The sequence below is a fragment of the Aggregatibacter kilianii genome (assembly GCF_003129965.1).
Taxonomy (GTDB): domain Bacteria; phylum Pseudomonadota; class Gammaproteobacteria; order Enterobacterales; family Pasteurellaceae; genus Aggregatibacter; species Aggregatibacter kilianii_A.
Window position 1 is genome coordinate 1 of record NZ_NRCJ01000017.1, and the last position, 49983, is coordinate 49983.

Below are 49983 nucleotides of genomic sequence, written 5' to 3' on the forward strand. Positions count from 1 at the left end.
GAAGAAGGTGGTCGTCATACTCCATTCTTCAAAGGTTACCGTCCACAATTCTATTTCCGTACGACTGACGTAACCGGAACTATCGAGTTACCGGAAGGTGTGGAAATGGTTATGCCCGGCGATAACATCAAAATGACCGTATCCTTAATCCACCCAATCGCGATGGACCAAGGTTTACGTTTTGCTATCCGTGAAGGTGGCCGTACAGTAGGTGCCGGTGTGGTAGCTAAAATTATCAAATAATTGATAAGACAATCCACCTAAGAAGGCGTATCGAAGGATACGCCTTTTTGTTTAGTTAAAATGCATGTGATGACAAGATAGCGAAAATAGGCTAAAAAAATACCGCACCTTAACAAGATAAGTGCGGTTTGGTTTTATCTAAAAATCAATCTTTATATCTTAATTTTTCGCAAGCCATTTGCTTCCAGTAATACATTGACTTTGCTCAGAATAGTACTTTTTTCTTTGTCTGTTAATAAAGAAACATGCTTGTTTTTCAATGCACCACACAATGTCCATAGCAATTCAACATTGGCGGATATACCGAGTTTCTTTAACCGTACATAACTGTGGATTGCTCCAAGCGATTGAAATTCGCTTACCGTATGAATATTGATCTTAGCGAGCAATCTTTCATGTTTAACAGAAAAATTGGCTAATTCCTTAACTCGCTCTTTTTTCGTTAATTCCTCGGCAAGCTTTTTCAATTTTGCTTGTTGAATAGATAATTTGATGGTCTTTTCAAAAAGTGATTTATTTTTACGAAGGGAATGGGGTAATTGATAATAACGGTGAAGGGCTAATTTATTGGTATTATTAGGATCGATTGAATAGGCTACAGCCCCTAAACTTTCTAAATAAGGTACCAGATCGTCTTCTGCTCGGAGGAAAATACTGTCATTTTGATGAAGCGCAAACATAATTCCCGAGTGAAATATGCCATATCCGGTAAATAAATTTTTAATACTCACCTCACCTACCAGTTCCGTGAATTCATCCTTAAGTTTTTGTGATACAGTTGTCATAATAGTTTCCTTAGTGTTATTGTTTTAATAACCTTATTTATATCACAAGTTAAATTTTAGTGAAGAAAATATTGTTATTTTAATGTTAAATTTGTGATCTGAGTCGAGAATTTTGAAAAAAGGTCAGTAAAAATGTTATTTTTTAGAATAAATATAGTTGTTCATTCAGAAATAACGATTTAGCAATGCAAATTATCTTATAACTAAAATTTATATAAATTATTATTTTAATAATATTTTTGAATATCTTTTATTTAATCTAATATTTTGCTATTCTTAACGGGCTTTTGGGGCTGATTCTGGATTCGACGGGATTAGCGAAGCCCGAGGTGCACGTCGAGGTGCGGTAGGCCTCGTAAATAAACCGCAAAAAAATAGTCGCAAACGACGAACAATACGCTTTAGCAGCTTAATAACCTGCATTTAGCCTTCGCTCCCCAGCTTCCGCTCGTAAGACGGGGATAAAGCGGAGTCAAACCAAAACGAGATCGTGTGGAAGCCGCCGTTTGAGGATCGAAGCATTAAATAAAATCAAACTAGCTTAATTATCGCGTGTCTGTCCGCAGGGTTAAGTGAATTTAAAGACCAGACTAAACGTGTAGTACTAACGGTAGAGGAATTTCGGACGGGGGTTCAACTCCCCCCAGCTCCACCAAATTAACAAAAAACGTGAGCCCGTTCAGCTCACGTTTTTTTCATTTGGATACCACAAAAGTGCGGTTATTTTTTCAATCGTTTTATTTTCTGGCAAGCGGCGGAACGAAACAAATGCCCATATCCCAAGGCTGTTCGATCCAAGTGTTTTGCGGAATATCCACCACATAATCATCCACCAATTCGGCGCCGGCAGGTTTTGCAAAAACCGTTACAAAACGGGCATTCGGGTACATTTCACGAATGGCGCGTGCCGTGTTGCCGGTATCCACCAAATCGTCAATGATGATGAAGCCTTCTCCGCCATTTGCCAGTTGCGCTGCGTGTAACACCTGCAATTCACCCTGCGTATCATGGTTATAACTGGCGATACAAACCGTTTCTACATGGCGAATGCTTAATTCGCGGGCAAGCACCGCCGCCGGAAACAAGCCGCCACGGCTTACGGCAATAATGCCTTTCCACTGCGAAGCCGGAAGTAAACGTTCGGATAATTTGCGTGCGTGCATATGGAACATATCCCACGTCACAACATATTTTTCACTCATAAACACACCTTTTGTCAAATTTTACGGGCCCTCGCCCAGGAAATAAAAATGGCGTTAGGATAACCTGAAACGGCATTTTATGCTATTATTTTCCCCAATTTTTTAAGGAGGAAGTATGTCAGAAATACAACAATTAAACCCGAATTTACTGTGGAAATGGTTCGATCAAATTTGCGCCATTCCGCATCCGTCCTATCAAGAAAATGAATTGGCAGAATTTATCGTCAATTGGGCAAAAGGCAAAGGTTTTTATGCCGAGCGGGATGAAGCAGGTAACGTATTAATCCGAAAACCGGCGACAAAAGGCATGGAAAATCGCCAAAAAGTCGCCTTACAGGCGCATTTGGACATGGTGCCGCAAGCCAATGAAGGGCACGCGCATAATTTTGCTACTGACCCGATTCAACCTTACATTGACGGCGAGTGGGTGCGTGCAACAGATACTACCTTAGGCGCGGACAACGGCATCGGCATGGCGGCGACCTTAGCCGTGTTAGACAGTGACGATTTACCGCATCCGGACTTAGAAGTCTTGCTTACCATGACGGAAGAACGCGGCATGGAAGGCGCCATTGGCTTGCGTCCGAACTGGCTACAAAGCGACATCATGATCAACACCGATACGGAAGAGAACGCGGACATTTATGTGGGCTGTGCCGGTGGTGAAAACGCCAACATAACATTACCCGTTGAATATCAAAATAATCACTTCTTGCACAGTTATCAAGTCGTGTTAAAAGGCTTGCGCGGCGGACATTCCGGCGTGGATATTCACACCGGACGCGCCAATGCCATTAAAGTGCTGGCACGTTTCTTAGCAAAACTCTCGCAAAATCAACCGCACTTTGAGTTCGCTTTAAATGATATTCGAGGCGGCTCTATTCGCAATGCCATTCCGCGTGAGGCGTTCGCGACGTTAAACTTCAACGGGGAGGCGGCGCAGCTAAAAAGTGCGGTGGAAAATTTCAGTGTTTTATTGAAAGCCGAATTGGCGTTAGTTGAGCCTAACCTCTCCTTTGATTTGCAACCGATTGAAAAACCAGAAAAAACCTTTAACGCTTCCACCACGCAACGCATTATTCATCTTTTGAACGTATTGCCGAACGGTGTGATTCGCAACAGCGACGTATTGGAAAATATCGTGGAAACGTCCCTTAGCGTCGGCGTATTGAAAACCGAAGAAAATCAGATTAAAGCCACGATTTTAGTGCGCTCGCTTATTGAAAGCGGCAAAGAATATGTCAACGAAATGCTGCGATCGCTTGCGGTATTAAGCGGCGCCCATGCCGAATTTTCCGGCTCCTATCCGGGCTGGGAACCGCAGGCGCATTCCCCGATCGTCGATTTGACCCACAAAATTTACGCGCAAGTGCTGGGCTACGAACCGACCATTAAAGTGATTCATGCCGGTTTGGAGTGCGGTTTACTGAAGAAAATTTATCCGAACATGGATATGGTTTCCGTCGGTCCGACCATCAAAAACGCCCACTCCCCGGATGAAAAAGTTCACATCCCGGCAGTGCAGATTTTCTGGGCGCTCATCACCCAACTTCTGGCTGAAATCCCAACAAAATAAAGGAATTTTAGGCAAAACAAAAACCGCTCAATCGAGCGGTTTTTTTACTGATATGTGTACCTTAAAAACGTTTTAAAAAGCCACCGCACTTTTCAGTTTTTTCAAGGCGTTGGTTTCTAATTGACGGACACGTTCGGCGGAGATGTTATATTTTGCCGCCAAATCCTGCAACGTAGCTTTGGTTTCGTCTAACCAGCGGGCTTTGATGATGTCTTGGCTACGCGCGTCAAGATTTTCTAATGCGACGGCAAGCTGATCGGTGGCTTGCGCCTCGTAGTTTTCATTTTCCAGCTCGGCGGCAAAGTTGGAGCTTTTATCTTCCAAATACAATGCCGGCGCGTAAGTTTCTTCATCATGTTCGTCGCTCGGTAAGTCAAATGCTACGTCAGCACCCGTCATGCGCGATTCCATTTCCATCACGTCTTGCGGGGAGACGCCAAGTTCGTTGGCGACCATATCCACTTCGTTTTCGTTGAACCAACCTAAACGTTGTTTGGTTTTGCGCAGGTTGAAGAACAATTTGCGTTGCGCTTTGGTGGTGGCGACTTTGACGATGCGCCAGTTACGCAAAACATATTCGTGGATTTCCGCTTTGATCCAGTGCACGGCGAAAGACACCAAACGCACGCCCACCTCCGGGTTAAAACGTTTGACCGCCTTCATTAAGCCGATGTTGCCTTCTTGGATTAGATCCGCTTGTGGTAAGCCGTAGCCGGAATAACCGCGCGCCACATGAATCACAAAGCGCAAATGGGATAACACGAGTTTTTTCGCCGCTTCAATATCTTCTTTATAATACAAACGCTCCGCCAGTTCCTTTTCTTCTTCGGCGGTCAGCATTGGGTATTCATTGGCTGCGCGAATATAGGCTTCTAAACTACCTTGGGGAACAAGCATCATTGTTTGAGTTTCTTTATCCATTATCTTCCTTCTTCTCTGTCAATCACCGAATCTCGCGATTCGATGCAATATAATCTGTGTTAAGTTAATCGGTTTTAGCGATTGGACTTTAACTTTTCATAGGTTATTTGACTCTATTCCGTATTAAAAGTTCTTCTATTTTACAAAAAAACGGCCCTGAATTAATAGGATGATGGTACCGAATATCAAAAGACCAATCATCGTGGAGGCAAACCAGAATATCGCCATACCAAGAGTACCGAAGCCGGCGGTTTGAGTCAAATGTAATCCGACATTTGCCATGGATGCCAGACCGAATGAAAACGCCCAAAACGGCACGCTAAATCCGTTCTGTCCGATCCAAGGTAATAAGCGGATTAAAAAAAGTAATTGTAACAAACCGTAACCGACCAGTATTTTTACTAAAAAGTCCACTTCACCGCCGTTGATGGCAAAATAAGCGGAGCACCCTACGAATGCCGGAGCCAATTGAATCCCGATAATAGGGCGGATTGGGGCGGGAAGCGGTTCCAGATTGCGTAACCGATGTAAAACGGCGGGTTCAACGGTGAGCCAAGAGAGCACGCCGGCACCGAAAAATAATATACCCCAATCAGGATAACCCAACACACCCATTGCGCCGGCACTGACAAAATTGGTTGCCACCGTCGGTAAATAAATGACCGGTGTAGTGGCTTCCGGTTTGTGTAGTCCGCGCCATAATCCGGCGGTGCGATAAGCGGCAAAAAGGAGTTGACCGATAATACCGAAGCTAATGAGCCCGACGGCCACAGGAAAAGCATAAGGCAGTGCGCCTAAACCGATGAGCGTGCTTGTAATCGGAATTAAGCTAATAAAACAGCATTGAATGACGTGATGAAGTTCTTCTTTGGCTTGTTCGGTGAAATAGCACCATTTGATAACATATGCCGTTATAAAAATTAACCAAATGACGAAGGCGATGCCAAGTAAGATTTCACCGACTGCTGCGGGTAAGTCTAAATGTTGTGCGCCATAACGCCATGCCAGTCCTAGCGCAGACAGACCTAAAACGATACTGAAATAGCTAACGGGAATGGGAAAGGATTTTTGTTGCATTAAAACACCTCAATTTGGTAATGCAAATCCTGCCGAATCACTTGCAACAGCAAATCAATGTTCGGGTGTTTCCCCTTGGTTTGGCGCGCATCTTCCGTATGCTCGGCGAAGAGGTGCAACCCTTTTTGCGCCGAAGTGCGGTCTAATTTTCCGTTAAATTCCGTTGCCAGTGCGTTATACACCCGTAATGAGCCCAATTTGCCCGGCACGGCAGGAATTTGGTGAATCGGCTTGCCGTTATCTAAGATGTTGATGCCGGTTAAGTGGTCAATAGTCGGCAATGTTGCCAAGATTTCATTAAAAGTCATGGTATTCCCCAAGTTAGCTAATGGTTTGTTGGCTATCCACTTCACCCTGTTTCCCGATAAAGCGTACTTCCGGTTGTAAGCGAACGTCAAAGCGAAGGGCGACTAATTGATAAATATGATGTGCTAATTCAACCACATCGGAGGCGGTGGCATTACCTTTGTTAATGATAACCAAGGCTTGTTGTTGATGGACTGCCGCGTCGCCGATTTGATAGCCTTTCAAGCCGCATTGATCAATAAGCCAACCCGCCGCCAATTTTACGTTTCCGTCCGCTTGCGGAAAATGCGGAATCGTCGCATATTCTTGTTGTAGGCGCTCAAATTGTTGAGCGGAAACGACAGGGTTTTTGAAGAAGCTGCCTGCGTTGCCGAATTGTTTCGGGTCAGGCAATTTGCTTTGGCGAACGGCACAAATCTCGGCAAAAACGTCCGCAGAACCGACCGCACTTTTGTCCAGATTTGCCAAGTTGCCGTATTTCAATACCGGCTTCCAATCTTTCGCCAGCTTTAAGCCGACAGCCGTCACCACATACCCTTGCGCGTATTTGTGTTTGAATATGCTCTCGCGATAGCCGAAATCGCATTCTTGATGGGTTAAGCGGAATTGCTCGCCGGAGTTGAGGTTTAACACGTCCACATAATCGCAGACGTCTTTAAATTCCACGCCGTAGGCACCGATGTTTTGAATGGGCGCGGAGCCGGCACAGCCCGGGATTAAGGCGAGGTTTTCCAAGCCGTAAATGCCTTGTTCAATACTCCATTGCACCAAGTCATGCCACACTTCGCCGCCGTTCACATGCAAATAATGAAAATGTTCGTCTTCCTTGTGTTGAATGCCGCGCAGACGATTAATCAATACCGCGCCGGCGAAATCCTCTACAAATAACACGTTGCTGCCTTGCCCCAAAAAAAGCACGGGCTGGTTTTCCCGTTGGCATTCGTCCCACACCTGTTTGAGTTGCGGAATAGAGGTGATTTCAATAATTTTTTCGGCATGCGCCGGAATGGAAAAAGTGTGGAACGGTTGTAAATTCTGCATGGCTTTCCTCTGAATTAAGATAATGTGTGCGCCAAGGTGACTTTCACTTCGGTGCCGCCGCTTGCTCGGTTGGCGATGGTAAGTCTAGCGTTAAGTTGGGTGCTGCGCTCGTGCATGATGTTAAGCCCGTAGTGTCCGTCGGGCTCTTCCAAGCTTGGAATGCCAACGCCGTTATCGCGCACAATAAGTTCATATTCGCCGTCTTCGTTGGTGTGGGCGATGACCTCAATAAGCGTGCCTTGCGAATGTTTAATGGCATTCAGCACCGCTTCGCGTACGATTTGCAAGGCGTTTACCAACTGCTGTGCGTTAAAACTTTGCGACGGCAAAGAGCAATCTACGCTCATTTGAATCTCCGTTTGATTACGTAAGGAGTCAATCACTTGTTCCAACGCCAGTTTTAAATTGGCTTCCTGAATGGTTAAGCGGAAGGTCGCCAGCAATTCCCGTAACTGGCTGTAACCGTCGCTCAGGGCTTGTTCAAATTGTTTAATGATCAATAAACTTTTTTGTTTGGAATCCGCTTCGTCTTTATTTAAGTTATGTTTTAACAACGTCAGCTGAATTTGCAAAAACGCCAGCACTTGCGCCAAGGAATCATGCAATTCGCGGGCGATAATGGCGCGTTCTTCCATCAACAATAATTGCTCCTGTTGGCGTTGCGTGCGTTGAAAATACAAAGAACGACTGAGCATTTGCGCCACATTTTGCATGGTGCGTAAATCAGGACAAGGCAAACCCGCCTGCCAATACAACACCGCCAGGGTTTCCCCTTCAATATTCACTTCCGTTTGTTGCGATTCTAAGCGCTCGTCTTTCACGCCTAAGCAAATGTGCAAATGTGCCGCATCCAGCACGTCCAGTTCCAAATAACGCAAATGCTCGCTAATCATGACATTTTGTAGCACCAGTTGCAAAATTTTGCCGTCGATTTTATTGGTGGTGACCAGTTGGGAGCAGTGATACAGCGTGGTCAAAGAGCGGTTGGTTTGTTGCAACTTTTGCGTTTTTTCATTCACTGTGGCTTCCAAGCCGGAATACAGTTTGCTCAACTCCGATGCCATTTTGGTGAAGGTGCGCGCCAAATGCCCCAGCTCATCTTCTTTACGCAGATCTAGCGGAATATGATTAAACTGCCCCATTTGCACCTGCGTACTGGCGCGGGTGAGTTGTTCTAGGGGGCGTACCACCGCTTTGCGGGTGTACCAATTCACATAAGACACCATAATAACAATGAGCAACATGGAAAAAATAATGACGCACAACGCCCAAATCCACTTTTCCTCCGCCGAATGCTGCAACGTGAACACAAACTGATCCACTTGTTTCACATAATTGGCAATGTTCTTTTGATATTCGCTGAAATTTTGCTCGCGCGCCAAGCGCTCCATGGTTTCCCAGCGTTTGATCAAATTGTGGTAGGCATCTTTCACGTCTTGCGACACAAAGGGTTGATAATTGATTTCCAGCAAGGATTTTGAATGCAGACTGACGCGATATTGACGCAAGCTCGTTTCCACCATTTGCGGCTCGTGTTCAATTTCATATAACAGGCGATAACTCTGCATACGCAATGAGCCGGATACGTTAATCGCTTCCGCATAGGAACGATTACCCGCCATTAACGCCAGACTTAACGCGCCAATAATGCCGACAAAGATAATAATGACCATCAGATAGTTGGCAATGCGGGTGGAAACGGAATGTTTGATTTTCACAATAAAAAGCCTTGGTGGAAAACGTGCCGCTAGTTTAACAAAAAAGTGCGGTGGATTTTACAAGAGTTTTTAAAAGGCAACGTAAGGCGGGAGTGAATGACGAAATTTGATCTAAAACAAATTAGCCATAAATTACCCGGGGTAGAGCCCTAAAATACTCATTTGTAGTGATAGGAATTCATGGGCAACGAATTAATATGCGAGACCTAAAAATAGATTTATCGCTAAAAAAGTCATCATGCGAAAGACCGTCGTGGTTATGACACTGAGATGAAAAATATCCAATCAATACGATAAAAATACGTTATCCGAAAGAACAATGAATAATAAAGATACTTTAACCATGGAAACCGCTCAAAACTGGCATGTTGTCGGTTTGATAGTGCAAGGCAAGCCGCAAAAAATAGCGGCGATTCGCACCGCACTTTTGGCGATTCCACATACTGAAGTGCCGACCTTTGATGAAAAAATCGGCAAGATTGTTGCCGTGATGCAATCTCATGATCAGCATATTTTGCTGAAAAATATGGAGTCTGCAAAAGAGATTGACGGCGTGATCACGGTGTCGCTGATTTATCATCAACAGGACGAACAACCTGAATAATCAAAATCATATATAAAAATAGTGGGGGAAACGCTATGAATTTAAGTCGTCGAGACTTTATGAAAGCCAATGCTGCGATGGCTGCAGCAACGGCAGCCGGATTAAGCATTCCGGTGAAAAATGTTGAGGCTGCGGAATCCGAGATTAAATGGGATAAAGCGGTTTGTCGTTTCTGCGGTACCGGTTGTGCCGTGTTGGTGGGAACAAAAGATGGTCGCGTTGTGGCATCTCAAGGTGACCCGGATGCGGAGGTGAACCGTGGTTTGAACTGTATTAAAGGCTATTTCTTGCCGAAAATTATGTACGGTAAAGACCGTTTGACCCAGCCGATGTTACGCATGAAAGACGGCAAATACGATAAAAACGGGGATTTCACGCCGGTTAGCTGGGAAACCGCATTCAACACCATGGCGGAAAAATTCAAAGCCGCAATCAAAGAATTAGGCCCGAACGGTGTGGGAATGTTCAGTTCCGGACAAACCACCATTTTTGAAGGCTATGCCAAATCCAAACTCTGGAAAGCCGGTTTCCGTTCCAATAATATTGACCCGAACGCCCGTCACTGTATGGCATCTGCGGCAGTCGCTTTCATGCGTACGTTTGGTATGGATGAACCGATGGGTTGCTATAACGACATCGAACACGCCGAAGCCTTCGTGCTTTGGGGCTCTAACATGGCGGAAATGCACCCGATTTTGTGGTCCCGTATTACCGATCGTCGCTTATCTAATCCTGATGTGAAAGTTGCCGTACTTTCCACTTATGAACACCGTAGTTTCGAGTTGGCGGATTACAGTCTAATCTTCAAACCGCACACCGACTTGGTGATTTTAAACTACATCATTAATTATTTAATCCAAAACGATGCCATTAACTGGGATTTCGTCAATAAACACACCAAATTCAAACGCGGCGAAACTGACATCGGTTACGGCTTGCGCCCTGAAAATCCGTTAGAACAAAAAGCGAAAAATGTGAAAACGGCAGGCAAAATGTATGACAGCAACTTTGATGAATTAAAAGCCTTGGTTGCCGAATATACCTTAGACAAAGCACATGAAATGTCCGGTGTGCCGAAGGACGTACTGGAAAGTTTGGCGAAATTGTATGCCGATCCGAATAAAAAAGTGGTTTCTTACTGGACCATGGGCTTTAACCAACACACCCGTGGCGTATGGGCGAACCACCTCATTTACAACATTCACTTGCTCACCGGTAAAATTTCCATTCCGGGTTGCGGCCCGTTCTCCTTGACCGGTCAACCGTCCGCTTGCGGTACGGCGCGTGAGGTAGGAACCTTTATCCACCGCTTACCGGCAGACTTAGTGGTGACCAATCCGAAACACCGTGAAATCGCTGAAAAAATCTGGAAATTGCCGGCGGGTCTTATCACTGACGTGCTGGGCTTCCACGCCGTTGCCCAAAGCCGTGCGTTAAAAGACGGTAAAATGCGTGTGTTGTGGCAAATGTGTACCAACAATATGCAGGGCGGTCCGAACATTAATGAAGAAACCTTCCCGGGCTGGCGTAATCCGGACAACTTCATCGTGGTGTCCGACCCGTATCCGACCGTTTCCTGTTTAGCCGCCGACTTGATGTTGCCAACTGCTATGTGGGTGGAAAAAGAAGGGGCTTACGGCAACGCGGAACGTCGTACCCAATTCTGGCGTCAACAAGTAAAAGCGCCGGGCGAAGCTAAATCCGACGTATGGCAATTAGTGGAATTTTCCAAATATTTCACCACCGACGAAATGTGGCCGGCGGAAATTTTAGAGAAAAACCCGGAATACAAAGGCAAAACCCTATACGAAGTGCTCTATCGCAACGGTCAGGTGGACAAATTCCCGTTAAGTGAACTTGCGGAAGGTCAATTAAATGATGAGTCACATCACTTCGGTTTCTATTTACATAAAGGCTTGTTTGAAGAATATGCCACTTTCGGTCGCGGCCATGGTCACGACTTGGCTTCCTTTGACACCTACCACAAAGCGCGCGGTTTACGCTGGCCGGTGGTGGATGGCAAAGAAACCTTGTGGCGCTACCGCGAAGGCTATGACCCGTACGTCAAAGAAGGCGAAGGCGTGGCGTTCTATGGTTATCCGGATAAAAAAGCGATCATTCTTGCCGTGCCTTATGAGCCGCCTGCAGAATCACCGGATGCGGAATACGATTTGTGGCTCTGTACCGGTCGTGTGTTGGAACACTGGCACACCGGCACTATGACCCGTCGCGTACCGGAATTACACCGTTCCTTCCCGAATAATGTGGTTTGGATGCACCCGACGGATGCACAAAAACGCGGCTTGCGTCATGGCGATAAGATCAAAATCTCATCCCGTCGCGGTGAAATGATTTCCTTCTTGGATACCCGTGGACGTAACAAAGTGCCGGAAGGCTTGGTTTATACCACCTTCTTTGATGCCGGTCAGTTGGCGAACAAATTAACCTTGGATGCCACCGACCCGATTTCCAAAGAAACCGATTTCAAAAAATGTGCGGTGAAAGTGGAAAAAGCGGCTTAAAAAACGTGGTGAAAATCAACCGCACTTTTCTGTCTCCAAGGCAAAAAAGTGCGGTCAAAAAATCGAAAGAATATGCAAAAACCGACTGTAACGCCCGAACGCCGTAAGTTCCTTAAAGATGCTACCCGCACCGCCGGTGGGCTTGTAGGGCTTGGCTTGTTGCTTGGCTTACAGCAAAAACAAAGTTTGGCGCGAGAGGGCGTGGCATTGCGTCCGCCCTTTGCCATCGAAGACGAAGAAAAATTTGCCGCCGCTTGTATTCGTTGCGGTCAGTGCGTGCAAGCCTGCCCTTACGATATGTTGCATTTGGCGTCATTGCTCTCGCCGATGGAAGCCGGTACGCCGTACTTTATCGCACGGGATAAACCCTGCGAAATGTGTCCGGATATTCCGTGTGCCCATGCTTGTCCAAGCGGCGCGTTAGATCGTGAAGCACAGGACATTAACGAATCCCGTATGGGGTTGGCGGTGCTGTTGGATCACGAAACCTGTTTGAACTGGCAGGGATTGCGTTGCGATGTGTGCTATCGGGTGTGTCCGTTAATCGACAAAGCCATTACCTTGGAAAGTCATCGTAACGAACGCACCGGCAAGCACGCGGTATTTATTCCGACCGTGCATTCCGATGCCTGTACCGGCTGCGGCAAATGCGAACAGGCTTGTGTCTTGGAGGAGGCGGCGATTAAAGTGTTGCCGATGCACTTGGCGAAAGGCGTCTTAGGCAAACATTATCGTTTGGGCTGGGAAGAAAAAGCGAGAGCGGGACATTCTCTGGCGCCGAAAGATTTGATTTCCATGCCGACCCGTATGCCGGAAGCCGGTATGCCGACAATGGGCGCGGAAGAGATTCCGGAGCCGATTCTGGCACCGACGCTAGGAGGCAAGTAATGGCGAATGCACCTAAATTTGCAGGCAGAGAAGCGCGGGAAAAACTGGGCTGGTGGCACGCCAATCGGTTTTTATTCTGGCGCAGACTTACGCAATTAAGCATCCTAATGATGTTTTTAAGCGGCCCGTACTTTGACGTGTGGATTTTGAAAGGCAATTACAGCGGAAGCCTGTTGCTCGACGTGATTCCGTTAAGCGATCCGCTGATTACGCTGGAAAGCCTTTCTACCGGGCATTTACCGGGCTCGCTGACCCTCATCGGTGCGTTGATTATCTTTGGTCTTTACGCCTTGTTAGGCAGCAAAGTCTTTTGTGGTTGGGTGTGCCCGCTGAATGTGGTCACCGATTGTGCCGCCTGGCTGCGTCGCAAACTGGGGATTCGCCAAACGGCGAAAATCCCGCGCGGCTTGCGTTATGCCATTTTGCTGATGATTTTAGTCGGTAGCGCAGTAAGCGGTTTGTTGCTGTGGGAATGGATTAATCCGGTAGCGGCATTAGGGCGTGCATTAATTTACGGCTTCGGTGCCACGGTATGGTTGGTTTTAGCAGTATTTTTCTTTGACTTATTGATTGTTGAACACGGTTGGTGCGGACATTTGTGCCCGATTGGCGCCACTTATGGCGTGATCGGTGCGAAAAGCCTGATTCGGGTCAAAGTGATCGACAGAGCAAGATGTGATAATTGCATGGATTGCTACAACGTTTGTCCCGAACCGCAAGTGTTACGTTCACCATTACACGGAAAAAATAACGAAAGCCTGCTTGTGCTTTCACAAGATTGTATCAGTTGCGGACGCTGCATTGATGTTTGCGCTGAAAACGTATTTACCTTTAGCCATAGGTTTAACAACGATATTCCTATCGTCACCTTAAACCAATAAAAACAAAAAATTCCATCATTCGGGGGAGTGATTAAAAATGACTAGAAAAAATCTCTTTGCTTTTAGCGGTGCGCTATTTTCGGCATTGTTCGCCACGTCTGTCATGGCACAACAGCCAACGGAAGGTGCCGGTGACTTTTTCAATAATTCACCGGAAAGCGTTGCACCGGCATTCCATGATGCGCCGAAACAAAGCGAATTGCCGGCGTTAAACTATGTAAACCAACCACCTATGGTGCCGCATAGCGTGAAAAATTATCAGGTGACAAAAAACGTGAACCAATGCTTAAATTGCCACAGCGTTGAAGCCTCCCGTGTCACCGGCGCTACCCGTATAAGCCCGACCCACTTTATGGATCGTGACGGCAACCTTGGTTCCAGCTCCTCTCCGCGTCGTTATTTCTGTTTACAATGCCACGTTTCTCAATCCGATGTTGAGCCAATCGTGCCAAATGAATTCAAACCGATGAAAGGTTACGGAAAATAATTAAGAGGTGGTTATGTCAGCGAAGAAACCTAATGTTTTAGTGCGATTCTGGCGTTGGTTCAGATCGCCTAGCCGTATTGCGGTAGGCACGATTATCGTCTTATCCTTTATCGGCGGTATTTTGTCCTGGGTCGGTTTTAACTACGGTTTGGAACAAACCAATACCGAGCAATTTTGTGCCGGCTGTCACATGAATGATGCGTACCCGGAATATTTGCACAGCGTACATTATCAAACCCGCACCGGCGTGGGCGCCAGCTGCCCGGATTGTCACGTGCCGCACGAATTCGGACCGAAAATGTGGCGTAAAATGGTGGCGGCAAAAGAAGTGTACGCCCATTACATGGGCTTAACCGACACCTTGGAGAAATTCAACGCCCGTCGTCCGCACATGGCGGAAAACGAGTGGGAACGTATGAAAGCCAACGATTCTCAAGAATGTCGCAATTGCCACAAAATGGATCGAATGGATTTCTCCCAACAAAAAACCGTGGCGCAAAAAATGCATAAATTTGCACAGGAAAACGGCAAAACCTGTATTGATTGCCATAAAGGTATTGCGCACAACCTGCCGGATATGAGCCAAGTGTCACCGGGTTGGTTGCAAGATGCGGAAGTGAAACCGGAAGCGTCAAAAGAGAAAAAATAAATCGGTGGAAAAACGTTGGATTTTTTAACCGCACTTTAAATGAAATAGGCACCTTCAAGGTGCCTATTTTGATTGCCGTTTATACTTATTTGGCTTTTTGCATAAAGGCTTTATCGCTCAATATACGCAACGGCTGCATATCGCTGTCACCCACAATCACGCGGGTCGGATCGGAGCGTAAACAGCTGCCGGCGTAATGTCCGCCCACGGTGAAGGTGCACACCTGCACATACTGATCTTCCACTTTCGGCAAACACCAGAGTTGCTGGTAAATGTTTTCTTGTTTATCAAAACGCCCGTTGGTGCTGTCCAACACCGTTTTGCATTCGCCAATCAGTTTCACGTTATCGCCGCGCCGACCGGCAATGGGTTTTTGCGCGTAGCCGTTAGCGATTAATTCAGGCGTCAGTTCAAACCCGGCCTCCAACAAATAGCGGTGATTCGGGAACAATGACCACAACACCGGCAAAATGGCTTTATTGCTCGGAATTGCCGTCCATAACGGTTCATACACCAATACTTCCGGGCGTAACAGCACGTCAATCAAGCGCACTTTATCTTCCGCATAACCGGTGCGGATCGGCGGGGCGACCTCGCGCCCTGTGGCATCTTCCCGCAATTGTTCCAGCACGGTTTCCCACGCCCAGGTTTTCCACACGCTTTGTACCCGTTGATTTTCATCGTCCAACAATTGCCCACGGGTGTCCCAATGCAAGCCCTCCGTGCCGTGGATGATTTTGGTGTTGAAGCCTGCTTGCGTCAGCGCATCGCGCATAAAGAGGGCGTGATATTCTTCCTCCGCATCATGATCCTGCATAATATGCACCAGCGGCGTGGCGTGGCTGTGTTTCCAAGTGTCCGCCAAGGCGTTGCGCAAGCCCTCGCTTGGGTCATGCCCTGCGGTTAAGCCTGCTTGTGCCGCCCAGCGCGGTAGAATCGCCCCCGCTTCGGCATGGCAGGAGGCGGAGTCGGCGTTGTATTCATACACTTTCAAACCGCGCTCATCCAGACAAAAATCCATTCTGCCGGTGATAGTTTGATAACGGCGATTTTGCCAAGATAAACGCAGACGCGGCCAAAGCAGTTTAGGAATGTTGAAATATTGCAATAACTTATCGTCTTTCAGCACTTTGTCGGTAGCGTGCAAATACATCAAATGCAACTCGTTGGTGGCGCGAATTAATTCATGCTGTGCGCTTTCCGACAGCGTGAAATAGCGATATTGGTCGCCGTGATTCACTCTATGCCCCTGCATTGCCTTCACATAAGCCGCTTCCAACGGTTTTTCCTCATTAAGCCAATTTGCCGCGAATTGCCCTTGGTTTTCGACGCGTTCCGCATGAATGGCGAGTTTCGCCGCTTCCGGCATCGGTTGCGGCAGGCTGAATTCCTCGTTGTCCGTTTGAATCATCCAACCGAGAATTTCCGTGTCATCAAAGGTATCCTGCAAGCGATAACCTTCCGCCGTAACCGTCATCGGCAGCTCGCGCGTCCATTGCTGACCGCTCGGCAGGCGGGAATGAATCACATTTTGTTCGGCGATACGCACTCTGTCCGTCAGCACCTCGGTGATAATCGCCACATGCCCGGTGTGTTTAAACTCCCCGCCTTCCTGCCAAATCAGCAATGCACCGCATGCCGGCGCACGCTTGCCGCCATTGGCAAAGGCTTGTAACGGCAACAACGCGTCGTTCACCACTTGACGCAAGAAGCGCAACGAAAAGATTTCGTACGCCATGCCCACATCGGTGAACACCATGCCGTAATTAAGGTAAAGATAGCGCCGCGCGAACTCCACACACTGCCATTTGTAGCCCATGTATTCGCCGCCGAGGTAGCTACGAAAAGCGGCATCATCAGGGAATTCCTGCGCATCCGCCGTGTTGTAATCTGAAGAATAAATGGCAACGCCGCCGGGCGCATAACCCAACAGGCTGCCGAAAGGATCATGTGTTGTGATATTAGGTGAGCGATCCGGCATAACAACTCCGAAATGGTAAATCAGGGCGATAGTATAGATCTTTTAACCCATTGCCCCCAAAGAGTTTGATCAGAAATTTAATGAAAAAAATGACCGCACTTTTGGCGTGTAATCAGGGGGAATAAGCAACGTCTACTTATGCCCTAAAGAACGGTTTGATGCGTTTTTACTTTTTCTTGTAAAGCGGTTTCAAATACCAATCGTTGACTCTCGTCGCTGAAAGCCGAATGAGGAATGAGTAAAAAGAAGCCGGTATTAATTCTTATTGTTAAATAACCAAATTTATTTTCAATGTGGTGAATATAGTTGTAATTATACAAAGTGCGGCAAGTCTCTATTTCCACATATAACCCATCTTCTTGAATTCGTATAGTTTTCTTTTCTTTCTCAATTCCGCTATATACCTGACTTCGAAAAGCAAGGTTATATAAATAATGTCGTATTAAAACAGCATATAGAAATGCGAAGACTGAGATGGCAAGCAATATATGTCCTGCATAGTAGGCTAAGATATTTTCATAATAACTATAAAATTCCTCTTCCCAGTTCATCATTTCATAAGCAATGTAAATGCTTGGGATGAGAAAAAATAAATACAACAAAAAATCGCCTGCATGTATCATTTTGCTGAATTTATTTTGTTTATAAGCATTGCGGCTAAGTGCTCGGGAGGCTTTAGAATAATTTTTATCTAATGCAGGTTGAAATGTGATTTCCATTTATTCTCCGAGTTATTTATGTTTCTTCAAAAGTGCGGTCAGTTTTTCCATCACTTTTTCAGGAATAATATCGATCAAACTCTGATGATACCCCTCCGCGCTGTCGGTACTTTTGCGCACTTTAATCAAATCGCCTTCAATTAAACGAATGATTTCGGCGTTGTCCGATAACGGCGGGGTGTAGTGCGGGCTGGTCGGACCGTATAACGCCACCAACGGACGATCCGTGGCGGCGGCGATGTGCATTAAGCCGCTGTCATTGCTGACCACAGCGGTGCAGTTGGCGATTAAATCCACCGCCTGATTCAGGTTGGTTTGCCCCGCCAAATTCAAACAGAAAGGTTGCAATTCGGCAGGTAAGGCGTTACGAATTTGCTCACCGGCGTCCACATCTTTCGGCGAACCGAACAGTTCCACCGCGTAACCCTGTTCAATGAGCATCCGCGCCAATTCGGCATAATGATAATGCGGCCAACGCTTCGCCGGACCGAATTCCGCGCCGGGGCAGAAACCGATAATCGGACGCCCGCCTAAAAGTGCGGTCTGTTTTTCAAATGTTTTTAAGGTTTCTGCCTGTTGCGTCGGCTCGACGGTCAAATAAGGTTTGAGCACCGGAATGTCGGTGGCTTGCGGCACGGCATCTTGTTCAAACGCCAACGCCACATAACGCTGCACCATCATCGGGTAATCCCGTTTGTTGCGGCGTAAATCGTTGAGCAGAAAATAGCGGCTTTCCCCTTTCCAGCCGCGACGCACGGCGATTTTCGCAAACAGCGGAATCAACGCCGATTTCAACGAATTCGGCAACACAATCGCCATATCATATTGATTACGCAATGCTTTGCCCAAACGGTAGCGCTCGCACAAGGCGAATTTGCCGTGCCCAAGCGGCATTTCAATGGCGTTGCGCACCTCCGGCATACGCGCCAACAAGGGCTTACACCAATTGGGCGCCATCACGTCGATTTGGCAATTCGGATATTGGCGTTTGAGTTGTTGATACAAACTGTGCGACATCATCATATCGCCGACCCAAGACGGGCCGATAATCAGGATATTCATGTTTAGCCTTGTGGTGGTAAAAGTGCGGTTAAAAAACACGATGAATTTTATTCATAAGTGCATTCGTTCGCTTATTCACCCTAAAGGGCCGTTGGCAAAGCCAGCGTTGAAAAAGCGTTGCTTTTTTTACCGCACTTTATTGTGGTTTTGAATACGGGAGAGGAGATTATTTATTCAACCACGCCATATATTCCGCCACGCCTTGCGCCACGGTTTTGAACGGTTTGTCGTAGCCGGTGGCGCGCAGTTTGGTTAAGTCCGCTTGGGTGTATTCTTGGTAGCGGGATTTTAAGTGTTCCGGGAACAGGATGGTTTCCACTTCGCCTTTGTTGTGGAATTTGATTACGGCTTTTGCCACTTCGGCGAAGGATTCGGCGTTGCCGGTGCCGCAGTTGAAGATGCCGGAGATGTTATGTTGCCAACACCAAATGTTCACGGCGGCGACGTCGCCCACATACACGAAATCGCGGCGGAAGTGTTCGCTGCCGGCAAATAATTTCGGGTTTTCGCCTTTCAGGATTTGGTTGTTTAAGTGGAACGCCACGCTTGCCATGGAACCTTTGTGACCTTCACGCGGGCCGTACACGTTGAAGTAACGGAAACCGCACACCGGCGATTGCGCTTCCGGCAGGATGGCGCGCACATATTGGTCGAATAGGAATTTGGAATAGCCGTACACGTTCAATGGACCTTCAAATTCGCGTTCTTCGCGGAATTCGGTTTTGTCGCCGTAGGTGGCGGCGCTGGAGGCATAGAGGAACGGGATTTGGCGATCTAAGCAATAATGCAGCAACTCTTTGGAATATTCGTAGTTGTTGTGCATGATGTATTTGCCGTCCCATTCAGTGGTGGCGGAGCATGCGCCTTCGTGGAACACGGCGTCGATGTCGCCTAAGTCGTCGCCGGCGATAATGGAGGCGATGAAATCTTCTTTGTCGCAATAATCGGCGATGTCCAAATCCACTAGATTGATGAATTTTGTGCCGTCTTTTAAGTTATCCACCACTAAAATATCTTTACGACCCATGTCGTTTAATGCTTTGACGATGTTGCTGCCGATAAAGCCCGCGCCGCCTGTTACGATAATCATAGTTCTGTCCTTTTGCTAGATGTGAAAGTTGTTGTCATTGTAATAGATTTGCCCGTCGAGGTAAAAGCATGGCGAGTTTTAAAGAGGTTTTTCAAGTTATAAAAACGTCGCCAAAAACAACCGCACTTTTAAGCCCCAATAGCTTGTCCAGCCGGTGGTTGCCAAGTCCATTTTACCCTGATGCAAAATGATGATGGTCGGCGTGACGCCTACATCCCATCGATTCGCCAATTCGCCTTGCGGATCGTTGACCGTGGTAAACCCGTATTGATGTTCCGTCAGATAATTCGTCACCTCCTGCGTGGAGCCGGAGCGCAACGCCACGGAAACCACGGGATAGCCATCCTTTGCCAAGTCGTTAATTGCCGGCGAGGTGTAACGGCAATAACTGCACCATGTGCCCCAAAAATAGAGAATGGTTGGCTTGTCTTGCGCCAGTTGCGGCAGAAAAAACGGATTGCCCTGCAAATCATATAATGCCGTGGCGTTGATGTTATCCGGCACGGTCGGTTTGCGAATAAAATCCAAAATGCTACTCATCACCAGTAAGGTGAGCAGCAACGAAACGGTGTTTTTGAATAATTTGGAGAAGTTAATGGTTTTCACGGCGATCTCTGGCTTCATGTTTTGTACCTTTTGCCAGCATTCTGAGCTGTAAAATCAAGCGCTCTTTTAACTGTTCCCGCTCCGCTTTGCTCATGTCCAAGGCGTTGGCTCCGGCGGTGAATACGATTGTCACCATGCCTTCCGCCTGCACATAGGCAATGTATTGGGAATAGTGGTTTTTGTGGGCGATGTATTCCGACAGTTCGTCGATAAAATGCTTAATTTCGCGGGCGGCGGCGGTGCGGAAGGCGTGCGATGTGCCGGAGCTTTCGCGCAATAACAGGCGAAATACGTTCGGGCTGTTGTTGATAAATTCGAAGAAGGTTTCCACCGAAATCACGATCACGCTGCCGCCGTTGGCAATGCGTTTCCGTGCCTGACGCATGAGTTGGCGCAGAATTAAGCCCGCTTCGTCCACCATGGTGAGGCCGAGCTCGTCCATGTCGCGAAAATGCCGATAGAACGAGGTCGGCGCAATGCCGGCTTCGCGGGACACTTCCCGTAAACTTAAATTGGAAAAACTTTTTTCTGCCGTAAGTTGATTAAAAGCCGCATCAATTAAAGCGCGACGGGTTTTTTCTTTTTGTTGCGCGCGAATACCGACCATGGGTTGCTCCCTTAAGATAAGATAGATTTAACCGATTGACTCACTGCGTTTGCCACACGTTCATAACGGGCGCGTAACGGTGAACCGGGGCGATAAACCAAAGTGATATTGCGGGACGGCTCCGGATCGTGGCAAGGCAGGTATTTCACGCCGCCGCGATTACCTTCGCTGAGCACGGCAAGTTGCGGCATTAAGGTCACGCCCGCATTCGCGGCGACCATGTTGCGCAGCGTTTCCAAGCTGGTTGCCTGAAAATGTGAATTTTCCCGCGCACCGGCGGTGAAGCAATAGCCTAATGCCTGATTACGCAAGCAATGCCCGTCGTCCAACATCAGCATTTCACAGTCTTTCAACAGCGACATCGGGACGGATTCTTTAGTTGACCAAGGATGGTGATCGGCGATGGCAAGTAGCATTTTTTCGTTGAACAGTTGGACTTCAATAAAGGCTTCCGTTTCCGGCACGGATGCGACAATGGCGCAATCCAATCGACCGGTTTCCAGTTGTTCCAATAATTGATGGGTTTGCGCTTCATAAAGGAACAGTTCCAGTTCCGGGAAACTTTCTTTTAAGGTCGACACGATATGCGGCATTAAATAAGGTCCCACCGTCGGGATCACGCCTACATGCAGCGGGCCGGTCATTTCTTTGCCTTGGTTGCTCGCCATTTCTTTGAGTAATTTCACTTCGCGCAACACGGTTTTTGCTTGATCCACCAATAACAAACCCGATTGGGTGAATAATACTTTACGGCTGGTACGTTCCAATAAAATAATGCCGAGTTCGTCTTCCAGTTTACGAATTTGTCCGCTTAGGGTCGGTTGGCTCACATGGCAGGAGTCCGCCGCACGGCGAAAGTGCTTGTGTTCGGCAAGGGCGACAAGGTATTCTAAATCACGAATATTCATAGGTCCTCATTATAGAAAGTAGCAATTAAAAAAATAGAATTAATTGATTGTGACTATATCATAATTTTACCTATAATTCATCGTCCTTTAGAGATTGCTTAGGTTTTGAGCGACAGTCTCTAATCCGTTCCACATTATTAACAGGAGAAAAATCTATGTCCAATATGGAAGGTAAAAAAGTTCCTCAGGTGACATTCCGCACTCGCCAAGGCGACAAATGGGTTGATGTTACTACATCCGAATTATTTGATAACAAAACCGTTATCGTTTTCTCTCTACCGGGCGCATTCACCCCGACTTGTTCTTCTTCCCACTTACCACGTTATAACGAATTAGCACCGGTATTCAAAAAATACGGCGTTGACGACATTCTTGTGGTTTCCGTGAACGATACTTTCGTCATGAACGCATGGAAAGAAGATGAAAAATCCGAAAACATCACTTTCGTGCCGGACGGTAACGGCGAATTCACCGAAGGCATGGGCATGTTGGTCGGTAAAGAAGATTTAGGTTTCGGCAAACGTTCATGGCGTTATTCTATGCTCGTGAAAAACGGCGTAGTAGAAAAAATGTTCATCGAACCAAACGAACCGGGCGACCCGTTCAAAGTGTCCGATGCCGACACCATGTTGAAATACCTTGCACCACAACACCAAGTTCAAGAGTCCATCTCTATCTTCACTAAACCGGGCTGTCCGTTCTGTGCAAAAGCAAAACAAATGTTACATGAAAAAGGCTTGAGCTTTGAAGAAATCGTATTAGGCCACGATGCTACTATCGTGAGTGTACGTGCGGTTTCCGGTCGTGCGACCGTGCCACAAGTCTTCATCGGTGGTAAACACATCGGCGGTAGCGACGATTTAGAAGCGTACTTCGCGAAATAATCAACGCAAACCCAATAAAAAAGGACGTCATTTCGGCGTCCTTTTTGTTTTGCGTATTTTGGTTTACTCAATAATGCGGCGGCGGGGTTTCTTCCGCCTGACTGGCAATGTTGGAAGGCTGCATGTCTTTCATTTTATTCACCACATAACGCAATTGCAGCTGCATTTTATCCAAGAGAAATTGTTGCTCGACCAACGCCTGATTCAATTCCTCAATCAGCGCCTCCTGAAAGGTCGCTTTCATCTCCAATTCGGCGATCCGTTGCTCTAAATTTTGTTGCATGGACATAATAATTCCCAAATAAATGTTGTGAATTTGTTGAATCCGTTTTACCCTATTCAACGCATTTTTCACTTATTATAAAGGATCGAACACAATGTTAAAAATGAAGAAAGTTTCAGCGCTGGCACTCGTTTTAAGTGCGGTCGTTTCTCACAACGTTTTTGCGGAAAGTAAAGCCGATGCAAAATTCAACGACGATTCCTCCTATGCGGTAGGGGTGTTATTCGGCTCCGATTTACAAGGCTTAATTAGCGCACAAAAAGGCGTGATCGACTACAACAATGCGAAAGTCATCGCCGGGATTTCCGACGTCTTAAACGGCAAAGTGAAATTGGAAGGCAATAAAGAAATCGCCACTGCCTTACAAGGCATTGATGCCAAATTAAAAGCGGAAAATGAAAGACGCGTCGCTGAAGTGACGAAAAAAGCGGAAGAAGAAGGCAAAAAATTCTCCGATGAGTTTGCTAAGAAAAGCGGCGTGAAGAAAACCGCGTCCGGCTTGTTATACCACGTGGAAAAAGAAGGTTCCGGCGATGCCATTAAAGCCACCGACGTGGTGAAAGTTCACTATACCGGTAAATTGCCGGACGGCACTGTTTTTGACAGCTCACGCGATCGCGGCACACCAGCCGAATTTCCGCTAAATAAAGTGATTAAAGGCTGGACCGAAGGTCTGCAATTAGTCAAAAAAGGCGGTAAAATCGAGTTGGTTATTCCGGCGGATTTAGCCTACGGTGAAGACGGCGCGGGCGATAAAATCCCACCGCACTCCACACTTTACTTCGACGTTGAAGTGTTGGACGTGACCCCGGCGAAATAAGCGAAAAAACGACCGCACTTTTTAGGCGACCGGCTTAAAGTGCGGTCATTTATTTCAACAAATAACAACAATAAACACGTTCTTTCATGTTAACGGATAAACGACCTTTTACCAACGAAGATCGCACCATTTTGAATTCTTATATTGCCGTGGTTGACGGCGTGAGTGCGCTTATCGGACAACATTGCGAAATCGTTCTGCATTCTTTCGAGGATTTGGAACATTCCGCCATTTACATCGCCAACGGACACAACACCAACCGCCAAGTGGGTTCGCCCATGACGGATTTCGCGTTGCGCTCATTACACAACATGAAATCGGAAAGCGTCAGCAAACCTTATTTTACCCGCGCGAAGAAAAACAGCGGTTTAATGAAATCGGTGACTATCGCCATTCGCAACAGCTCAAAACGCATTATCGGCTTGCTTTGTATCAACATCAATTTAGACGTGCCGGTGTCGCAATTTTTGCAAAATTTTATCCCGACGCCCGATCACAGCGAAACTTCTGCGGTGAATTTTGCCAGTTCGGTAGAAGAGCTGGTGGTGCAAACCGTGGAAAAAACCATTGAGGAAATCACCGCCGATCGCATGGTAGCGAACAATAACAAAAACCGTCAAATCGTGGTTTCCCTGTATGAAAAAGGCATTTTCGACATTAAAGACGCCATCAATTTAGTGGCGGAGCGCCTCGATATTTCGCGCCACACCGTCTATTTATACATCCGCCAAATCAAACAGGATCAGGACGAATAATCATGGATTACGTGTTGGTGGTTAAACAACCGGTTTACGGCAGCCAAGGCGCCTTTCTGGCGTATCAGCTGGCGTTAGAGTTAGCGAAAAAACACCGTATTCGCCAACTCTTTTTTTATCAGGATGGCGTCAGTAACGGCAACGCCTTGGTTTATCCCGCCAACGACGAATTCAATTTAGTTCAGGCTTGGCAGGCGTTTTCCCGCCAATTTAATGTGCCGCTCCATTTATGCGTTGCCGCCGCCCAACGACGTGGCGTGGTGGATACGGATTCTGCCGCCGATAAAAGTGCGGTTAACTTGGCGGACGTTTTTCAACTTGCCGGTTTGGGCGAGTTCAGCCAAGCATTGTTACAAGCGGATCGGGTGATCACCTTATGAGCAAACTCGCTTTTATTTTTCGTCACGCGCCTTATGGCACGGCAAATACGCGGGAAGGATTAGACGCGCTACTTGCCGCCACGGCATTTTGCGCGGAAGAAGACATTGCAGTGTTTTTTCTGGATGACGGCGTGCTGAATTTGCAGCCGCAACAACACGCGGAATCGACTTTACAAAAAGACACCGCCAGCGCCTTGAAATTACTGAATTTATACGAAATCGAGCAACGTTATGTGTGCGTCGATTCCCTACAACAATTTGGGCTTAAGCCGCAGGATTTGATGTTGACTTGCGAGACTTTACCGCGTGCGCGGTTACTATCAATCCTACAACAAAGTGAAAAAATTCTGACTTTCTAATGATGCTTTATACCTTTTCCCAATCTCAATATTCGCAAACGGAACTGGAACGTTATTTGTTGAACGCCGGCGCGCAGGATGCGGTGGTGTTATGGCAGGACGGCGTGTTGCTGGCGTTAAAACAGGCGGATTTGCTGGCGCGTTGCGAAGCGCCGTGTTTTGCCTTGGAAATGGATATTTCGGCGAGAAATTTAACCGCACTTTTGCCTGAAAACGCAAAAGTGCGGTTGATTTCTTTGGCGGATTTCGTGGCAATCAGCGAGCAATATTACCCGCAAATCGCCCTATAAGTGACGGGCTAGATTTCATATTCCACGCAAACGGGAATTTTCGCCTGCAAGAGGAATTGTTTGGTGCGCTCCTGTTGCGGGTTTTCGAAAAATTCACGGGCGTTGTTTTGTTCCACAATATTGCCGTCCGCCATTAAAATCACCCGATCCGCCACATCGCGGGCGAATTGCAATTCATGGGTGACGATAATCATCGTCCAGCCTTCCTGCGCCAGTAATTTCAACGTTTGTAGCACTTCGCCCACCAATTCCGGGTCGAGCGCGGAGGTCGGCTCGTCCAGCAGAATAATGTCCGGTTGCACCGCTAAGGCGCGCGCAATGCCCACCCGCTGCTGTTGACCGCCGGAAAGCTGCGACGGGTACAACGCCATTTTGTCTTTCAACCCCACTTTGGTAAGCAATTCCACGGCGCGTTGTTCCGCCTCCGCTTTGCTTTTCTTTTGTACCACCACCATGCCCTCCATCACGTTCTCAAGTGCAGTGCGATGGGGGAACAAATTGTATTGCTGGAACACCATGGAGGAGCGACGGCGCAGTTTCAGTTCGTCGGCTTTGCTGATTTTCTTGGCAAAATCCAAAGACAGGCTGCCGTCGGTAAACCGTAGCGTGCCTTGCTCCGCGCGTTCCAACAAATTCAAACAGCGCAAAAAAGTAGTTTTGCCTGAGCCGGACGGGCCGAGAATCGCCACCACTTCGCCTTTTTCGATATGAAAATCGATCCCTTTCAACACCGGATTGCCGTTAAATGTTTTATGAATATTTTTAACCTCTAACATACGGACTCCTTAGGCTTGCAGATGACGGGACAGACGTTTTTCCAAACGCCCTTGGGCGAATGACAAGACCAGACAAATGCACCAATAAATCAACGCCGCTTCGCTATAAATCATAATAAATTCATAGTTTTCCGCCGTAATATTTTGCGCCACGCGGAACATTTCGGTGACCAGCACCAAGGACGCCAGAGAGGTATCTTTCACGTTGCTGATAAAGGTGTTGGAGAGCGGCGGCACGGAGACACGCAAGGCTTGCGGCATGATGGTGCGGGTGAAAGTTTGGAAATAATTCATGCCGATAGAATAGGAGGCTTCCCATTGCCCTTTCGGAATGGATAAAATCGCCGCGCGAATGGTTTCCGAGGCGTAAGCGCCGATGTTAATGGAAAAGGCGATAATCGCCGTCGGGAACGGATCGAGCTTGATTCCCACTTCCGGCAAGCCGTAGAAAATAATGAAAATCTGCACCAACATCGGCGTGCCGCGAATGGTGGAAACATAAATGCGACAGAGTAGTTGCAACACACGCAAGCCGATGCCGCTTTTCGGCATGGTACGAATCACCGCCACGCCCAATGCAATCACCAAGCCGGCGAAAAAGGAGATTATCGCCAGCGGAATGGTTTTATCAATTGCCGCTTCTAACATAGGCCAAAAAGAGCTGATGACTTCATCAGCTCTTTCTGCGTTCATAAACGGAAGGGAGGCGAGAAAATTATTGAGTAATGTCATCGCCGAACCATTTTATTGAGATTTGTTTCAAAGTGCCGTCTTTTCTTAATTCGTCCAGCGCTTGGTTGATTTTTTCCACCAATGGCTCTTCCCCTTTCAATACCGCGAAACCGGAAGGCACTTTTTCGTCGCGTTTCACGGCGATTTTTAAGCCGGCATTCGGTTGTTTTTTGAAATAATCCAACACTGCAAGTTGGTCATTCACCGTAGTTTCGGCGCGATCTTGGGTGATTAATTTCAGCGCTTGCGCCAAGCCGTCCACCACGATCAATTCCGCGCCGTTGGCTTTGGCGATTTTGCCGTAGTTACTGGTTAACGATTGTGCCGCTTTTTTGCCTTTTAAATCTTCAAAGGTTTTAATGCTGTCGTCGCCTTCTTTGGTCACGATAACCGCGGTGGAGTAGTTATAAGGCGCGGTATAAAGGTACTTTTTCAAACGTTCCGGGCTTGGATTGGTTTGGTTGGCGATAAGGTCGAAGCGTTTTGCATTCAACCCGGCATACATGGAATCCCATTGGGTTTCGTTAAATTGAATTTTTAAGCCTAAACGTTGTGCCACCGCTTCGATCACTTCCACGTCAAAGCCGGTTAATTTGCCGCTGTCGTCATGGAAGGTGAACGGCGCGTAAGTGCCTTCGGTGCCCACTAATAAGGTTTTGGTTTTTTCTACGCGATCGGAAATTTCACCCGCCATGGCTTGTGTGGCGATGCCGAATGCCAAACCGGATAACAATAATGCTTTTGCGAAAACGGATTTTTTCATAAGTTGTTCCTCTATTTTGCGAATTTGTTCAATAAGACGAAAAGTGCGGTCAATTATTACAGTAAATTTTGCCTTAACCAAATAATCATTTTCTCTATCGTATAACAGAAAGATATAAAATAGTCTATAAAATCAACGATATTTGTCTAAAAAACGATAATAGTTCACGCCGATTTTTAACGCCAGATTCTTCACCAGCTTGCCGCCGAACACCGAAGGCACTTTTAACTTGCCGAAAATCGCCAGACGTTCGTCATTGCCCAAAATGGCTTCCGCCACAATGCGCCCTGCCAATCCGGTGAGCGCCACGCCGTGTCCGGAATAGCCTTGAGCAAAATAAAGATGCGGCGAAATACGTCCGAAGTGCGGGTTGGCATTGAGGGTCATGTCCACCGGTCCGCCCCAGCCGTAGTCGATTTTAACGTTTTCCAGCTGCGGAAAAACGTGCAGCATATTGCCGCGCATCACCTCAATCATGTCCTTTTCCGAACTGGAATCGCTGCCGAACAGCAAGCGGTTGTCGGCGCTTAAACGGTAATAATCCAGCAGATAATTGCTGTCACACACGGACATGCCGTTATTAATCACCGAATCGGCGGTGGCTTGATCGAGGGGCTCGGTGGCGATAATAAAACTTTCCACCGGCAAAATTTTGCGTGCAATGCCGTGATGAATGCTTTTCGGTAGCGCGTCGATATAAGCGTTGGTCGCTAACACCACGTCTTTGGCGACAACCGCACTTTGATCGGTAATGACTTCAATTTCCGTCGCCTTTTCACGCAAATCCACCACCGGCGATTGCTCATAAATGCGCACGCCCAGATCCAAACAGGCTTTCGCCAAACCGAGGCAATAATTTAGCGGGTGCAAATGTCCGGAATTACTGTCGTATAACGCGCCGCAATAAATTTTGCTGCCCAAATGTTGCTCCAGTTTTGCCTTGTCCCACAGCTGCATATTCTGATAGCCGAAAATCTCGTGGCTGGCTTTCTCAACGGCGATTAAATCCTCCATGCGACGTTCATTTAACGCCAACGTGGCATAGCCTTTTTTCCAGTCGCATTGAATGCCGTACTTATTAATGCGTTCGTCGATAATATCAATGGCCTCCAACGACATTTGCCACAGCTTACGGGCGGTTTCCAAGCCCACCTGCGCGATATATTCGTCAATACCGTCCTCAAAGCCGTTAATCGCCTGCCCGCCGCTACGCCCCGACGCGCCGAAGCCCACCCGCGCGCCTTCCAGCACGATCACGCTTTTGCCTTGCTCGGCAAGCTCCAACGCGGTGGATAAACCGAAAAAACCCGCCCCGACGACACACACATCGGCGGATTCTTTTTGGCTTAACGGCGGCAACTCAAAATGTTGGTTGCGGGTGGCGGAATAATAGGATTCGATATGTTCTTGATGTGAAAACGCTAGCATAAAAAAGGCCTGTAATGGAAAGTGGGTGCATATTACTACGCAAAGGGGAGATGTCAATATTTGCCGCGAAGGCCGGAAAAGTGCGGTAGGTTTTTCGAGTATTTTGGGAGGTGAAAAACGCGGTAGGTTTTAACCGCACTTTGAGGTGTTAAAGTGCGGTCATTTTTCCACATGAATTTTATGTGCCGTAAATCTCGCTTTTGCAGGCATGCGTTCACGAATGCGTTCGCGATTGAGCGCCAGCGCCGGTTCGGTGGGTTCGTAATCCAGCCATAAAGCGGGATCCGATGGTAAATCGTCGTTCCAAATGTATTGCACGTTAAAACCGCGCGCTTTGCATTCGGCGTGCAAGAGGTCGTAGCGTTTTTTCAGAAATGCCATTTTATTGAAGAAAAAGCGCACATGCCCTTCGCCTAATTTGTATTCCGTAGGTTGTCCTTTCAAGTGAAATTTGCCTTTGGCGACAGCGTTGGGAATGCGGGTAAGTTCGCGATGTTCGGCGAGTAAATGCTGATCGCACAATTCGGCGGGCGGCACAAGGTTGATTCGGGTCATTGTTTTTCCAGATTAAGCGGATAATGAGGCGACATACTAGAAGAAAGCCGACGCGGCGTCCAGCGTATTTTTCGCACTCCTCCGATTTGATAACGAATCTTATTTGAATAATATCCAACGGTTTTAATCAACCTTTTTATACTTAACATTAGGATATTGCTATGAAACAAACCGTTCTACGTCGCCTTTTAGTTGCCGCCTTATTGGCGTTCGGTATGCAGGCACAGGCTGAAGTAAAAACCATTAAAGATGTGCTGGGGCGTGAGGTGAAGGTGGACGTGCCGGTAAAAAACGCGGTGCTGGGCTTTTATTATCCCGATTATATTGCGGTTACCGGCGTAGAGAACTTCAAGCATATTGCGGGCATTTCCCGTGAATTCTGGGAGAAATTTAACCCGGGCAGTTGGGTGCTATTCAGTGAGAAAATGCCGGAGCTGAAGAACATTGCCGATGTGGGCAATGTGAATACAGGCACGTTTTCCACGGAAAAAACCTTAGCCTTAAAGCCTGATGTCTTAATTCTGGCGGAATGGCAATATCAAACCTTGGCGAGCGAATTGCCGCGGATCGAACAAGCGGGCGTGCCGATTGTGGTGGTGGATTTTAATGCGCAAACCGTTGAGCGCCACACTCAAAGCGCACGTATTTTCGGACAACTTGCAGGCACCGAAGCGCGTGCGGAGAAAATCGCCAAGGAGTACGCCGACGGTATCGCCGACATTCAAAAGCGCGTGAAAGCCGCCAATCAACCGAAACCGAAAATTTATATTGAATTCGGTAACAAAGGCCCGGGCGAATACAGCTTCACGTTCGGTAAAAATATGTGGGGCGCCATTGCCGACACCGTCGGCGGCGATAATGTCAGTGCGCCTTTCGTGGAAAATTGGGGGCCGATCAACGCGGAGCAATTGCTGACCGCCAAACCGGAGGTGGTGATTATTTCCGGCACGGAAATGGGACACGACACCAACGCGGAAATGATGTCCATGGGCATCGGTATTACGGAGGATGACGCGCAAAAACGTCTTAAAGGTTTCACTCAACGTCCCGGTTGGAACGAGCTTCCGGCAGTGAAAAATCATCGGGTGTACGGCATTTATCACACCGCGTCTCGCTCCATGGTGGATTTAGCCAGTGCGCAATTTATGGCGAAAACCCTGTATCCGCAGGCATTTGCCGATGTGGATCCGCAAAAGACTTTTATGGATTTCCACAAAAACTACTTGCCGATCACGCCGACGGGCACATTTTTCATTCATCTGAAATAAGTTAAAAAACGCGGTGAAAAACCACCGCACTTTTCATGCTCCCCTCTTTAGAAAAAAGAGGGGACGCATCATTGCAACGCCTCTAACGCCTGATGATATTCCTGCGATTGTTCCAGCAAAATCTTGGCGGCTTCGCGCAGTTTATCCACATCGGATTCCGGCAAATAGAAAGATGTGCCGATATTAAGCACTTCTTTTTTCAATCGGCCTTCCGGCAAATGGCGTAAACTCAAATTCACAAAATAAATCCGAATCTTCACGTCTTTTTTACGCTTGGCGTAAGCGTTCCATTGATCGGCAAATTTTTGCGAATATCGCACCGTCGATTCCGTGGCTTTATCAATGGGCACGCTAATCACCGTGTTCACCACCTCCCGTACACCCGGCACATCCGCCGAGGTATCAATTTGGCTGGTGCGCTCATTTTGCGCATTCACGTTCACCACCACAATGTTGCGCAGGTTGGATTTTTTCAGTTCCGCATACAATTTGCGCATGCTCAACAAATTGGACATATCCAATAAACTTGCCAAGCCCAGATTGTCCGTCAACCCGCCGTCCACCAAATGCAAATAGGTTTTATCAGAGTTATTTTGATAGCGCGCCAGACGTTTTTTCATCGCTTCAAAGTTGTTCAACAACAGGCGATTGCCGGGGAGCGCGGCAAGCCTGTCTTTTTTCGTGTCGATATGACAAGCGCCGCCATGATTATTCAGCGTAATGGGAGAAAAGATTAACGGCACGGCGCTGGACGCCGCCACCGCGCGGGCAATTTCAATATCGTTTAAATCCAGACAAAGCCAATCGAAGAAATCTTGCGTAAAAGACACTTTTTCGCCCGCCGTCATATCGGTGGCGCTGATGACGGCAAAGGGACCTTTACGTTGTTGGACGAGATCGGCAAATTTTTTCCCCTTATACAACGCAAGATTCAGCTGTTCCTGTAATAAATCGCTGCGCCCGAATTGCGGTGAAGTGAGTCGCGGCACATTGCCTACCGACAGCACCTCATTAATCACTTTTTTCTGAAAATCTTTTTTCAAAAAGGATTCCTTAAATTTCGGAATAACATCCTGCCCTTCCAAGGCGAAATACGCCGCCAACACCGAACCGCCCGACACACCGTACACCACATCAATGTTTTGCAACAAAGTGTCGCCTTTTTCCGTCGGGCGCACCGGCGTATGTTGGAACTGTTCCAACACCCCGTACCCCAAAGACGCCGCCCGCGATCCGCCGCCGGAAAAGGTCACAATCACCAGATTTTCTTTTTCCAACGCCTGTTGCATGGTGTTTTCCAAACGATAACCTGTTTGCGGATCGATTTGTTCAAGGGTTTTGGCAGGTTGATAAAGAACAGAATGACAGGCGGCAAGCAACAAAACACAGCCGCATAACAACGCAAATCTGAAAGGGAAATGGACGCGTTTCATGACAGTATCCTTTTGGTGAGCTTGGATAAAATTTATTCTACAACGCTTGTGTGAAAGGGAAAAGTGCGGCGGTTTTTCTCAGCATTTTTTATCCCATGCTAGCGCAGGCTTCACGGTATAACGCTGTAACCTGCCGATATAAAAGGCACAGGTTAGGATATGCGCGTTATCAGAGGGATAATTTTCATTTACTCAAAAACACCAATCTGGAATTACCGCCTAATCCCACCTATAATGCCTCCGATTCAATCAACTATCGAGGTAAAAAATGGCTTTACAACCCGTACCCCTAGAAAAATTCTACCTCCTGCTCAACCACGGCCCCACCGTGATGGTGTCCGCCAAACACGACGGCGTGGAAAACGTCATGTCTGCCGCATGGTCTTGCGTGCTGGATTTTTATCCCAATCCCAAAGTTACCATCGTTTTGGACAAAGCCGCCTACACACGCGGACTGGTCGAAGGCAGCGGCTATTTTGCCCTGCAAGTGCCGTTTGCAAGTCAGGCACAAACCGTCATCGCGATGGGGCAAAGCCGCAAGGACAATCCGAACAAACTCGCCGACAACGGCATAGAACTGTTTTACCAAAGCGACGCGGATATTCCGCTGGTCAAAGGCTGCTCTGCCTATATTTTGTGCAAACTCATCCCCGAGCCGCACAACCAGCAAAACCACGATCTGTTTATCGGTCAAGTTATCGCTGCCTATGCCGACGACCGCGTGTTCCGCAATGGGCATTGGGAATTTGACGAAGTGGGCGACGAGTTGAAAAACCTGCACTATGTCGCAGGCGGGCAGTTTTATATTACGGGCAAAGGCATCAATGTCAAAAGCGATATGCCGTTCTAATTGAGTCACTCACGTGGTTAAGTTATAAGTGCGGTCGAATTTTGTATTGAATTTTGACCGCACTTTGCTTTGCTCCATAACAGTTTGATAGTCAACCAAATAAGTTAAATATTGAGTTCACAGGGATTAAAGTAGTTGACCCGGGTTTAATGCGTTCCTCGTTTTCATAACGAATATAGTCATGTATTGCCCATCCGAAACTCGTCACATGGTCGCTCACTTTACTTTAAGCTTCGTGGGGCTAAAGGATGGGCATTAAAAACCGTGTTCTCAGGAACTTTATTATATCAGATTTAATCTTTTGCTAATTAATCAGCCGGATTTTAGACAACGACAAATAACTTGTTAGAAAAATGTTACCCTCAATGGCGATTTACCGTAAAATGGGTACATTTATTTCGCCTTGAATAGATTTATGTTTTCCAAAGAAAAGTTAATTGCTTATGCTCAGCTCATGCGTTTAGACCGTCCCATCGGCACATTATTGTTATTGTGGCCGACGTTGTGGGCGTTGTTTTTATCGGTCAAGGGCATGCCGCAATTTTCCATTTTGCTGATTTTTGTGTTGGGCGTGATTTTCATGCGTGCCGCCGGGTGTGTAATTAACGACTACGCCGATCGACACATTGACGGGCAGGTGAAACGCACGGCGAATCGTCCGCTGGCAACAGGGCGTGCCACGGCGCGGGAAGCCAAAACGTTGTTTATTCTGCTACTTGCCTGTTCGCTGATGTTGGTATTGTTCCTCAATTACTACGCCATTGCGTTGTCTTTCATCGGCGCGTTGCTGACGTTGATTTATCCTTTCATGAAGCGCTACACCCATTTGCCGCAGTTGTTTTTGGGCATGGCGTTCGGTTGGTCGATTCCCATGGCATACGGCGCATCCATCGAGCAACTGCCGCCGGAGTGCTGGATTTTATTCGTCGCCAACCTTGCGTGGACAGTCGCCTACGACACGCAATATGCCATGGTGGATCGTGATGATGATTTGCGTATCGGGGTGAAGTCCACCGCCATTTTATTTGCGCAATATGACAATAAAATCATCACTATTCTGCAACTCATTACTCTCGGTTTGCTTTATTGGCTCGGTAAACTCAATCATTTCCATCTGAGTTATTTCCTTATGCTCGGCGTGGCGACCTTATTTTTTGTGTATCAATGTCGTTTAATCAAACACCGCAAAAGAGAAGATTGTTTCAAAGCTTTTTTAAACAACAATTATTTTGGCATGATGGTGTTTATTGCGGTGTTGTGCGGCATATTCGTTCACTAATTGTTCCATTCGAAATAAGCGATAACTTCTTACACGGTAAGAATTTGCACTAGATCACAAAAATACAAATTATTCTCAAACGCATCTATTTTTTGTATTGCTTCTTTTTTATAATCTCCGCGCAGTTTTTTAACTTCAAGGAAGCAAAATATGAAAAATAATAAACTCTTGGTAACAGCCTACAGCCTATTGCCGATAACGATTGGTTTGTCAACGGCGAATGTGGCGTTGGCGGAAGAGGAATTAAAGGAAATCACCGTCGAGGAAACCGCCATTCAGCCCGGTGCAGCCCAATCTCAAACCGTTCGTAAAACCCACAAAGCCATTCAACAAGAAATGATCCGAGATACCCGCGACTTAGTACGTTATACCACGGACGTGGGGGTTGCAGATAATGGCCGTCGGCTAAAAGGTTTTTCTATGCGTGGTGTGGAAGGAAATCGTGTCGGAATCAGCATTGATGGCGTTTCCTTACCTGATTTTGAAGAGAATTCACTTTATGCCCGTTATGGGAATTTTAACAATTCCAGATTAAGTATTGATTCAGAGTTGGTTAGAAGCATTGACATTGTAAAAGGTTCCGATTCGGTGAATATGGGGAGTGGCTACTTAGGCGGCGGTGTTAATTACCGTACCATGAACGTGGAAGATTTGGTCTTCCCGGGGAACTCCGCGGGCGGATTGGTTAGAAGCGGCTATGCCAGTAAAAACAGAGAATGGGTTAATACAGCAGGTGTTGGTGCGACAAATGAACATTTTGATGTTGTGTTAATGTATTCCCAGCGTCGAGGACATGAATTCAAAAGTGCCGGTGGAAATATTACCCCTTGGGGAAGAAGTTCTTTGGACACAGAAAAAGACATTGCCAGACGTGCAGAAATTGGTTCTGCGCGTATTCATCCGGACCCGTCCAAGCATCGAAATCATAGCTATTTAGCCAAATTAACTTGGAAGATTAATCCGCAACATAAACTGGGTATTTCCATTAATGGTCAACGTGGAAAACGTTACACATGGGAACACTCTTATGATATGGATACCAGTTGGCGTGAAGCGGATGATTATGAAAGACGCTTTAACGGCAACCTTTTCTATGAATGGAAAGTAGAAAATAATCCTGTGATTGGTTTACTCCGTGCAGATTTGGATTATCAAAAAATTGAAAATGGCGCGATAAACTATAAAGGAGATTATGACAATATCGGTTCATGGCGTGATCCTGATTATATAAAAGGCACATTATTTAATGTGGATAATCGTAATATGAAAACAGAATATAAACGGGCGACATTAAGGATTGACTCTCAGCCGTTTACTTTTATTGGCGGTGAGCATTTATTGTCCTTCAGAACCTATATTGCGCAACGTGATTTTAAAAATATCAACGATGACAAGGTATTAAATAAAGATGGTTCTGTGAGTAGCGGACGTATTTATACCATTCAACGTCCGGTAAAAACGAAACAATATGGTTTTAGTTTGAAAAATGATACGTTTTGGAATGAGGTATTCTCGTCATTTATTGGCGTACGTTACGATCATGAAAAATTAAAACCTCAGGCTTATGACGGTGGTGTTCCTTGCACAGCAGCTTGTTTACGCGCGGAAGAGCGAAATCAACCTAAAGACACTACTTTCGTGAATTGGAATGGATTCATCGGACTTGACGCACAGATTAATCCAACCTGGAAAGTAGGCTATCAATTAGGCACAGGCTATCGTGTGCCGACCGCAACGGAAATCTTTTTCACTTATGATAACCCTGCCGGTAACTGGAAAGCGAATCCTGACTTGAAAGCGGAGCGTAGTATCAGCCACACCTTATATGCACAGGCTAAACATGATTTAGGTATGTTGGATGCGAATGTGTATTACACCAAATATCGGAATTTCTTATTTGAACAAGAAACGACGGACATGTATTACAACCCACTGTGTCCGGATTATCAAAATGGTATCTATTGTCATCAATGGAGCCCTGCCCCGTTCCAACAAATGGTAAATCTGGATAGAGCACGTGTGTATGGCTTGGAAATAAAAGGTAGCCTGAACTTAAATGAAGTCACTCCATTGCCTGAAGGATTCAAGTTATCGGGCGGCATCGGTTATGCTAAAGGTAAACTATCAAATGATGACAGTTTATTGTCTATTCAGCCATTGAAACTGATCTTTGGTCTTGATTATGAAGAACCGAATGAAAAATGGGGTATTTTCTCCCGTTTAACTTACCATAGAGGGAAAAAAGGTAGTGATGCAAAAATTACTGAAAGAGACAGTGTTTGTGCGGAGCGTAACTGGTACACAGATCTTTGCGAACGTTGGGATGATGTGGTTACTCACCGAGAATATCGTTGGTTAAACAAATCCTACTGGGTCTTTGATTTATTCGGATATTATCGTCCGACAAAAAATGTCACGTTAAGAGCCGGCGTGTATAATCTCTTTGATAAGAAATATCACACTTGGGATAGCTTACGCGGTATTAACTATCGCAGTACGATCAACACTGTGGATTATCGTTATGGCAACCAAGGTCTTGAACGCTTCTACGCCCCGGGTCGCAACTATTCCGCCTCCATCGAAATTCGCTTCTAACCGAAGCTGAAATTCATCGTAAAAAGAGACCGCACTTTGAGATTGGCTTTCAAAGTGCGGTCGGTTTTTTAGGTGTTTTTAAAACTAGTAACTTGAATTAATCAACACTTCTTCGCCGTAGCCGCCGAGGGTTGGCATCGGTTGGTAAGTGGAATTGGCGGCGCGCATCAGGCGGATGCCTCGAATGCCTGCTTCTTTGGCGGCGAGAATATCATCGTCGCTGTCGCCGTAGTGAATGCTGACTTTGTGTTCGATAATGCCCGGAGTCTTGTTGTATTTGGTGGTGCGATCACGTCCGCCCATGAATTCTACGGGGTGCATATCTTTAATATTAAACGCTTTTTGTAAAACCGGGGTCACACCGTCTTTATCCCCGGCGGTACGCCCGGTGATGAAGTAAATTTGGTCGCCGCGTGCTTGGTGCATATTGATTAAATCCGTCGCAATTTGTTTCGGAATGGAATATTGATCGCAGCCTGCGTTCACTTCGTTCCAGAAATCCTGATTTTTCAGATAATCCTGTTTGCCCGGTGAATATTTTTGTTGTCCGTGATAAAAGCATGGGCTACTGAATAGTACGGTGTCGTCAATGTCAAAGCTCACGTTAATCGGCGCTTTGCCGTCCAATTCTTTTTTCAGTTGCTCAACGGAAATCCAGTGAATCGGTTGTTCTACCAGCATTTCACGGGCGTTAGTGCCTTGGTGGGTGTAAGGTTCGCTTTTTGCTGCCATTGCCGGAATCGTGGCGGCGGTTAACATGGCGATGAGGGATAATTTAACGAGGTTTTTCATGATAACTCCTGAGATTGTTGTAAGGTTACGGCGGTATCCTACCCTGTCTGCTTTCGAGTGCAATTTCGGGCAATCGTTTGCTATGTAAAACTCTGATCGCGGTCACATTTTCCATGAGTAATCGGCGGAAAAATAATCAATGATCTTTTCTCTCTTGAATTCTTTGAATTCACCACAATATATCCCACATATTTTCTAAGCAAAAAGGACAGCATTATGACAACGATTGTAAGCGTACGTCGCAACGGCAAAGTGGTTGTGGGCGGCGACGGACAGGTTTCTTTGGGGAACACGGTAATGAAAGGCAATGCGCGTAAAGTGCGTCGTTTGTATAACGGCAAAGTGCTGGCGGGATTTGCCGGCGGCACGGCGGATGCTTTCACCTTATTTGAATTATTTGAGCGTAAATTGGAAATGCACCAAGGGCATTTGCTGAAAAGTGCGGTGGAATTGGCGAAAGATTGGCGCACCGACCGCGCATTACGTAAATTAGAGGCTATGCTAATTGTGGCGGATGAGAAAGAAAGCCTGATTATTACCGGTATCGGCGATGTGGTGCAGCCGGAGGAAGATCAAATTCTTGCCATCGGTTCCGGCGGCAATTACGCCCTATCCGCCGCCCGCGCGTTGGTGGAAAACACCGATTTATCGGCGCGTGAAATCGTGGAAAAATCACTGAAAATCGCCGGTGATATTTGTGTATTCACCAATACCAATTTTACTATTGAAGAATTACCGAATTAAGTAAATGGAACGCTTGCCTTCCCCTGCTTGCGGGGGAAGGTGCCCGAAGGGCGGAAGGGGGCAAATTCCCCCCCTCAGCCTTCGGCAGCTCCCCCCGTAAACGGAGGGAGCCAAGAATAATCGAAATGATAATGGTAAGACAAAATAAATTACATCGACTCATAAAGGAATAAATTATGTCTGAAATGACACCTAGAGAAATCGTATCGGAATTAGATCAACACATTATCGGGCAAAGCGAAGCGAAACGTGCGGTCGCCATTGCCTTACGAAATCGCTGGCGCAGAATGCAGTTGCAGGAGCCGATGCGCCATGAAGTGACCCCGAAAAACATTTTAATGATCGGTCCGACCGGTGTGGGGAAAACTGAAATCGCCCGTCGTTTGGCAAAGTTAGCCAATGCGCCGTTTATTAAAGTGGAAGCTACCAAATTCACCGAAGTGGGTTATGTGGGGAAAGAAGTGGATTCCATCATCCGCGATTTAACGGACAGCGCCATGAAATTGGTCCGTCAAACGGAAATCGAAAAAAATCGCGTTAAAGCGGAAGAAGCGGCGGAAGAGCGGATTTTAGACGTGTTGTTACCGCCGGCAAAAAACCAATGGGGTGAAGTGGAAAACCGCGACGCCAATAACAGCACCCGTCAATCTTTCCGCAAAAAACTACGTGAAGGGCAATTAGACGATAACGAAATCGAAATTGATGTTGCGGGTGTGCCGATGGGCGTGGAGATTATGGCACCTCCGGGCATGGAAGATATGACAAGCCAGTTGCAGTCCATGTTCCAGAATCTGTCCAGCGGACAAACCAAAAAGCGCAAAATGAAAATTAAGGACGCGTTGAAAACCTTAATTGACGATGAGGCGGCGAAATTGGTGAACCCGGAAGAATTGAAACAAAAAGCCATTGATGCGGTGGAACAAAATGGCATCGTGTTCATCGACGAAATCGACAAAATCTGTAAGAAAGGCGAATACGGCGGCGCCGATGTGTCCCGCGAAGGCGTACAACGCGATTTGCTGCCGTTGGTGGAAGGTTCAACCGTGAACACCAAGCACGGCATGGTGAAAACCGATCACATTCTGTTTATCGCTTCCGGTGCGTTCCAAGTGGCACGTCCGTCCGATTTGATCCCGGAATTACAAGGGCGTTTGCCGATTCGTGTGGAGCTTTCCGCCCTCACCGCCGGGGATTTCGAGCGTATTTTGACCGAGCCGAACGCCTCTTTGACCGAGCAATATAAAGCCTTGATGGCAACGGAAGGCGTGAATATCGAGTTTACCCAAGACGCCATTAAGAAAATCGCCGAAGCGGCGTTCCGTGTGAACGAAAAAACCGAAAATATCGGTGCCCGCCGTTTGCATACGGTGATGGAACGCTTGATGGATAAAATTTCCTTCAACGCCAGCGAAATGGACGGGCAAACCGTCAGTATCGATGCGGCGTATGTGGGCGAAGCCTTGGGCGATGTTATCGAAAACGAAGATTTAAGTCGCTTTATTCTTTAATCTTCTCTTTTGATTTTAGGCATGATAGTTGTATCATGCCTTTTGTTTATTGACGGAGAGCTTCATGAAAAAAATAACCTTAATTCTGACCGCACTTTTCACCGCCTCGCTCGGTTGGGCGAATATCCACAATAACGAATTGGATTATGCCAGCACCAAAGACATTCGGGATATTAATCCGCATTTGTATGGCGGCGAAATGGCGGCGCAGAATATGGTATTTGAGCCTTTGGTGCTGAATACGGAATTCGGTTCGCAGCCCTATTTGGCAGAAAGCTGGAGCATCTCGCCGGACGGCAAAACCTATATTTTTAAATTACGCAAAGACGTAACATTCAGCGACGGTGAACCGTTTAACGCGCAGGCGGTAAAACTGAATATTGATGCCGTACTGGATAATTACACCCGTCATGCCTGGCTGGAATTGGTGCAGCAAATCGACAGCGTACGCGTGATCGACGATTACACCATCGAATTGAAGCTCAAAAACGCCTATTACCCAACCCTTACCGAACTCAGCCTAACCCGTCCGTTCCGTTTTATTTCACCGAAATCCTTCATCGATGGTAAAACCAAAGAGGGCGTGAAAGACTATGCCGGTACCGGCCCTTGGATGTTGGCAAAACATGAACAAAATCAATACGCCCGTTTTGTCGCCAATCCTCATTATTGGGGCAAAAAGCCGCGGTTAAACGCCGTGGTGTGGCACGTTATGCCTGATCGCCAAACCATGTTGGCAGCACTGGAGAACGGCGACATTCAATTAATTTTCGGTTCCGACGGCGACATGGTGAACATGGATGCTTTCGATAAACTGAAATCCTCCAAAACCCTTTCCACTTTGTTGAGCGAACCCACCGCTACCCGAGCCATCATCTTAAACAGCGGACGGGAAATTACCGGCGAGTTACCTGTGCGTGAGGCGTTGGAACACGCCGTGAACAAACAAGGCATCGCGCAAATCGTGTTTGCCAATTCGGAAAGCGTGGCGCAAACGCTGATGTCCAAAAATGTGCCTTACAGTGATGTTGAACTGAAAACCTACGATTTTGACATAGTCAAGGCCCGTCAACTCTTGGATTTCGCGGGCTGGAAGCTGCCGGCAGGCAAAACCGTGCGTGAAAAGGAGGATAAATCGCTGTCGCTGTTGTTTTCTTATAACGTTAACAATGCGGCGGAGAGAGAAATCGCCGAATTGATTCAAGCGGATTTGAAAAATGTCGGAGTCGAGTTGCGCATTGTAGGCGAAGAAAAAACGGCGTATTTGGAACGGCAAAAAACCGGTGATTTTGATTTGCAATATTTCCTTTCTTGGGGCAAGCCTTACGAGCCGGCATCTTACATTTCCTCCTTCCGCAGCCCCGCCCATGCGGATTTTCAGGCACAAAAAGGGCTCAAAAATAAACCGGAAATGAACTTAATTATCAGTGAGTTATTGACTACGCCCGATGAAACGCTGCGCAAGAAGCTGTATGTGAATTTGTGGAAAACCCTTGCGGTTCAGGCGGTGTATCTGCCGTTGACTTACGCCCGCACCAAAGCGGTGTTTGCCAACGAATTAAAAGGCGTGGGATTTAATCAATCGCAATATGAAATTCCGTTTGAACGGATGTATTTTTCGCCGACACAAAGCGCGCCGACAAAATAATGGTGCGGCATAAAGTGCGGTTGTTTTTTCAAAAATTTTTGTAGTTCGCAGGCAAGTTGTTTACAATGAAGCCATTTTTAATCAGCAGAGTGTCATTATGAAAACACAGAAATTGTTAGCGGCGTTAGTGCTGGGTTCCGTCGTGCTGACCGGTTGTTCCTCAACCATCGACCCGGAAACCGGCGAGCGTAAAGATGCCCTAGAAGGCTTTAACCGTAAAATGTGGGATTTCAACTATCACATTGCCGATCCTTATGTGCTCAAACCGATTGCCAAAGGCTGGAAAGAATATGTGCCGAGCCCGGTACGTACCGGTGTGATCAATGTGGCGGACAACTTGGATGAGCCGGCAAGTTTTGCCAACCGTTTGGTGCAGGGCGAATTTAAACAAGCGTTGATTCATTTTAACCGTTTTTGGATCAATTCCATTTTTGGGTTGGGCGGTTTAATTGATGTGGCAAGTTATAGCGACCCGCTGAAAAAGCAAGGCGAAAATCGTTTCGGCGACACGCTCGGAAGCTACGGCGTCGGCACCGGCCCTTATGTCATGCTTCCGATGTACGGACCGGCAACACCGCGTCAGGACATCGGCAATCTGGTGGATACCACTTACCCGATGCTTTCTCTGCTTGGACCTTGGGGCTTTTTAAAAGCGGGTCTGCAAGGCATTGATACGCGTGCCAAACTCATGGATAAAGAGGCCTTATTGGATCAGGCGCAAGATCCGTATGTGACCTTCCGCGAAGCCTATTTCCAAAATCTGGAACAGCGCATTAACGGTAATAAAGAGAAAAAAGCCGATCCCGCTTTATCGGACGATATACTGAACCAAATCGATTAACAGGAGATAGACCATGGAAATGTCAACCACGCAACGTCTGATTTTAGCCAACCAATACAAACTTATGGGGTTGCTTGACCCCGACAACGTTGCCAAATACCAACGCTTGGAAACCATCGTGCGAGGCGGTTTTGCTTTGGAATTACGCGCCTTAGACAATGATTTCACCAACATTTCCGAGCGCGAATGCCAAACCGTGTTGGACACGTTGGAAATGTATAAAGCGTTGCAAATTTCCTACAACAACTTAGACGACAAATCCGAATTAAGCGAACACCGCTTACAATTTGTCGGCTATTGCGCCATCCGCGAGAAGAAATACCTGAGCTACTTGCGCTTTATCACCGGCGTGGAGGGGCAATATCAGGAGTTCATGCGCTGTGAGCACGGCTGCGATTCGCAAACCCCGATGTGGGATAAATACTCCCGTATGCTTGAAGTTTGGCGCACCTGCCCGCACGAATATCATCTCAGCATGGCGGAAATTCAGAATATCCTGAACGCGTAAACCGGGTTTAAAAAACACCAAAAAAACAAACCGCACTTTATGACCTAAAGTGCGGTTGTTTTTTATGGCAAATTTGTATCGGGATTACAAATAGAATTTTTCAACCACTTTCAGGTTATCATCCAATTTGTAAACCAACGGCTGACCGGTCGGGATTTCTAAATCCATGATGTCCGCGTCGGAGATGCCTTCGATGTGTTTTGCTAAAGCGCGTAAAGAGTTACCGTGGGCGACCACTAAAACGCGTTTGCCGCTTAACAGTGCCGGGGCGATTTGGTCGTCCCAGAACGGCAGTACACGCTCTAGGGTCACTTTTAAGTTTTCGCCGTCCGGAATCACATCGTCCGGTAAATGGGCGTAGCGACGGTCATTGTGCGCGGAGTTCGGATCTTTCGGGTCCAATAACGGTGGCAGGGTGTCGTAAGAACGGCGCCAGATGTGAACTTGTTCGTCGCCGTATTTTTCGGCGGTGGCTTTTTTGTCTAAGCCTTGTAGTTCACCGTAGTGACGTTCGTTTAAACGCCAGTTTTTCACTTGCGGGATCCATAATTGGTGGGATTCTTCCAATACGATGTTACAGGTTTTGATGGCGCGGGTGAGAACGGAAGTGAAAGCGATGTCGAATTCAAAACCGGCGTCTAATAATTTTTTACCTGCCGCTTTAGCTTCTTCAACGCCGCGTTCGGTTAAATTGACATCACGCCAACCGGTAAATAAGTTTTTTGCATTCCATTCACTGAAGCCGTGACGAATAAAAACTAATTCCATAATAAGTCTCCTGAGATTAATTAAAAAAACTGCGTCAGTTATAGCAAAAAAACGCCTTTTTTGAAAGGAAAAACGCCGAAAATTTTTACCGCACTTTATGCATGAAACACGCAGTCCGATTGATTTTGCCCCAAATGTCAAGGTGATAAATTTTTTACAAAATCAAAGCAACTGATTGCCTTGATCCGAATCTGTGAAATAGATCAAAATGTCACGCATTAATCGGAAATAATCGTTTAATTTCGGTCGGTTTTTCGATAGGCTAGGGGCATTTATTTTTACATTGACGTTGAACAAGGAGACAGTATGTCAGCACTTTTTGATATTGCACAAAATTGGTTAAACCAAGATCCGGACGCAGAAACGCACGCAGAATTGACCGCACTTTTAGCCGCTGCGAGAGGCGGAGACAAAAAAGCCGAAGACGAGCTCGCTGCCCGTTTTGACGGACGTTTACAATTCGGCACCGCCGGTTTACGCGGCCGTCTGCAAGCGGGTTCTATGGGGATGAACCGCGTGTTGGTGGCGCAAGCCGCTGGCGGTTTGGCATTATTCTTAAAAGAGTACGATCAACAACCGTCCATCGTGATTGGCTATGACGGGCGTAAAAATTCCGATGTGTTCGCGCGCGATACCGCCGAAATCATGGCGGGCGCGGGCATCAAAGCCTATTTATTGCCACGCAAATTACCGACGCCGGTGCTGGCTTACGCCATTCAATATTTCGACACCACCGCCGGCGTGATGGTCACCGCCAGCCACAACCCGCCTGAAGATAACGGCTATAAAGTGTATTTAGGCAAAGCCAACGGCGGCGGACAAATCGTCTCCCCGGCGGATAAACAAATCGCTGCGCTCATTGATAACGTTGCCGCCGGCAATATCGCAGACCTACCGCGTAGCCAAGATTATGTGGTGTTAGACGACACCGTAGTGGATGCCTACATCGCCAAAACCGCCTCCCTCACCAAAGAGCCTCAGGCGGATATTAACTACGTTTACACCGCCATGCACGGCGTCGGTTATGAAGTGTTAAGCAAAACCTTGGCAAAAGCCGGATTGCCGCAACCGCATATCGTCGCCGAACAAGTGTGGCCGGACAGCACGTTCCCGACCGTCAATTTCCCGAACCCGGAAGAAAAAGGCGCCTTGGATTTAGCCATTAACGTCGCGAAAGAAAATAACGCCGAGTTCATTATCGCCAATGACCCCGATGCAGACCGCTTGGCGGTGGCAGTGCCTGATGCGGAAGGCAACTGGAAACCGTTGCACGGCAACGTGGTCGGCTGCTTCCTGGGTTGGTATTTGGCAAAACAATATCAAGCGCAAGGCAAAAAAGGTGTGTTGGCTTGCTCTCTCGTCTCTTCTCCGGCATTGGCGGAAATCGCCAAACGCTATGGCTTTGAATCTCAAGAAACCCTCACCGGCTTCAAATATATCGGCAAAGTGCAGGGCTTGTTATTCGGCTTTGAAGAAGCCCTCGGCTATCTGGTTGACCCGGACAAAGTGCGCGACAAAGACGGTATCTCCGCCGCCATCGTGTTCTTGGATTTAGTGCGTAACCTGAAAAAACAAGGCAAAACGCTGGCGGATTACGCGGTGGAATTCACCAAAGAGTTCGGCGCGTATGTGAGCGGACAAATTTCCATTCGCGTGAGCGATCTTGCCGAAATAGGTAAATTAATGACCGCACTTCGCAACAACCCGCCAAGCCAAATCGGCGGTTTTAACGTGGCGCAATTCATCGACCACACCAAAACCGACCGCCAAAGCGACATTTTGGTCTTCGTGCTGGAAAATGGCAGCCGTCTTATCGCCCGTCCGTCCGGCACCGAACCGAAAATTAAGTTCTACCTCGACGCTCGCGGCACGGATCCGAAAAACGCCGATCACGTTTTAGCGGAATTTGACGCCGCCGTCCGCGCAATATTACGCCAAGGGGCTTATGGCAAGCAGGATTGTTAATTGGATAGGTAAACCAATTTAGATCTAAAAAAATTAACCGCACTTTTAGCTGAGTGTTATGCTCTTAAAAAAGTGCGGTTAAATTCTTATATAGGCATATAATATGTATTATTTTAAAGCTACTTTACTAACTACTTTTCACTAATATTTTTTAAGATTAAGTATCTTTTATATGGTTTTGTGTAAAGGATTAGTGAAATAATTATTTGCGTTGCTGAAATTAAAAATAGAAAACGGTTTTCTCCATTTTCAAAGAATGAAAAACTAAAGATTAAAAACAATAAAGAAAAAATAAATAATATTAGATTCGTTTTGCGAGAAGATATTTTTGATGGCTCAAGAAACTTCTCTTTGAAATCAATCTCTTCTATATAGATAGAGTTTATATTGCTCATCTCTCTTTCCATCTTATATATGATTATTTTAAAAACTATGATTGACATTAAAATAAATGTAATATAAGAGAAATATCTATGTTCAACATGTTTTCCAAGAATATAAGTAGCGCTGTTTGCTATAAGTATTGATAATATAACATTAGGTTTAATGTCCTTGCTAATGCCGGTATATTTTTTGCAAAACTGTCTATTCTCCACATCATAAAAAATATGGAATTTATCTCTGGCTGTGTAAATTGGTATTAGATTTTTCATATAATTTTTACCTATTTTAATAGCTTGTATCTATAATGTGGTTTAGATATAACAATATAAAGTGTGGTCATTTTTTAAGCGTTTTTACATGAAAAATGCCAAAGAATTTGACCGCACTTTTAATGATAATTTATTGTGTCAATACGACTTCATTAATATCCTGGCAATTATTTAATGATGTATTTTCTGCATTAATGTATAAAGATATAAACATAAAAAATAATATTTTTTTCATAAAGCCTCTATATGTAAATAATCATAACCAATTTGTGATAGTTAGAGTAATAATTACAATAAAAATTATAGCTAATTCAAAGACGATGGCAATATTAGATAAATCTCTAACTAATTTATATAATTCAGGATCAAAATCTAATTCATTTGGCATTTCTTTGTTTCTCCATAAGAAAATAGCAAAGGAATATTTCATCATTATTAAGAAGTCTAGAAAAAAATAGTCATTAGACGGGTGCCCAGCTTTTTTATCTAGTTCAGGAATTTTTCTTATCGCTAAAATCAAATCTAGAGATTTTTGATTTATATATATTAAACAACCTAAATATATAACTAAAATAGATATGATTATTATAATATTTAACATGTTATTCTCTCATTAAAATCTAAGGAATGGAGGAGGTTTGTTATAATCTGTAGGGGATGATTTGTATTGGTTTTAGAGTTTGAGCATTTATTTTCTATCTTTTAGTTTGGCAAGGTTCTATTCTTGATTTTTTTACAATTGATGCTACAGAATAACCCTTTCTCTCTGTATTTTATATAAATTTTAATATTGTTGAATAAATAAAATTATTGATATAGCTAGAATTATTGTTCCTAGGTGATAACATAGCGCAGTAATATATCCTTTATATTTCTTATTGCTCTTTTCAAATTCTTTAAAGAGCTTTATATAGTTTTTTTTATGCCATCCTAAAAGAATTTCATTTATAGTATATGAAATAACTAATGCTACTATGGTAAAAGTATAAAGTTTATGTTTGTTGTTAATGCTAATTCCAAATAAGGTGACAAAAAAGAATAAAAGACAAGAAGAGAGAATAGTTCCGGTAGTTAGCATGCAATAAAAAGAAAATCCTATGTCAAGACCATATTCTGGATTATCCATTATGTTTCTATAATATTTTTCTCTCTTTTTTAGGTTTTTATTAAAAAATGGTATGAAATTCAAGATGTATTTTGTAGGCTTTTCTATAAAATTAATACCTATAGTACGGTGAAGTTTCCAAGTAAAATAAAAAACATAATTTAAAAATCTCTTCATATTATTTATCACCTTGCCAAATTTTTTCAGCTGCCCATTCTAATGCGGACTCACCAACCCAAGAACCGACAAATGCGCCAATAGTATCGCCAATTATTGTATCCGGTCCCAGAAATATACTTCCGACTGTAGCACGAATTTTGGGAGGGACTCAAGAATTTGACCGCACTTTTAATGATAATTTACTGTGGCGGTACAAACCCATTTTGTTTAGCTTTTTCTAACCAATAGTTGGCTTTTTCCAAATCTTGTGGAATGTCTTTTGTGCCTTTGGAATAGAGCTGATATAAAGCATACATTGCTTCAGGTAGATTATTATCTGCTGCTTTTGAATACCACTTAATGGCTTCTTTTTCGTCCTTTTGGACGTAATAACCGGATAGATACCAATTTGCTAAATTATTTTGAGCAAAACTTACTCCCATTTCAGCTGCTTTTAGGTAATTTTCAAAGGCTTTACTATCATCTTTTCTTAAAAGACTATTCCCTTTTGAATATTCATATCCAAGATTAAAAAATGCCAAAGGGAAATTTAATTCTATACCTTTGTTTAACCACTTCATGGACATTTTTTCATTACCTATTAATTTATACATAGAGTATAGGTTTAATATTGCAGTTTTATCATTCATTTCAGCTGCTTTTTCAGTCCAATGTATTGCTTCATTTTGATTTTCTATGGTGCCGTTATAAAAAAGTTCGGCTCCTAAATTCATCATTGAAGTTATATTTCCTTTTTCAGCGGCCTGTCGATAATAATATAGGGTTTTACTAAGATCTCTTTTAACGCCTATTCCATGAGTGTAATAAAGCCCTAGTTCATTCATTGCATCAGATAACCCATCATTTGCCGCACTCTCCATCCACTCAAATGCTAATTGATAATTTTGTTGAGTACCTATGCCTCTCAAATACATTCTACTAAGTTCTAATTTAGCTTTAACTATATTATTATCAGCAGCTTCTTTTATTAACTGGAATGATTTCAAATCATTTTTTTCTATATCTTTACCTTGATAATATTTAATACCTAGATAATATTTACAGGTAAAATTTGATTTTTCTATAGTAATGAGATCTTGAATTGGTGTACTTTCAGAACAAACTATTCCCTCGGAATTATTTTTATCACAACTAGAAATAAATAATATAGAAAACAATAAAATTAAGTATTTCATATTTTTCCTTACAATTTTAGTGCTGAGTGGCAACGTGAATAAGTGCGACATCTTGAAACTTCCATTGCACCTGACTGAGAACCGAAAGCAATACCTTTAGATTGGGAATGTGAACCATCTGTGCCTTGGCACATTCCCATGGTTCCAGATACAGGAACTTTAAAAATATTAATTACACCGGGTGTTGTCACTACTCCACAATCACTTTCGCTTACTCCACTCTGCATTGCTGAATTAGATTGAGCATAAGCTATATTTGCACTTGGTGTTTTTCCTTTACTATCTAAAGTGTCGCAAACTGTTACATATGTACATTCATTTAACTCTGAGGTAATTCCATATCCAGCAGTAATACTCGTTCTACCCGTGATCGGAGTACCTACTTCAAGAGAGTCTGTCTTTTTATTTGGATTAGCCTTAGCTCTTTCCAGAATATCAGTTGTGGCTACTGATTTTGTATAAGGATTTTCCCAATTGATTGGTAGGATTTTACTAGCGGCAGATAGTCCATAGACATCGGTCCATTGTTGAATGCTCGGAGCAAATGTATATAAATTACTCCCCCCAGCAAGCCCAATCGGATCCAACTGCGTAAACCGCCCGATATGCGGGTCGTAGTAGCGGAAGAAGTTGTAATGTAAGCCGGTTTCTTCATCGGCATACTGGTTTTGTAGTCTGAACGGTTGATGTGCGTCTGCCATCAGGTTATGACTGTTACGCAATTTGCCCCAACCGAGGTAATCACCATACCAGCAAAGATTGCCTTGTTCATC

At 45.8% G+C, this 49983-nt stretch carries 52 protein-coding genes and 1 other RNA gene; 25 read left to right on the forward strand and 28 right to left on the reverse strand.

Annotation, left to right across the window (positions count from 1 at the left end; genetic code table 11):
- A partial coding sequence (locus DK430_RS11420; protein WP_479873616.1) for an EF-Tu C-terminal domain-related protein occupies positions 1–243 on the forward strand: 243 nt, incomplete at its 5' end.
- A gap of 152 nt (positions 244–395) precedes the next feature.
- Here DK430_RS11420 and DK430_RS11425 read toward each other — a convergent pair.
- Positions 396–1028 (reverse strand): TfoX/Sxy family DNA transformation protein, encoded by a 633-nt coding sequence (locus DK430_RS11425; protein WP_109079188.1) that lies wholly within the window; start codon positions 1026–1028, stop codon positions 396–398.
- Positions 1029–1317: 289 nt separating this feature from the next.
- Between DK430_RS11425 and ssrA the strand changes: the two genes are divergently transcribed.
- Positions 1318–1683: a transfer-messenger RNA gene (ssrA, locus tag DK430_RS11430) on the forward strand.
- Positions 1684–1765: 82 nt separating this feature from the next.
- On the opposite strand, the gene gpt is transcribed toward ssrA, so the two are convergent.
- Positions 1766–2230 carry a xanthine phosphoribosyltransferase gene (gene gpt / locus DK430_RS11435; protein WP_109079189.1) on the reverse strand — a complete coding sequence of 155 codons (465 nt, stop codon included), beginning with the start codon at positions 2228–2230 and terminating at the stop codon, positions 1766–1768.
- Positions 2231–2345: 115 nt separating this feature from the next.
- Between gpt and DK430_RS11440 the strand changes: the two genes are divergently transcribed.
- A complete protein-coding gene (locus tag DK430_RS11440; protein ID WP_109079190.1) occupies positions 2346–3806 on the forward strand; it encodes an aminoacyl-histidine dipeptidase in 1461 nt (486 codons plus the stop codon).
- Between the two features lie 72 nt (positions 3807–3878).
- On the opposite strand, the gene rpoH is transcribed toward DK430_RS11440, so the two are convergent.
- From rpoH to narQ, 5 genes are all read right to left on the reverse strand, one after another.
- Positions 3879–4727: an RNA polymerase sigma factor RpoH gene (gene rpoH, locus DK430_RS11445; RefSeq protein ID WP_109079191.1), complete on the reverse strand. Its 849-nt coding sequence runs from the start codon at positions 4725–4727 to the stop codon at positions 3879–3881.
- A gap of 135 nt (positions 4728–4862) precedes the next feature.
- The gene (gene tehA / locus DK430_RS11450; RefSeq protein WP_109079192.1) at positions 4863–5804 is read right to left on the reverse strand and encodes a dicarboxylate transporter/tellurite-resistance protein TehA; all 942 of its coding nucleotides are present in this window, start codon (positions 5802–5804) and stop codon (positions 4863–4865) included.
- Entirely contained in the window at positions 5804–6112 is a 309-nt protein-coding gene (locus DK430_RS11455) for a DUF2322 family protein (RefSeq protein WP_109079193.1), read from the reverse strand. The genes tehA and DK430_RS11455 overlap by 1 nt, the downstream gene beginning before the upstream one ends.
- A gap of 13 nt (positions 6113–6125) precedes the next feature.
- Positions 6126–7151: a UDP-N-acetylmuramate dehydrogenase gene (gene murB / locus DK430_RS11460; RefSeq protein WP_109079194.1), complete on the reverse strand. Its 1026-nt coding sequence runs from the start codon at positions 7149–7151 to the stop codon at positions 6126–6128.
- Between the two features lie 14 nt (positions 7152–7165).
- A complete protein-coding gene (narQ, locus tag DK430_RS11465) occupies positions 7166–8869 on the reverse strand; it encodes a nitrate/nitrite two-component system sensor histidine kinase NarQ (RefSeq protein ID WP_109079195.1) in 1704 nt (567 codons plus the stop codon).
- A gap of 319 nt (positions 8870–9188) precedes the next feature.
- Here narQ and DK430_RS11470 point away from each other — a divergent pair, with 319 nt between their 5' ends.
- The 6 genes from DK430_RS11470 to DK430_RS11495 all read left to right on the forward strand — a co-directional run bounded on the left by DK430_RS11470 (position 9189) and on the right by DK430_RS11495 (position 14900).
- Complete coding sequence (locus tag DK430_RS11470) at positions 9189–9473, forward strand: chaperone NapD (protein ID WP_109079196.1); 285 nt, start codon at positions 9189–9191, stop codon at positions 9471–9473.
- A 35-nt stretch (positions 9474–9508) separates the two neighbouring features.
- Positions 9509–11995 (forward strand): nitrate reductase catalytic subunit NapA, encoded by a 2487-nt coding sequence (napA, locus tag DK430_RS11475; protein ID WP_109079197.1) that lies wholly within the window; start codon positions 9509–9511, stop codon positions 11993–11995.
- Between the two features lie 72 nt (positions 11996–12067).
- Positions 12068–12883 carry a ferredoxin-type protein NapG gene (napG, locus tag DK430_RS11480; protein WP_109079198.1) on the forward strand — a complete coding sequence of 272 codons (816 nt, stop codon included), beginning with the start codon at positions 12068–12070 and terminating at the stop codon, positions 12881–12883.
- Positions 12883–13764 carry a quinol dehydrogenase ferredoxin subunit NapH gene (napH, locus tag DK430_RS11485; RefSeq protein WP_109079199.1) on the forward strand — a complete coding sequence of 294 codons (882 nt, stop codon included), beginning with the start codon at positions 12883–12885 and terminating at the stop codon, positions 13762–13764. The genes napG and napH overlap by 1 nt, the downstream gene beginning before the upstream one ends.
- A 37-nt stretch (positions 13765–13801) precedes the next feature.
- Positions 13802–14251, forward strand: a complete 450-nt coding sequence (locus DK430_RS11490) for a nitrate reductase cytochrome c-type subunit (RefSeq protein WP_109079200.1) — start codon at positions 13802–13804, stop codon at positions 14249–14251.
- A 13-nt stretch (positions 14252–14264) separates the two neighbouring features.
- Entirely contained in the window at positions 14265–14900 is a 636-nt protein-coding gene (locus DK430_RS11495; protein WP_109079201.1) for a NapC/NirT family cytochrome c, read from the forward strand.
- 85 nt (positions 14901–14985) lie between these two features.
- On the opposite strand, the gene gss is transcribed toward DK430_RS11495, so the two are convergent.
- The 7 genes from gss to oxyR form a co-directional block, all read right to left on the reverse strand.
- Entirely contained in the window at positions 14986–16881 is a 1896-nt protein-coding gene (gss, locus tag DK430_RS11500; RefSeq protein ID WP_109079202.1) for a bifunctional glutathionylspermidine amidase/synthase, read from the reverse strand.
- A 143-nt stretch (positions 16882–17024) separates the two neighbouring features.
- The gene (locus DK430_RS11505; RefSeq protein ID WP_109079203.1) at positions 17025–17600 is read right to left on the reverse strand and encodes a YcxB family protein; all 576 of its coding nucleotides are present in this window, start codon (positions 17598–17600) and stop codon (positions 17025–17027) included.
- A 12-nt stretch (positions 17601–17612) separates the two neighbouring features.
- On the reverse strand, positions 17613–18662 hold the full coding sequence (gene waaF, locus DK430_RS11510) for a lipopolysaccharide heptosyltransferase II (RefSeq protein ID WP_109079204.1): 1050 nt from the start codon (positions 18660–18662) through the stop codon (positions 17613–17615).
- Positions 18663–18828: 166 nt separating this feature from the next.
- Positions 18829–19752, reverse strand: coding sequence for an ADP-glyceromanno-heptose 6-epimerase (gene rfaD / locus DK430_RS11515; RefSeq protein WP_109079205.1), 924 nt, complete (start codon positions 19750–19752; stop codon positions 18829–18831).
- Positions 19753–19848: 96 nt separating this feature from the next.
- Positions 19849–20349, reverse strand: coding sequence for a protein disulfide oxidoreductase (locus tag DK430_RS11520; protein ID WP_162616846.1), 501 nt, complete (start codon positions 20347–20349; stop codon positions 19849–19851).
- The gene (gene fabR, locus DK430_RS11525) at positions 20345–20965 is read right to left on the reverse strand and encodes an HTH-type transcriptional repressor FabR (RefSeq protein ID WP_109079207.1); all 621 of its coding nucleotides are present in this window, start codon (positions 20963–20965) and stop codon (positions 20345–20347) included. Before fabR ends, DK430_RS11520 begins: the two co-directional genes overlap by 5 nt.
- A gap of 11 nt (positions 20966–20976) precedes the next feature.
- A complete protein-coding gene (gene oxyR, locus DK430_RS11530; RefSeq protein WP_109079208.1) occupies positions 20977–21873 on the reverse strand; it encodes a DNA-binding transcriptional regulator OxyR in 897 nt (298 codons plus the stop codon).
- 155 nt (positions 21874–22028) lie between these two features.
- Between oxyR and pgdx the strand changes: the two genes are divergently transcribed.
- Positions 22029–22757 (forward strand): hybrid peroxiredoxin PGdx, encoded by a 729-nt coding sequence (gene pgdx / locus DK430_RS11535; protein ID WP_109079209.1) that lies wholly within the window; start codon positions 22029–22031, stop codon positions 22755–22757.
- 67 nt (positions 22758–22824) lie between these two features.
- Here the strand turns inward: pgdx and DK430_RS11540 are convergent, their stop codons facing one another.
- A complete protein-coding gene (locus DK430_RS11540) occupies positions 22825–23046 on the reverse strand; it encodes a SlyX family protein (RefSeq protein WP_109079210.1) in 222 nt (73 codons plus the stop codon).
- An 88-nt stretch (positions 23047–23134) separates the two neighbouring features.
- On the opposite strand from DK430_RS11540, the gene DK430_RS11545 reads away from it, so the two are divergent.
- The 5 genes from DK430_RS11545 to DK430_RS11565 all read left to right on the forward strand — a co-directional run bounded on the left by DK430_RS11545 (position 23135) and on the right by DK430_RS11565 (position 25644).
- Complete coding sequence (locus DK430_RS11545) at positions 23135–23860, forward strand: FKBP-type peptidyl-prolyl cis-trans isomerase (protein ID WP_109079211.1); 726 nt, start codon at positions 23135–23137, stop codon at positions 23858–23860.
- Between the two features lie 86 nt (positions 23861–23946).
- Positions 23947–24615, forward strand: a complete 669-nt coding sequence (locus DK430_RS11550) for a helix-turn-helix transcriptional regulator (protein WP_109079212.1) — start codon at positions 23947–23949, stop codon at positions 24613–24615.
- A 2-nt stretch (positions 24616–24617) separates the two neighbouring features.
- Complete coding sequence (tusD, locus tag DK430_RS11555) at positions 24618–24995, forward strand: sulfurtransferase complex subunit TusD (protein WP_109079213.1); 378 nt, start codon at positions 24618–24620, stop codon at positions 24993–24995.
- Entirely contained in the window at positions 24992–25354 is a 363-nt protein-coding gene (tusC, locus tag DK430_RS11560; protein ID WP_109079214.1) for a sulfurtransferase complex subunit TusC, read from the forward strand. Before tusD ends, tusC begins: the two co-directional genes overlap by 4 nt.
- Positions 25355–25356: 2 nt before the next feature.
- Complete coding sequence (locus DK430_RS11565; protein ID WP_109079236.1) at positions 25357–25644, forward strand: DsrH/TusB family sulfur relay protein; 288 nt, start codon at positions 25357–25359, stop codon at positions 25642–25644.
- A gap of 8 nt (positions 25645–25652) precedes the next feature.
- Here DK430_RS11565 and DK430_RS11570 read toward each other — a convergent pair whose 3' ends face one another.
- The 5 genes from DK430_RS11570 to DK430_RS11590 all read right to left on the reverse strand — a co-directional run bounded on the left by DK430_RS11570 (position 25653) and on the right by DK430_RS11590 (position 29898).
- A complete protein-coding gene (locus DK430_RS11570; RefSeq protein WP_109079215.1) occupies positions 25653–26420 on the reverse strand; it encodes an amino acid ABC transporter ATP-binding protein in 768 nt (255 codons plus the stop codon).
- A gap of 9 nt (positions 26421–26429) precedes the next feature.
- On the reverse strand, positions 26430–27152 hold the full coding sequence (locus tag DK430_RS11575; protein WP_109079216.1) for an amino acid ABC transporter permease: 723 nt from the start codon (positions 27150–27152) through the stop codon (positions 26430–26432).
- On the reverse strand, positions 27136–27915 hold the full coding sequence (locus DK430_RS11580) for an amino acid ABC transporter substrate-binding protein (protein WP_109079217.1): 780 nt from the start codon (positions 27913–27915) through the stop codon (positions 27136–27138). The genes DK430_RS11575 and DK430_RS11580 overlap by 17 nt, the downstream gene beginning before the upstream one ends.
- Before the next feature lie 132 nt (positions 27916–28047).
- Positions 28048–29343 (reverse strand): NAD(P)/FAD-dependent oxidoreductase, encoded by a 1296-nt coding sequence (locus tag DK430_RS11585; RefSeq protein ID WP_109079218.1) that lies wholly within the window; start codon positions 29341–29343, stop codon positions 28048–28050.
- 159 nt (positions 29344–29502) lie between these two features.
- Entirely contained in the window at positions 29503–29898 is a 396-nt protein-coding gene (locus DK430_RS11590; protein WP_109079219.1) for a pyrimidine dimer DNA glycosylase/endonuclease V, read from the reverse strand.
- A 161-nt stretch (positions 29899–30059) separates the two neighbouring features.
- Between DK430_RS11590 and DK430_RS11595 the strand changes: the two genes are divergently transcribed.
- Positions 30060–31166: an ABC transporter substrate-binding protein gene (locus DK430_RS11595; protein WP_109079220.1), complete on the forward strand. Its 1107-nt coding sequence runs from the start codon at positions 30060–30062 to the stop codon at positions 31164–31166.
- A gap of 68 nt (positions 31167–31234) precedes the next feature.
- Here the strand turns inward: DK430_RS11595 and DK430_RS11600 are convergent, their stop codons facing one another.
- The gene (locus DK430_RS11600; protein WP_109079221.1) at positions 31235–32599 is read right to left on the reverse strand and encodes a patatin-like phospholipase family protein; all 1365 of its coding nucleotides are present in this window, start codon (positions 32597–32599) and stop codon (positions 31235–31237) included.
- Between the two features lie 268 nt (positions 32600–32867).
- Here DK430_RS11600 and DK430_RS11605 point away from each other — a divergent pair, with 268 nt between their 5' ends.
- From DK430_RS11605 to DK430_RS11615, 3 genes are all read left to right on the forward strand, one after another.
- Positions 32868–33449, forward strand: coding sequence for a flavin reductase family protein (locus tag DK430_RS11605; RefSeq protein WP_109079222.1), 582 nt, complete (start codon positions 32868–32870; stop codon positions 33447–33449).
- Between the two features lie 415 nt (positions 33450–33864).
- Entirely contained in the window at positions 33865–34728 is an 864-nt protein-coding gene (gene ubiA, locus DK430_RS11610; protein ID WP_109079223.1) for a 4-hydroxybenzoate octaprenyltransferase, read from the forward strand.
- A gap of 150 nt (positions 34729–34878) precedes the next feature.
- Positions 34879–37323, forward strand: a complete 2445-nt coding sequence (locus DK430_RS11615; RefSeq protein ID WP_109079224.1) for a TonB-dependent hemoglobin/transferrin/lactoferrin family receptor — start codon at positions 34879–34881, stop codon at positions 37321–37323.
- A gap of 84 nt (positions 37324–37407) precedes the next feature.
- Here the strand turns inward: DK430_RS11615 and aphA are convergent, their stop codons facing one another.
- A complete protein-coding gene (gene aphA, locus DK430_RS11620; protein ID WP_109079225.1) occupies positions 37408–38115 on the reverse strand; it encodes an acid phosphatase AphA in 708 nt (235 codons plus the stop codon).
- 216 nt (positions 38116–38331) lie between these two features.
- Here aphA and hslV point away from each other — a divergent pair, with 216 nt between their 5' ends.
- The 5 genes from hslV (at position 38332) to DK430_RS11645 (ending at position 43364) form a co-directional block, all read left to right on the forward strand.
- Complete coding sequence (gene hslV / locus DK430_RS11625; RefSeq protein ID WP_109079226.1) at positions 38332–38859, forward strand: ATP-dependent protease subunit HslV; 528 nt, start codon at positions 38332–38334, stop codon at positions 38857–38859.
- Positions 38860–39035: 176 nt separating this feature from the next.
- Complete coding sequence (gene hslU, locus DK430_RS11630; RefSeq protein ID WP_109079227.1) at positions 39036–40367, forward strand: ATP-dependent protease ATPase subunit HslU; 1332 nt, start codon at positions 39036–39038, stop codon at positions 40365–40367.
- A 64-nt stretch (positions 40368–40431) separates the two neighbouring features.
- Positions 40432–42015 (forward strand): nickel ABC transporter substrate-binding protein, encoded by a 1584-nt coding sequence (gene nikA, locus DK430_RS11635; RefSeq protein WP_109079228.1) that lies wholly within the window; start codon positions 40432–40434, stop codon positions 42013–42015.
- 97 nt (positions 42016–42112) lie between these two features.
- Entirely contained in the window at positions 42113–42856 is a 744-nt protein-coding gene (locus DK430_RS11640) for an MlaA family lipoprotein (RefSeq protein ID WP_109079229.1), read from the forward strand.
- A gap of 13 nt (positions 42857–42869) precedes the next feature.
- Positions 42870–43364 (forward strand): YfbU family protein, encoded by a 495-nt coding sequence (locus DK430_RS11645; protein ID WP_109079230.1) that lies wholly within the window; start codon positions 42870–42872, stop codon positions 43362–43364.
- Between the two features lie 84 nt (positions 43365–43448).
- Here DK430_RS11645 and DK430_RS11650 read toward each other — a convergent pair whose 3' ends face one another.
- Positions 43449–44132: a 2,3-diphosphoglycerate-dependent phosphoglycerate mutase gene (locus tag DK430_RS11650; protein WP_005702539.1), complete on the reverse strand. Its 684-nt coding sequence runs from the start codon at positions 44130–44132 to the stop codon at positions 43449–43451.
- Positions 44133–44438: 306 nt separating this feature from the next.
- Here DK430_RS11650 and DK430_RS11655 point away from each other — a divergent pair, with 306 nt between their 5' ends.
- Positions 44439–46097, forward strand: a complete 1659-nt coding sequence (locus DK430_RS11655; RefSeq protein WP_109079231.1) for a phospho-sugar mutase — start codon at positions 44439–44441, stop codon at positions 46095–46097.
- Between the two features lie 131 nt (positions 46098–46228).
- Here DK430_RS11655 and DK430_RS11660 read toward each other — a convergent pair whose 3' ends face one another.
- The 5 genes from DK430_RS11660 to DK430_RS13420 all read right to left on the reverse strand — a co-directional run.
- Positions 46229–46750, reverse strand: a complete 522-nt coding sequence (locus tag DK430_RS11660; protein WP_109079232.1) for a hypothetical protein — start codon at positions 46748–46750, stop codon at positions 46229–46231.
- Positions 46751–47006: 256 nt separating this feature from the next.
- Positions 47007–47351 (reverse strand): hypothetical protein, encoded by a 345-nt coding sequence (locus DK430_RS11665; protein ID WP_109079233.1) that lies wholly within the window; start codon positions 47349–47351, stop codon positions 47007–47009.
- A 183-nt stretch (positions 47352–47534) separates the two neighbouring features.
- Positions 47535–48032 carry a hypothetical protein gene (locus DK430_RS11670; RefSeq protein ID WP_109079234.1) on the reverse strand — a complete coding sequence of 166 codons (498 nt, stop codon included), beginning with the start codon at positions 48030–48032 and terminating at the stop codon, positions 47535–47537.
- Positions 48033–48214: 182 nt separating this feature from the next.
- A complete protein-coding gene (locus DK430_RS11675) occupies positions 48215–49210 on the reverse strand; it encodes a tetratricopeptide repeat protein (protein WP_162616844.1) in 996 nt (331 codons plus the stop codon).
- Positions 49211–49218: 8 nt separating this feature from the next.
- Positions 49219–49983, reverse strand: a 765-nt coding sequence (locus DK430_RS13420) for an RHS repeat-associated core domain-containing protein (protein ID WP_162616845.1), incomplete at its 5' end; no start/stop codon positions are given.

Excerpts from the sequence above, each read along its gene's own strand:
- DK430_RS11425 (WP_109079188.1), bottom strand. The coding sequence starts at position 1,028 with ATGACAACTGTATCACAAAAACTTAAGGATGAATTCACGGAACTGGTA.
- gpt (WP_109079189.1), bottom strand. The coding sequence starts at position 2,230 with ATGAGTGAAAAATATGTTGTGACGTGGGATATGTTCCATATGCACGCA.
- DK430_RS11440 (WP_109079190.1), top strand. The coding sequence starts at position 2,346 with ATGTCAGAAATACAACAATTAAACCCGAATTTACTGTGGAAATGGTTC.
- rpoH (WP_109079191.1), bottom strand. The coding sequence starts at position 4,727 with ATGGATAAAGAAACTCAAACAATGATGCTTGTTCCCCAAGGTAGTTTA.
- tehA (WP_109079192.1), bottom strand. The coding sequence starts at position 5,804 with ATGCAACAAAAATCCTTTCCCATTCCCGTTAGCTATTTCAGTATCGTT.
- DK430_RS11455 (WP_109079193.1), bottom strand. The coding sequence starts at position 6,112 with ATGACTTTTAATGAAATCTTGGCAACATTGCCGACTATTGACCACTTA.
- murB (WP_109079194.1), bottom strand. The coding sequence starts at position 7,151 with ATGCAGAATTTACAACCGTTCCACACTTTTTCCATTCCGGCGCATGCC.
- DK430_RS11470 (WP_109079196.1), top strand. The coding sequence starts at position 9,189 with ATGAATAATAAAGATACTTTAACCATGGAAACCGCTCAAAACTGGCAT.
- napA (WP_109079197.1), top strand. The coding sequence starts at position 9,509 with ATGAATTTAAGTCGTCGAGACTTTATGAAAGCCAATGCTGCGATGGCT.
- napG (WP_109079198.1), top strand. The coding sequence starts at position 12,068 with ATGCAAAAACCGACTGTAACGCCCGAACGCCGTAAGTTCCTTAAAGAT.
- napH (WP_109079199.1), top strand. The coding sequence starts at position 12,883 with ATGGCGAATGCACCTAAATTTGCAGGCAGAGAAGCGCGGGAAAAACTG.
- DK430_RS11490 (WP_109079200.1), top strand. The coding sequence starts at position 13,802 with ATGACTAGAAAAAATCTCTTTGCTTTTAGCGGTGCGCTATTTTCGGCA.
- DK430_RS11495 (WP_109079201.1), top strand. The coding sequence starts at position 14,265 with ATGTCAGCGAAGAAACCTAATGTTTTAGTGCGATTCTGGCGTTGGTTC.
- gss (WP_109079202.1), bottom strand. The coding sequence starts at position 16,881 with ATGCCGGATCGCTCACCTAATATCACAACACATGATCCTTTCGGCAGC.
- DK430_RS11505 (WP_109079203.1), bottom strand. The coding sequence starts at position 17,600 with ATGGAAATCACATTTCAACCTGCATTAGATAAAAATTATTCTAAAGCC.
- waaF (WP_109079204.1), bottom strand. The coding sequence starts at position 18,662 with ATGAATATCCTGATTATCGGCCCGTCTTGGGTCGGCGATATGATGATG.
- rfaD (WP_109079205.1), bottom strand. The coding sequence starts at position 19,752 with ATGATTATCGTAACAGGCGGCGCGGGCTTTATCGGCAGCAACATCGTC.
- fabR (WP_109079207.1), bottom strand. The coding sequence starts at position 20,965 with ATGGTCGGTATTCGCGCGCAACAAAAAGAAAAAACCCGTCGCGCTTTA.
- oxyR (WP_109079208.1), bottom strand. The coding sequence starts at position 21,873 with ATGAATATTCGTGATTTAGAATACCTTGTCGCCCTTGCCGAACACAAG.
- pgdx (WP_109079209.1), top strand. The coding sequence starts at position 22,029 with ATGTCCAATATGGAAGGTAAAAAAGTTCCTCAGGTGACATTCCGCACT.
- DK430_RS11540 (WP_109079210.1), bottom strand. The coding sequence starts at position 23,046 with ATGTCCATGCAACAAAATTTAGAGCAACGGATCGCCGAATTGGAGATG.
- DK430_RS11545 (WP_109079211.1), top strand. The coding sequence starts at position 23,135 with ATGTTAAAAATGAAGAAAGTTTCAGCGCTGGCACTCGTTTTAAGTGCG.
- DK430_RS11550 (WP_109079212.1), top strand. The coding sequence starts at position 23,947 with ATGTTAACGGATAAACGACCTTTTACCAACGAAGATCGCACCATTTTG.
- tusD (WP_109079213.1), top strand. The coding sequence starts at position 24,618 with ATGGATTACGTGTTGGTGGTTAAACAACCGGTTTACGGCAGCCAAGGC.
- tusC (WP_109079214.1), top strand. The coding sequence starts at position 24,992 with ATGAGCAAACTCGCTTTTATTTTTCGTCACGCGCCTTATGGCACGGCA.
- DK430_RS11565 (WP_109079236.1), top strand. The coding sequence starts at position 25,357 with ATGCTTTATACCTTTTCCCAATCTCAATATTCGCAAACGGAACTGGAA.
- DK430_RS11570 (WP_109079215.1), bottom strand. The coding sequence starts at position 26,420 with ATGTTAGAGGTTAAAAATATTCATAAAACATTTAACGGCAATCCGGTG.
- DK430_RS11575 (WP_109079216.1), bottom strand. The coding sequence starts at position 27,152 with ATGACATTACTCAATAATTTTCTCGCCTCCCTTCCGTTTATGAACGCA.
- DK430_RS11580 (WP_109079217.1), bottom strand. The coding sequence starts at position 27,915 with ATGAAAAAATCCGTTTTCGCAAAAGCATTATTGTTATCCGGTTTGGCA.
- DK430_RS11585 (WP_109079218.1), bottom strand. The coding sequence starts at position 29,343 with ATGCTAGCGTTTTCACATCAAGAACATATCGAATCCTATTATTCCGCC.
- DK430_RS11590 (WP_109079219.1), bottom strand. The coding sequence starts at position 29,898 with ATGACCCGAATCAACCTTGTGCCGCCCGCCGAATTGTGCGATCAGCAT.
- DK430_RS11595 (WP_109079220.1), top strand. The coding sequence starts at position 30,060 with ATGAAACAAACCGTTCTACGTCGCCTTTTAGTTGCCGCCTTATTGGCG.
- DK430_RS11600 (WP_109079221.1), bottom strand. The coding sequence starts at position 32,599 with ATGAAACGCGTCCATTTCCCTTTCAGATTTGCGTTGTTATGCGGCTGT.
- DK430_RS11605 (WP_109079222.1), top strand. The coding sequence starts at position 32,868 with ATGGCTTTACAACCCGTACCCCTAGAAAAATTCTACCTCCTGCTCAAC.
- ubiA (WP_109079223.1), top strand. The coding sequence starts at position 33,865 with ATGTTTTCCAAAGAAAAGTTAATTGCTTATGCTCAGCTCATGCGTTTA.
- DK430_RS11615 (WP_109079224.1), top strand. The coding sequence starts at position 34,879 with ATGAAAAATAATAAACTCTTGGTAACAGCCTACAGCCTATTGCCGATA.
- aphA (WP_109079225.1), bottom strand. The coding sequence starts at position 38,115 with ATGAAAAACCTCGTTAAATTATCCCTCATCGCCATGTTAACCGCCGCC.
- hslV (WP_109079226.1), top strand. The coding sequence starts at position 38,332 with ATGACAACGATTGTAAGCGTACGTCGCAACGGCAAAGTGGTTGTGGGC.
- hslU (WP_109079227.1), top strand. The coding sequence starts at position 39,036 with ATGTCTGAAATGACACCTAGAGAAATCGTATCGGAATTAGATCAACAC.
- nikA (WP_109079228.1), top strand. The coding sequence starts at position 40,432 with ATGAAAAAAATAACCTTAATTCTGACCGCACTTTTCACCGCCTCGCTC.
- DK430_RS11640 (WP_109079229.1), top strand. The coding sequence starts at position 42,113 with ATGAAAACACAGAAATTGTTAGCGGCGTTAGTGCTGGGTTCCGTCGTG.
- DK430_RS11645 (WP_109079230.1), top strand. The coding sequence starts at position 42,870 with ATGGAAATGTCAACCACGCAACGTCTGATTTTAGCCAACCAATACAAA.
- DK430_RS11650 (WP_005702539.1), bottom strand. The coding sequence starts at position 44,132 with ATGGAATTAGTTTTTATTCGTCACGGCTTCAGTGAATGGAATGCAAAA.
- DK430_RS11655 (WP_109079231.1), top strand. The coding sequence starts at position 44,439 with ATGTCAGCACTTTTTGATATTGCACAAAATTGGTTAAACCAAGATCCG.
- DK430_RS11660 (WP_109079232.1), bottom strand. The coding sequence starts at position 46,750 with ATGAAAAATCTAATACCAATTTACACAGCCAGAGATAAATTCCATATT.
- DK430_RS11665 (WP_109079233.1), bottom strand. The coding sequence starts at position 47,351 with ATGTTAAATATTATAATAATCATATCTATTTTAGTTATATATTTAGGT.
- DK430_RS11670 (WP_109079234.1), bottom strand. The coding sequence starts at position 48,032 with ATGAAGAGATTTTTAAATTATGTTTTTTATTTTACTTGGAAACTTCAC.
- DK430_RS11675 (WP_162616844.1), bottom strand. The coding sequence starts at position 49,210 with ATGAAATACTTAATTTTATTGTTTTCTATATTATTTATTTCTAGTTGT.